46 protein-coding genes are annotated in these 50,327 nt (G+C 71.7%); 27 read left to right on the top strand and 19 right to left on the bottom strand.

What is annotated here, in order from left to right; all coding sequences use genetic code 11:
• The coding region (locus tag VMF70_14120) for an elongation factor G (protein ID HTT69155.1) at positions 1-2,041 on the top strand (2,041 nt) is incomplete at its 5' end.
• 21 nt (positions 2,042-2,062) lie between these two features.
• Here VMF70_14120 and thyX read toward each other — a convergent pair.
• Positions 2,063-2,815, bottom strand: coding sequence for an FAD-dependent thymidylate synthase (gene thyX / locus VMF70_14125; GenBank protein HTT69156.1), 753 nt, complete (start codon positions 2,813-2,815; stop codon positions 2,063-2,065).
• Between the two features lie 84 nt (positions 2,816-2,899).
• Entirely contained in the window at positions 2,900-4,534 is a 1,635-nt protein-coding gene (locus VMF70_14130; GenBank protein ID HTT69157.1) for an FAD-binding oxidoreductase, read from the bottom strand.
• 109 nt (positions 4,535-4,643) lie between these two features.
• On the opposite strand from VMF70_14130, the gene VMF70_14135 reads away from it, so the two are divergent.
• Positions 4,644-5,405, top strand: a complete 762-nt coding sequence (locus tag VMF70_14135) for a DUF116 domain-containing protein (protein HTT69158.1) — start codon at positions 4,644-4,646, stop codon at positions 5,403-5,405.
• A gap of 25 nt (positions 5,406-5,430) precedes the next feature.
• Here the strand turns inward: VMF70_14135 and VMF70_14140 are convergent, their stop codons facing one another.
• From VMF70_14140 to VMF70_14175, 8 genes are all read right to left on the bottom strand, one after another.
• Positions 5,431-5,985: a hypothetical protein gene (locus VMF70_14140; protein ID HTT69159.1), complete on the bottom strand. Its 555-nt coding sequence runs from the start codon at positions 5,983-5,985 to the stop codon at positions 5,431-5,433.
• The gene (locus VMF70_14145) at positions 5,963-6,550 is read right to left on the bottom strand and encodes a DUF2231 domain-containing protein (protein HTT69160.1); all 588 of its coding nucleotides are present in this window, start codon (positions 6,548-6,550) and stop codon (positions 5,963-5,965) included. Before VMF70_14145 ends, VMF70_14140 begins: the two co-directional genes overlap by 23 nt.
• A 2-nt stretch (positions 6,551-6,552) precedes the next feature.
• Complete coding sequence (locus VMF70_14150) at positions 6,553-7,440, bottom strand: 3-hydroxybutyryl-CoA dehydrogenase (protein HTT69161.1); 888 nt, start codon at positions 7,438-7,440, stop codon at positions 6,553-6,555.
• Positions 7,437-8,267, bottom strand: a complete 831-nt coding sequence (locus VMF70_14155; GenBank protein HTT69162.1) for a hypothetical protein — start codon at positions 8,265-8,267, stop codon at positions 7,437-7,439. The genes VMF70_14150 and VMF70_14155 overlap by 4 nt, the downstream gene beginning before the upstream one ends.
• 6 nt (positions 8,268-8,273) lie before the next feature.
• A complete protein-coding gene (locus VMF70_14160; GenBank protein HTT69163.1) occupies positions 8,274-9,143 on the bottom strand; it encodes a slipin family protein in 870 nt (289 codons plus the stop codon).
• A 12-nt stretch (positions 9,144-9,155) separates the two neighbouring features.
• Positions 9,156-10,367: an acetyl-CoA C-acetyltransferase gene (locus VMF70_14165; protein HTT69164.1), complete on the bottom strand. Its 1,212-nt coding sequence runs from the start codon at positions 10,365-10,367 to the stop codon at positions 9,156-9,158.
• Between the two features lie 174 nt (positions 10,368-10,541).
• Positions 10,542-11,606 carry an isocitrate/isopropylmalate dehydrogenase family protein gene (locus tag VMF70_14170; protein ID HTT69165.1) on the bottom strand — a complete coding sequence of 355 codons (1,065 nt, stop codon included), beginning with the start codon at positions 11,604-11,606 and terminating at the stop codon, positions 10,542-10,544.
• Positions 11,603-12,349: a zinc ribbon domain-containing protein gene (locus VMF70_14175; protein ID HTT69166.1), complete on the bottom strand. Its 747-nt coding sequence runs from the start codon at positions 12,347-12,349 to the stop codon at positions 11,603-11,605. The genes VMF70_14170 and VMF70_14175 overlap by 4 nt, the downstream gene beginning before the upstream one ends.
• A 116-nt stretch (positions 12,350-12,465) precedes the next feature.
• Between VMF70_14175 and VMF70_14180 the strand changes: the two genes are divergently transcribed.
• Positions 12,466-13,524: a plastocyanin/azurin family copper-binding protein gene (locus VMF70_14180; protein ID HTT69167.1), complete on the top strand. Its 1,059-nt coding sequence runs from the start codon at positions 12,466-12,468 to the stop codon at positions 13,522-13,524.
• 16 nt (positions 13,525-13,540) lie between these two features.
• Here the strand turns inward: VMF70_14180 and VMF70_14185 are convergent, their stop codons facing one another.
• The 8 genes from VMF70_14185 to VMF70_14220 form a co-directional block, all read right to left on the bottom strand.
• Positions 13,541-14,104: a ribonuclease H gene (locus VMF70_14185; GenBank protein HTT69168.1), complete on the bottom strand. Its 564-nt coding sequence runs from the start codon at positions 14,102-14,104 to the stop codon at positions 13,541-13,543.
• Positions 14,105-14,139: 35 nt separating this feature from the next.
• The gene (locus VMF70_14190; GenBank protein ID HTT69169.1) at positions 14,140-14,970 is read right to left on the bottom strand and encodes a universal stress protein; all 831 of its coding nucleotides are present in this window, start codon (positions 14,968-14,970) and stop codon (positions 14,140-14,142) included.
• Positions 14,971-15,009: 39 nt separating this feature from the next.
• Positions 15,010-15,201, bottom strand: a complete 192-nt coding sequence (locus tag VMF70_14195; GenBank protein ID HTT69170.1) for a hypothetical protein — start codon at positions 15,199-15,201, stop codon at positions 15,010-15,012.
• Positions 15,202-15,281: 80 nt separating this feature from the next.
• The gene (selD, locus tag VMF70_14200; protein ID HTT69171.1) at positions 15,282-16,382 is read right to left on the bottom strand and encodes a selenide, water dikinase SelD; all 1,101 of its coding nucleotides are present in this window, start codon (positions 16,380-16,382) and stop codon (positions 15,282-15,284) included.
• Positions 16,383-16,460: 78 nt separating this feature from the next.
• Positions 16,461-17,357 (bottom strand): hypothetical protein, encoded by an 897-nt coding sequence (locus VMF70_14205; protein HTT69172.1) that lies wholly within the window; start codon positions 17,355-17,357, stop codon positions 16,461-16,463.
• Positions 17,358-17,379: 22 nt separating this feature from the next.
• Positions 17,380-17,784, bottom strand: a complete 405-nt coding sequence (locus VMF70_14210) for a hypothetical protein (protein ID HTT69173.1) — start codon at positions 17,782-17,784, stop codon at positions 17,380-17,382.
• Entirely contained in the window at positions 17,781-19,460 is a 1,680-nt protein-coding gene (locus tag VMF70_14215; protein ID HTT69174.1) for a D-aminoacylase, read from the bottom strand. Before VMF70_14215 ends, VMF70_14210 begins: the two co-directional genes overlap by 4 nt.
• Positions 19,460-20,776 carry a DUF4332 domain-containing protein gene (locus tag VMF70_14220; GenBank protein ID HTT69175.1) on the bottom strand — a complete coding sequence of 439 codons (1,317 nt, stop codon included), beginning with the start codon at positions 20,774-20,776 and terminating at the stop codon, positions 19,460-19,462. The genes VMF70_14215 and VMF70_14220 overlap by 1 nt, the downstream gene beginning before the upstream one ends.
• Positions 20,777-20,875: 99 nt before the next feature.
• Between VMF70_14220 and VMF70_14225 the strand changes: the two genes are divergently transcribed.
• On the top strand, positions 20,876-21,652 hold the full coding sequence (locus tag VMF70_14225; protein ID HTT69176.1) for a radical SAM protein: 777 nt from the start codon (positions 20,876-20,878) through the stop codon (positions 21,650-21,652).
• On the opposite strand, the gene VMF70_14230 is transcribed toward VMF70_14225, so the two are convergent.
• Positions 21,649-21,825 (bottom strand): hypothetical protein, encoded by a 177-nt coding sequence (locus VMF70_14230; protein HTT69177.1) that lies wholly within the window; start codon positions 21,823-21,825, stop codon positions 21,649-21,651. The genes VMF70_14225 and VMF70_14230 overlap by 4 nt on opposite strands.
• A 252-nt stretch (positions 21,826-22,077) precedes the next feature.
• Between VMF70_14230 and VMF70_14235 the strand changes: the two genes are divergently transcribed.
• The 23 genes from VMF70_14235 (at position 22,078) to asnA (ending at position 50,247) form a co-directional block, all read left to right on the top strand.
• Positions 22,078-24,699 carry a hypothetical protein gene (locus tag VMF70_14235; GenBank protein ID HTT69178.1) on the top strand — a complete coding sequence of 874 codons (2,622 nt, stop codon included), beginning with the start codon at positions 22,078-22,080 and terminating at the stop codon, positions 24,697-24,699.
• 50 nt (positions 24,700-24,749) lie between these two features.
• A complete protein-coding gene (locus tag VMF70_14240) occupies positions 24,750-27,137 on the top strand; it encodes an Ig-like domain-containing protein (protein ID HTT69179.1) in 2,388 nt (795 codons plus the stop codon).
• An 82-nt stretch (positions 27,138-27,219) separates the two neighbouring features.
• Positions 27,220-28,257 carry a zinc-binding dehydrogenase gene (locus VMF70_14245; protein HTT69180.1) on the top strand — a complete coding sequence of 346 codons (1,038 nt, stop codon included), beginning with the start codon at positions 27,220-27,222 and terminating at the stop codon, positions 28,255-28,257.
• Positions 28,258-28,275: 18 nt separating this feature from the next.
• Positions 28,276-29,067 (top strand): mechanosensitive ion channel, encoded by a 792-nt coding sequence (locus VMF70_14250; GenBank protein HTT69181.1) that lies wholly within the window; start codon positions 28,276-28,278, stop codon positions 29,065-29,067.
• Positions 29,068-29,168: 101 nt separating this feature from the next.
• Positions 29,169-31,667: a DNA gyrase subunit A gene (gyrA, locus tag VMF70_14255; protein ID HTT69182.1), complete on the top strand. Its 2,499-nt coding sequence runs from the start codon at positions 29,169-29,171 to the stop codon at positions 31,665-31,667.
• 61 nt (positions 31,668-31,728) lie between these two features.
• On the top strand, positions 31,729-32,547 hold the full coding sequence (locus VMF70_14260) for a DUF4097 family beta strand repeat-containing protein (GenBank protein ID HTT69183.1): 819 nt from the start codon (positions 31,729-31,731) through the stop codon (positions 32,545-32,547).
• Between the two features lie 140 nt (positions 32,548-32,687).
• Positions 32,688-34,520: a M20/M25/M40 family metallo-hydrolase gene (locus VMF70_14265; GenBank protein ID HTT69184.1), complete on the top strand. Its 1,833-nt coding sequence runs from the start codon at positions 32,688-32,690 to the stop codon at positions 34,518-34,520.
• Complete coding sequence (locus VMF70_14270; GenBank protein HTT69185.1) at positions 34,517-35,242, top strand: dihydrodipicolinate reductase C-terminal domain-containing protein; 726 nt, start codon at positions 34,517-34,519, stop codon at positions 35,240-35,242. The genes VMF70_14265 and VMF70_14270 overlap by 4 nt, the downstream gene beginning before the upstream one ends.
• Positions 35,239-36,162, top strand: coding sequence for a 4-hydroxy-tetrahydrodipicolinate synthase (dapA, locus tag VMF70_14275; protein HTT69186.1), 924 nt, complete (start codon positions 35,239-35,241; stop codon positions 36,160-36,162). The genes VMF70_14270 and dapA overlap by 4 nt, the downstream gene beginning before the upstream one ends.
• On the top strand, positions 36,149-36,979 hold the full coding sequence (locus tag VMF70_14280; GenBank protein HTT69187.1) for a 2,3,4,5-tetrahydropyridine-2,6-dicarboxylate N-succinyltransferase: 831 nt from the start codon (positions 36,149-36,151) through the stop codon (positions 36,977-36,979). Before dapA ends, VMF70_14280 begins: the two co-directional genes overlap by 14 nt.
• Positions 36,976-38,025, top strand: coding sequence for an aspartate-semialdehyde dehydrogenase (gene asd, locus VMF70_14285; protein ID HTT69188.1), 1,050 nt, complete (start codon positions 36,976-36,978; stop codon positions 38,023-38,025). Before VMF70_14280 ends, asd begins: the two co-directional genes overlap by 4 nt.
• Positions 38,026-38,144: 119 nt before the next feature.
• Entirely contained in the window at positions 38,145-39,068 is a 924-nt protein-coding gene (locus VMF70_14290; GenBank protein ID HTT69189.1) for a LysR family transcriptional regulator, read from the top strand.
• Positions 39,065-39,235, top strand: coding sequence for a hypothetical protein (locus VMF70_14295; GenBank protein HTT69190.1), 171 nt, complete (start codon positions 39,065-39,067; stop codon positions 39,233-39,235). Before VMF70_14290 ends, VMF70_14295 begins: the two co-directional genes overlap by 4 nt.
• A gap of 76 nt (positions 39,236-39,311) precedes the next feature.
• Complete coding sequence (locus tag VMF70_14300) at positions 39,312-40,292, top strand: threonine/serine dehydratase (GenBank protein ID HTT69191.1); 981 nt, start codon at positions 39,312-39,314, stop codon at positions 40,290-40,292.
• Complete coding sequence (locus tag VMF70_14305; protein ID HTT69192.1) at positions 40,289-41,734, top strand: diguanylate cyclase; 1,446 nt, start codon at positions 40,289-40,291, stop codon at positions 41,732-41,734. The genes VMF70_14300 and VMF70_14305 overlap by 4 nt, the downstream gene beginning before the upstream one ends.
• Positions 41,731-42,810, top strand: coding sequence for a serine/threonine-protein kinase (locus VMF70_14310; GenBank protein ID HTT69193.1), 1,080 nt, complete (start codon positions 41,731-41,733; stop codon positions 42,808-42,810). The genes VMF70_14305 and VMF70_14310 overlap by 4 nt, the downstream gene beginning before the upstream one ends.
• Positions 42,811-42,822: 12 nt before the next feature.
• Entirely contained in the window at positions 42,823-43,911 is a 1,089-nt protein-coding gene (locus tag VMF70_14315; GenBank protein HTT69194.1) for a thiamine pyrophosphate-dependent enzyme, read from the top strand.
• On the top strand, positions 43,901-45,028 hold the full coding sequence (locus VMF70_14320; protein ID HTT69195.1) for a PQQ-dependent sugar dehydrogenase: 1,128 nt from the start codon (positions 43,901-43,903) through the stop codon (positions 45,026-45,028). Before VMF70_14315 ends, VMF70_14320 begins: the two co-directional genes overlap by 11 nt.
• A 141-nt stretch (positions 45,029-45,169) precedes the next feature.
• Complete coding sequence (locus VMF70_14325; GenBank protein ID HTT69196.1) at positions 45,170-46,693, top strand: M1 family aminopeptidase; 1,524 nt, start codon at positions 45,170-45,172, stop codon at positions 46,691-46,693.
• A complete protein-coding gene (locus VMF70_14330; protein ID HTT69197.1) occupies positions 46,690-47,838 on the top strand; it encodes a saccharopine dehydrogenase C-terminal domain-containing protein in 1,149 nt (382 codons plus the stop codon). The genes VMF70_14325 and VMF70_14330 overlap by 4 nt, the downstream gene beginning before the upstream one ends.
• Positions 47,838-48,533: an SRPBCC domain-containing protein gene (locus tag VMF70_14335; protein HTT69198.1), complete on the top strand. Its 696-nt coding sequence runs from the start codon at positions 47,838-47,840 to the stop codon at positions 48,531-48,533. Before VMF70_14330 ends, VMF70_14335 begins: the two co-directional genes overlap by 1 nt.
• 15 nt (positions 48,534-48,548) lie before the next feature.
• A complete protein-coding gene (locus tag VMF70_14340) occupies positions 48,549-49,010 on the top strand; it encodes a DinB family protein (protein ID HTT69199.1) in 462 nt (153 codons plus the stop codon).
• Between the two features lie 109 nt (positions 49,011-49,119).
• Positions 49,120-50,247, top strand: a complete 1,128-nt coding sequence (asnA, locus tag VMF70_14345; protein ID HTT69200.1) for an aspartate--ammonia ligase — start codon at positions 49,120-49,122, stop codon at positions 50,245-50,247.
• Positions 50,248-50,327 lie beyond the last annotated feature (80 nt).

The raw sequence follows: 50,327 nt of genomic DNA on the forward strand, positions 1-50,327 counted from the left end.
CAAGACCAGCCTGGTCGACGCCCTCGCCTTCGTGGCCGGAAGCAGCAAGCGGCACGGTCGCATCAAGGAAGGCTCCGCCCTCACCGACTACTCCCCCGACGAGATCGAACGCGGCTACAGCATCAACCTCGCCCTGGCCCATGCCGAGTGGGAGGGGGTGAAGATCAACCTCGTGGACACGCCCGGGTACCTCGACTTCGCGGGGGACGCGCTGGCGGGCGTCTACGCGGCGGACGCGTCGCTGATCGTGCTGGGGGCGTCGGCCGGCGTCGAGACGGGCACCGAGAAGGTGTGGGAGTATTCCCGGACCTGCGAGCACGAGGCGATCTTCTTCGTCTCGATGATGGACAAGGAGCACGCGGACTTCGGCAAGGTGTACGGCCAGATCCGCGAGCGCCTGACGCCCAAGGCCATCCCGGTCGAGATCCCGATCGGCGCCGGCCCGCAGTTCCGCGGCATCATCAGCCTGATCAGCCGCACGGCGCACGTGTACAAGGCGGGCACCAAGACCGGCGAGTACGACGAGCAGGACATCCCCAAGGAGCTGCAGGCCGAGTACGAGAAGTACGAGAGCGACCTGATCGAGACCGTGGCCTCGACCGACGACGCGCTGGTCGAGCGCTATCTCGAGGGCAAGGAGATCTCGCACGACGAGCTGGTGACGGCGATGCGCGCCGCGATGAAGCGGCGCGAGCTGTTTCCGGTGCTGTGCGGCGCCGCCGAGCTGACCTTCGGCGCGCGGGCGCTGCTCTCGGAGATCGTCGAGCTGGTGCCGCCGCCCTCCGACAATCCGCCCGCGCACGCGGAGAAGTGGGGCAGCGCCGACAAGCTGGAGATTGCGGAGCGGGACGACGCGCCGTTCAGTGCGCTGGTGTTCAAGACGGTTTCCGAGCCGCACGTGGGCGACGTCTCGCTGTTCCGCATCTATTCCGGAATGGTGAAGAACGGCCAGGAGGTCTACAACGCGGCGCGGAGCGCGCCCGAGAAGCTCAATCACCTTTCGGTGGCGCAGGGCAAGGACAAGCTGGAGGTGGACGTTCTCCACGCGGGAGACATCGGCGTCATCGCCAAGCTCCGGGACACCCACACCAACGACACGCTGTGCACCCAGGCGGTGCAGGTGGTGTTGTCGCGGATCCCGTTCCCCGAGCCGATCATCCACGTCGCCATCGAGGCCAAAGAGCGGGGCGACGAGGACAAGATCAACATCGGGCTGGCCAAGATCACGGAAGAGGATCCCACCTTCCACTGGGAGTTCAACGCCGACGTCCGCCAGACCTGGATCTACGGCCTGGGGGAGCGGCACCTCGAGGTGACCCTGGGGCGGCTGGCGCGGAAGTACGGCGTCCACGCGACGCAGACCAAGCCGCGCATCCCCTACCGCGAGACCATCAAGGGGAAGAGTGAGGGACAGGGACGGCACAAGAAGCAGACGGGCGGGCGCGGGCAGTTCGGCGACTGCTGGATCCGGATGGCGCCGCTGGCGCGCGGCGGCGGCTACGTGTTCGAAGACCAGATCGTGGGCGGCTCGATCCCCAGCAAGTACATCCCCGCGGTGGATCGGGGCATCCAGGAGGCCGCGGTGCGCGGGATCCTCGCGGGCTGCCCGGTCGTGGACTTCAAGGTCGAGCTGTTCGACGGCTCGTACCACACGGTGGATTCGAACGAAATGTCGTTCAAGCTCGCCGGCATCCTGGCGTTCCGGAACGTGTCGCCCAACTGCAAGCCGGTGCTACTGGAGCCGCTGGTGGACCTCGAGGTGATGACCCCCGAGGAGTACCTGGGCGCCGTGATGGGCGACCTCAGCTCGCGGCGCGGCCAGATCCTCGGCTCCGAGCCCGAGGGCGCGGGCCTGAAGCTCAAGGCCGTGGTGCCGGAGGCGGAGCTGTACAAGTACGCGACCCAGCTGCACTCGCTCACCCAGGGCCGCGGCACCTATCGCCGGAAGTTCAAGGGATACGCGGAAATGCCGCCGGACGCGGCCGCGAAGGTGATCGAGGAGCACCAGAAGGAGAAGAAGGAGAAGGAGGAGGAAGCCTGACGGCGCCCGGGGCCGCGCGGGTCACACCTTGTGGTAGGTGACCCGCGCGGCCTCGGCGCCGTCCTGCGCCCGATAGGTCTCGAAGTCGCCGAACAGGCTCGGCGCCTCCGCCGTGAGCACCTGCAGCACCGCCACCGCCATCCGCCGGATCTCCTGCTCCGCTCCCTCGCCGCAGCGCAGCTCCAGCATCGTGCGCCAGGCGCGGACGTTGGCGCTCACCACGATCTTGGTCTCGGTCGCGTTGGGCAGCAGGGAGCGCGCCGCCTCGCGCGCCATCTTCCGGCGGTGGATCTTGTCCGCCACCCACTCGTAGCGCCGCATCAGGTCCTCGACCGCCCGGACGTACGCGGCCTGCGCGGTGGTGACCTGCGCCAGCCACGCGGCCTCCAGCGCTTCGTCGCCCAGCATCGCGGGGGGCACGACGAACGCGGCCTGAGACTCGTCCACGTACCGCTGGCTGAGCTGGCTGTAGCCGAAGCCCGCCCGGTGGCGGACCAGCTCGTGGGAGCAGGAGCGGGAGATCCCCTCGATCAGCAGCACGTACACCGAGTGCTCGAGCACCGAGCCGTGTCCCTGCTTCTTGATGTTCTCGAGATACTCGGCCGAGGACCGCTTGGCCGGGTTGGCCTGGCTCATGTAGCACAGGCGGCCGGCGAACTCGGCCAGCTTCTCGCCGTCCGTGGCCTCCCCCCGCCAGCTGACCTTGAGGTGGGCGGGCTCGGTGAACTGCGGGCGGGCGATGAGGGTGACGAGGGGGGCGCGGAGAATGTCCATTAGCGACGTGAGAGGTGAGAGGTGGGAAGTGAGACGTTCGCGTGAGAGGTGAGAAGCGAAGGTGAGAAGCGAGAGTCCATCGGTTCACGCGGCCGACGGCGCGGGGGCCAGGGACAGACGGAACGCGCCCCACCCCGCCGAGCGCTCGACCTCGCGAAGGCAGGCGGCGATCGCGGCGGGAATCGGCGGCGCGCCGGCGCCCACCTTGAGCATCGACGCGTCGAGTCTCGCGTCCGGCGCGGGCAGCTTCACCCCCGGGTTCAGGATCCCCGCCGGGTCCCAGGCCTCCTTGGTGCGGCGGCACAGGTCCGCGTAGGCCTCGCCGAACGTCGGCGCGAGGAACGCCGCGCGCAACCGTCCGTCGCCGTGCTCGCCCGAGGGCGTGCCTCCGAGCGACAGCTGGGCTCCGGTCACCGCCTCCAGGCAGCCGAACAGCCGTGCGGCGAAGTCGGGCGCGGAGACGTTCGCCAGGACGTTGGCGTGGAGATGCCCGTCCCCCGCGTGTCCGAAGATCACGATCTCGAAGCCGAAGGTGGCCGCCGCCTCCCGCAGCGCGCGGATGTACCGGCCGAGGACGGCGACCGGCACGCAGCCGTCCTCGACCAGTTGCAGCGACCGCAGGTTGTTGGGCAGCGACGCGAGAATCGGGCTGGCGAGGTGGCGCAGCTCCCACAGCCGGCTCACCGACGCGACGTCGTCGGCCAGCTCGGTCGTCTCGGCCAGGCCGCGGACGGCACCCGCCGCGCCGCGACCATCCCCCTCGAACTCGACCAGGAGCACCGCCTCCGTGCCGTCCGGCACCCGGCGTTGAACCGCCCCCCGGACGAAGTCGAGGTAGGTGCGGTCCAGCAGCTCGATCGCCGAGGGGCCGTGGGGCCGGAGGGCGAGCACGGCGGGCCCGACATCGTCCAGCGAGCGCAGCGTCACCAGCAGCGTGGAGCGGTCCTCCGGCAGCGGGGCGAGCGCGACCTCGACGGCGGTGACGATGGCCAGCGTGCCCTCGCTGCCGGTCAGCAGATCGGCCGTGCGCCCGCTGGCCGCGTACGCGTCGAGCGCGTAGCCAGCCGAGTTCTTGGTCGTATGCGGCACGGCGCTGGCCAGGTCCGCAGCGCGCTCGCGGAGGCGTCCTGCGACCGCGCGCAGGAACCGCTGCTCGGCTGCCGTCGTTGGCGGCGCCGGAGCGCCGCGCGCGTCCCCGAAGCCGGGTCCGTCCGTGGCGCCGGTCTCGCCGTCGGCCGTCACGAACTCCAGCGCGCGAACCCAGCGCCGCATCGCCCCGTACTTGACGCTGTGGGCGCCCGCCGCGTTGGTCGCGACCATGCCGCCCAGGGTGCAGAACGCTCCGCTCGACGGATCGGGTGGGAGCCTGAGCCCGTGTCCGGCCGCCGCGGCGTTCAGCGCCTGGTAGGTGATGGATGCCCCGCAACGGGCGGTCCGCGCCTGCGCATCGATCACGGGCGGCGCGCGGAAGCCCGGCGTCAGATCCACCACGACCCCCGGACCGATGTTCCCGCCCGGCATCCCGCTGCCGGCCCCGCGCGGGACCAGAGACAGACGCTCGCTCCCCGCCCAGCGAACCAGGGTCACCAGATCGCCCGTTCCCGAAGGAACCGCCACGGCCTGCGGCATGATGCGGAAAATGCCCGCGCCCTCGGCGTACAGGGCGCGGGCGACGTCGTCCGTGCGGAACTCGCCGCGGAAGCCGGGGGGGGCGCGCACGCGCGCAAGCTAACGGCCGCGCTGCAAGCTTGACAAGCACTTACGCTCCGGTGATACTCGCCGATTCATGCCGACAAACGGGAGTCGCGCGAACCTCATCCGGATCGAGGTGGATCGCCGCCTTGGTCACGAGTGGGACGAGTGGGATGGGCAGCCCCTCCCGGACGGAGGCAACTTCACCAGTCCCCCGCGGCGGTTCTTCGGCTACGCGGCGCTGACCCTCGGGCTCGTGGCCGCCGCGGCCTACGCGGCGGCGTACCTGCTCGGCCCCCGCCTCGCCACGCTGTGGGAGCCGCTGCCGCGCGTCGTGCTGCTCGCCGTGTCGGCCGTCACCGTGCTCTCGTGGGTGTGGTTCGGCCTGCTCCTCGCCTCCTTCTACGGACCGGCGCTCCTCCTGCCGGAGCGACTGGCGGAGCGGGGGCCGTTCCTGGCGCTGATGCGCTGGACGTCGCGGGTGGCGCGCCAGTTCGGGGTGCGGGACTGGGTGGAGCACGCGGCCGTCGAGGCCTTCAACGGCCTCGCGGCGCGGCGTGGGCGGAAGGTGGGCAAGGGCGAGTTGCTGGTGCTCGTGCCGCGGTGCCTCGCCAAGGACGCGCTGGACGGGATCCTGGAGGTGGCGGGGCGCTACGAGGTACCGGTGTTCGTGGCGACGCGCGGCCAACTGGCCCGGCGCGCGATCCGCGAGCGGCGGCCGCGCGCCGTGGTCGCGGTGGCCTGCGAGCGCGACATGGTGAGCGGCATCCACGACGTCGCGGCGAAGATACCGGTCCTCGGCCTGACGATGCGGCTGCCCTCGGGGCCGTGCAAGGACGCGGCGGTCGACGTCGGGAAGTTCGAGACCTGGGTGAAGAGCCTCGTAGACGGCGCCTAGTCCCGGCCGCTCCGCCCGCGCGCGGTCAGGGCGCCTGCGCGGCGGACGGTTTCACGGCGGCGGACGGGTAGGCGGCCTTGAGCCGGGCCACGATGCTGTCGAGCAGCACGCGCCCCGGGGTGCTGTCCGCCACCATGCGCTCCAGGTCGTGCTCCGGCTCGCTCGGGTCGAACGCGATGCGGCGCACGCACTCCGCCGCCAGGCGGGTCTTGCCGCCCGTGGGATCCGCGAAGAACCTGAGCCTCACCGCGTGATCGAGATCGCGGCCGTCGCCCTTGACGGTGGCCCGGCGCACCACGTCGTACCAGCCGGTCACCAGGTAGCCCTCGGCCGAATCCAGCAGCGCCACCGTGAGCCCGGCGGACCGTACCTCCGAGGCGGCGGAGTCGATTACCGCGACGGGCTGTCCGTCGAGCTCGACGGACACACTGCCCGGAATGGGTCCGTAGCGCGGTCTCAGGCCGCCCAGCCTCGCGCACGCGGCGAGGACCAGCGCGGCGATGGCCGCTGCGGCGATGACGAGGCCGACGGGGCCGCGGCCGGGCCGCGGCCCGCGGTCAGTGCTTGGCGGCGTCGGCACGGGGCCTGGCCGTGCCCGGCCTCGTGGTGTCCGCCGGCGCCGGCATGGGCATGGCGGCGGCGGGCGACGCCGCGTGCTCGTGGTGCTCGTGTCCGCCCCGCTCGGTGGCAATCTGCTCCAGCCGCTCGGTGCCGATGCCCAGGCCGTGATCGAAGACGAGCTTTCCGCCCAGGGACGCCGCATAGAGCAGGATGGCGACGCCGATCACGCCGGCCGTCAGAGCGACCGGCTGCTCCTTCTCGCGCCACACGCCGCGCCGGAGAATCCGCCACAGGGCGAGGACCCCGAAAATCGCCAGCACGACGAGGGCGAGCGTCTCGTGCGTCTCCATGATCTCGTGCGCCTGCTCGCTGTGCTGGACCACGTCTTCGGCCAGCAGGCCGGAGATGACCGCGGCGCCGGTGCCGAGCACGCCGAACACCAGCGTCCAGAACGCCGCCGCCTTGAGCGACTCGCGCTTGAAGGCGATGCCCAGCAGGTCGAACAGCACCGAGAGCGGCAGCAGCGCCGGCGGCAGGTCGTTGAGCGCGGCGTGCAGCCGTGGGACGTCATAGCCTAGGAACATCGTCACAGCCCCAGGGTGGATGGAGTGGGCGGCGTGGTCTTGTAGTCGTAGAACCCGCGGCCCGATTTCTTCCCGTAGTACCCCGCCAGCACCATCCGCCGGAGGAGCGGCGGCGGTGCGTAGCGCTGTTCGCGGTACTCGGTGAACATGATCTCCGCGATCTTGTAGGTCGTGTCGAGGCCCACGAAGTCGAGCAGGACGAACGGGCCCATCGGGTAGCCGCAGCCGAGCTGCATCGCCTTGTCGATGTCGGTCACGCTGGCCACCCCGTGCTCCAGGGCGCGGATGGCGTCGAGGAGGTAGGGCACCAGCAGCAGGTTCACGACGAAGCCCGAGTTGTCCTTGGCGGCGATCGGCTCCTTGCCCAGCTTCGCGGCGAAGGCGAAGGCGCGATCGAAGGTCTCGGCCGACGTGGTGACGGTGCGGACGACTTCGACCAGCTTCATCACCGGCACCGGGTTGAAGAAGTGCAGGCCGACGAAGCGGTCCGGGCGCCGTGTCGTGGCGGCCATCGCCGCGATGGTCAGGCTGGAGGTGTTGGAGGCGAACAGGGTCGCCGGCCGGCACAGGCCGTCCAGCTCCTTCCACAGCGCGTTCTTGGCGTCCAGGTCTTCGGTGACGGCCTCGATGACGATGTCCGCGTCCTTGAGATCGGCGACCCGAGTCGTGAAGCGCAGCCGCCCGAGCGTGCCGTCGCGCGCGGAAGTCTCGAGCTTCCCCTTCTCGACGAGCTTGTTGAGGGAGCCGGCGATGGCGCCCTTGCCCTTGTCGATCAGCGCGTCGCTGATCTCGCGGACCACGGTGGGGAAACCGGCGGCGGCCGCGGTCTGGGCGATGCCGCTGCCCATCAGACCGCAGCCGAGGACGCCGACGGTGGCGATGTCGGTCATTGGTGGCCCTCGAGGGACTTCTTGATTTCGGTGGCGATCCGCCCGAACGCGCTCAGCCGCGGGCCGGCGATGCGCGGGCGGGCGCGGATCTCGCCGCGCTCCAGGCGGTCCAGCACTTGCTCCAGCGCGACCTGCATCCGCTCCGCCTTGCGGCGGTGGGTGCGGGCCGCGAGCATCCCGAGGCCGAGGCCGCCCAGCAGCGGCAGGACCGCCAGCGCCGCCAGCCCGGGAACCACGGCCAGCACGATCGCGCCCAGCAGGCCGGTGCAGGCGAGCGTCGCGGCGCCCGCGAGCGCGGACTCCCTCGTGTTGGTGACGTCGGCGGCCAGCTCGGCGTGGCAGTAGCCGTCCTCGAGCGCCGCCACCTGCACGGAGACGTCCACGGCGCGGGCCAGGTGATAGGCTTTGCCCTCGAGCGAAAGTCCGCGCTTCATCTCGGCGAACAGGCCCTTTTGGCGCTCCCATATGGTGCGGTCGGGGAGGCGGCGCTTGGGCGTCATCGCCTCCTCTTCGGTCATGAACTCCTCGATCGCCTGCTCGAGGGCGGCCCGCGTGCCCGGAACCACGCGGTGGGCGAGCACCATCCTGGGCCCGATCCACCTGGTGGCGAGGTCGCGCTCCAGGGCCGCGCCGCCAGCGGCGTCTTCGTACAGGGCCTGGCGGAGGAATCGGCCCGGAATGCCGACGTCCGAGCCGAGCTTCAGCAGCTCCTGTTCGGTGATGTCCTCGCCGGTGTCCATTTCGCCGGCCTGCAGCTCGGCGGCGCGCTGGATGATCCGCTCGAGCTGCGCGCGGGTGATCTTCCGCGGAACCAGCTCTCCGGCCACGCCGCCCTACCCCCGCCGCTCGGCGGCCTCGCGCTGCGCCGCCGGCGGCAAGGCGGTGCCGGGCGACGCGCCCGCCAGGGCCGCCGGCGCCGCGGCACTCGCCAGCGCGGGCGGTGGCGCCGCCGGCTCCGACTGCCGGTACGCCCCGAGAAACGGCTTCAGCAGGTCGATCGGCAGCGGGAAGAACGTGGTCGAGTTCTTCTCCGAGGCGATCTCGGAGACCGTCTGGAGGAAGCGCAGCGTGATCGCCGCCGGCTCCGCGCCGATGATATGCGCGGCCGCCGCCAGCTTCTCGGACGCCTGCAGCTCGCCTTCGGCGTTGATGACCTTGGCCCGCCGCTCGCGCTCGGCCTCGGCCTGCCGCGCCATCGCGCGCTTCATTTCGACCGGGAGGTCCACGTCCTTCACCTCGACCGCCGAGACCTCGATGCCCCATTCGACGGTGCGCGCATCGATGATGGCCTTCAGCGTCTCGTTGATCTTCTCCCGCTCGCTCAGCAGCTCGTCGAGCTGGTGCTGGCCGCACACGCTCCGCAGCGTGGTCTGGGCGAGCTGGCTCGTCGCGTACAGATAGTTCTCGATCCCGATGATCGCTGCGGCCGGGTCCTTCACCTTCATGTACAGCACCGCGTTGACCTTTAGCGAGATGTTGTCGCGGGTGATCACGTCCTGCGGCGGGATGTCCAGCGCGACGATCCGCAGCGACACCCGGTGCATGTGCGCGATCATGCTCGGCAGGAACACGAGCCCGGGCCCCTTGGTGTTCCAGTAGCGGCCCAGGAAGAACGCCACGGCGCGTTCGTACTGCTTGATGATCCGGAGGCTGGAGAGCGCATAGAGCGCCGCCACAACCGCGACGACTGCGAGAGCGTCCACCGATCGGTCCCCCTACTTGGTGAAGGCTTCCACCATCACGGCGGCACCCTGGCCGCCGCCGATGCAGGCGCTGCCGATCCCGAACCTGCCGCCGCTCTTCCGCAGCGCATGGAGGAGGTGAATGGTGATTCTCGTTCCGGAGGCGGCGAGCGGGTGCCCGATGGCGATGGCGCCGCCGTGCACGTTCACCTTCTCGCGCGGCAGGCCCAGCTCCTTCTCCACCGCCACGTACTGCGGCGCGAACGCTTCGTTCACCTCGATCAGATCCACCTGCTCGAGGTTCGTTCCCGTCTTGTGAAGCAGCTTGCGGATCGCGGGCGCAGGGCCCAGCCCCATGTATTTCGGCTCGACGCCGGCGACCGCCCATCCCACCAGACGGCCCAGCGGCTTCAGGGCCTTCGCCCTGACCAGGTCTTCCGACGCCACGACGCAGGCCGCCGCCCCGTCGCAGATACCGCTCGCGTTGCCCGCGGTGACCAGGCCGTCCTTCTTGAAGTACGGGGCCAGCTTGGCCAGCCCCTCGAGCGTGGTGCTCGGCCGCATGTGCTCGTCGGAGGCGAACGGCACCATCTGGCGGGTCTTGGGGTCCTTGACCTGGACCGCGACGATCTCGTCCGCGAAGGCACCCCGGTCCCAGCCCTGCTTCGCGAGCTGCTGGGAGCGCAGCGCGAACTCGTCCACCTCGCGGCGGGTGAGCCGGTACTTCTCCGCGAGGTTCTCCGCGGTCTGGGCCATCGAGAAGCCGCACTGGGGATCGGTGAGCGACTCCCACAGCAGGTCCTCGAGCGGGGCCGGCGGGCCGAGCCTCAAGCCCCACCGCGCCCCGCGGATCACGTGGGGCGCCTGGCTCATCGATTCCCCGCCGCCGGCGAGGACGACCTTCGATTCGTCGAGCAGGATCTGCTGGGCGGCCTGCACGATGGCCTCGAAGCCCGAGCCGCACAACCGGTTCACCGTCAGCGCGGGCACCTCGATCGGCAGGCCCGCCTTGAGGCCCACGTGCCGGGCGAAATAGATGGCGTCCGGCGACGTCTGAAGCGCGTTGCCGAACACGACGTGGTCGAAGTCGGCGGGTGCGAGGCCCGAGCGCTCCACGGCGCAGCGTGCCGCGGTGGCCGCGAGGTCGATGGCCGTGTGATCCCTGAGGGTCCCGCCGAACGTCCCGAACGGCGTCCGCACGCCGCTCAGGAAGACCACGTCCCTGTCCTTGCCCTGCGTCTTCATGGGTAAGGCTCCGCCGGCTCACGAGGGAAGCCGGGCAGTCCCGGCAGCGGCGGAATATCGCCCCGGCTCAGGGGGGCAGCAAGCTGACTTGCAGTGGCAGAGCCCGAGCGCGGCACGCTCCCCAGCGCCGGCCGCGGGCCCGGATTCGATCTCGCGGTCGGGGTTCCGCGGCGATCAGTGCGCGACGCGCTCCGCGATCCACCGGGTGACCTCCCGCGTCCCCGCGGTGCCGCCGAGATCCGGCGTGGTCATGCCCGCCGCCACGGCGGCGCGGACCGCATCCTCGAGCGCGGTCGCCGCCTCCGGGTATCGCAGCTCGCGCACCATCATCGCGCCCGTCAGGATTGCGGCGAACGGATTGGCGACGTTCTTGCCAGCCATCGGCGGCGCCGAGCCGTGGACCGGCTCGAACAGGCCGGCACGGCCGGGGTGGAGGTTCGCCGAGGGGGATATGCCCAGGCCTCCGACCAGCTGGGCCGCGAGGTCCGAGAGGATGTCGCCGAACAGGTTCTGGGTGACGATCGCCTGGAACCGCTCCGGCTCCCGCACCAGCTCCATGGCCAGGGCGTCCACGTAGCGGTGCTCGCGCTCGATCCCGGGGTACTCGGCACCGACCTCGGCGAACACCCGTCCCCACAACCGGTGCGCGGGCACGGCGTTGGACTTGTCCGACATCGTCACCCGGGTCCGGCCGTTCGCCTTGGCCCACTCGAACGCCGCGCGGATGATCCGCTCGACCCCCTTGCGGGTATGCACCTCCTCCGCGAGCTGCACCTCGTCCGGCGTCCCGGTTCGGAGCCCGCCGCCCGCCCCGACGTAAATGCCCTCGGTGTTCTCCCGGAAGATCGCGAAGTCGATCGCGCGCGGGGCGCCGGAAGGCAGGTCGCGGAGCGGGCACAACGACGGGTGGAGCAGCGTGACCGGCCGGAGGTTGACGTAGAGGTCGAGCCGGAACCGGAGCCCGAGGAGGATGTCGCGCGCGTGCTCGTTGCCCGGAACCCGGGGATCGCCCAGGGCGCCGACGAAGATCGCGTCCACGTCGTTGCGGAGGTGGTCGACGGCGGCATCGGGAATCGTTTCCCGGGTCGCCAGGTAGTGGTCGGCCGAGTACGGGAGCTGCTCGACGTCGAGCCCGAACCCGAAGCGGCGGGAGGCGGCGCCCAGCACGGCGAGGGCCGCGCCGACCACCTCGGGGCCGATCCCGTCGCCGGCGATGACCGCGACCGGGTGCCGCCTCACGCCAGGCCGGACATCTGCCGCCCGCAGGTGATGCAGAACCGCCACCCCACATCCAACTCGGCGCCGCAGGACGGGCAGTGCACGACACCGACGTTCTGGCCGCAGTGCGGGCAGAAGATGACGGCGCGGCCCACCGGAAGCTCGCCGCCGCAGTAGGCGCAGGGCGCGCTGCCCGCCCGGGGCGAGACGCCTCGGTCGGCCGCGGCGTCGTCCAGGGCAAAGGGCAGGTCGGCTTGGTCGGCCTCGGCGTCGGGCCGGGGGAGGTCCGGGCTCTCGTCCGGCGGCTCAGGGAACCACGGAGCCGCGTCGCCCCGCGGCTCGGCGCGCAGCGGCGGAGCCGGCGGCGTCGCCCGCGGGACGGCCGCGCTCTCGGCACCGGCGAGCACCTCGCGCACGTGGTCGGCGTCGAACGTCACCCGCGCGTTCCCGTGCAGCCGGTACGCACCGGTGTCCGGGTTGACCCCGGCCGCCTCCCCTGCCAGCGCCGCCCGCGCTTCCTCCGGTTCCACGAAGGCGTAGCCGCGCTCGCCGGCGAGAAGCCGCAGCAACGTCATTTCGTAGTCCTCGTGCGAGTCGATCGCCAACGCCGCGCGGTGGGTTCGGTAGGGTATGAGACTCTGGTACAGCTCGTTGACGTCAACCGGCCCGTTGATGCGCGAGGGATCGAGGTCGGCGAGGTTCAAAATGAGCCGGCGGAACAGTCGGTCCAGCTCGTCGGGAGAAGATGGAGAAGGCGCGGGCAACGCTCCCAAGTCTCGTTGGTGGATGCGCCACGTTAGATTCGCCGTATTCCAATGTCAACCAAGCGGGTGCGGTGCGCCGGGAGGGCGCCTGCCCTCGGCACCACCGGAGACCCCACATGCGCGCCACCACCGTGATCGCCGCCGTCTGCACGCTCGCCGCCACCTCGCCGCTGCGGGCGCAATCGCTGCTCTATCGCTCGCCCAACCTGAGCGGCGACTGGGTGGTCGACCCCGGCGTGGTCCAGTTCAACTTCCTCCACCGCTTCAACGTGAGCCCGGGGCCGGCGCGCTTCTTCACCAACTTCCCGACCTTCACGTTCGCGACGGGGTTGGGACGGGGCCTCGGCGTCGCCTACCGGTTCGCCACCCGGGCCCAGGAAGTTCCGGGCGGCTCCTCGAACAACGAGTCGGAGCTGCTGGTGCGCTGGCGTTTCCTCGGCGGGCCCGAGGGCGGCGAGGGGTTCGCCGCCGCGATTACCCCGGCCTACAACTTCAAAGCCGGCAGCGTGGACGGCGAGCTGGCCGCCGACTACACGAGAGGCCCGGTCACGGTGCAGGGTGCAGTGCGGGAGCTCGGCCAGGCCTTCGGCGCGTCACGGGCCCAGACCGCTCTCGCCGGTGGGCTCGTCGTGCGCCTGAGCCAGTACTTCGCGGTGTCGGGCGACTACGCGAAGCTCCTGGGCGGGGACACGCTGGCCACCTGGAGCGCCGGCATCCAGGTGCAGATCCCCGGATCGCAGCATACGTTCGCGCTGGAAGTCAGCAACGTCGCGAGCAACACGCTGCAGGGCAGCTCGCGCGGCCTGAACCAGTTCGGCACCGTGAAGCGGCTGTACGGCTTCGAGTTCACCATCCCGCTCCATTTGAGCCGCTTCAAGGCGTGGTTCCATCCGGGCGGCGGCTTGGAGACGGGCGCGAACGGACCGGCGGCCGCGAGCGTCGTAGTCGCCGCGCTGCACTTCGGGAGCGACACCGTGCGAGTCGCGGCGGGCCAGATCGTGCGCTGGATCAACCGGGATCCCCTGGACCACAGCGTGACGTTCGAGGTGGACGGCCCTGCCTCGGGGCCCATCCCCGCCAAGGGGAGCTATGCGGTGAGGTTCGACCGGCCCGGCACGTACCCGTACCACTGCACGCCCCACCCCTTCATGAAGGGCGTCGTCATCGTCCAGTGAGGCGGCCGACCGCGCGCTAGGGCACGTCGGCGTCGGGGTCGTAGTCGAGGTACTTGCCCTTCGCGCGCTCGGCGTCGAGCCACGCGCCGAAGCCCGACGGCACCAGTCCCCCGGACTGCCGCTGCCCCGCGGCGGCGCGCGTCGCCAGGTGATTGGCGTACTCGTTCTTGGCGTGGCCGGCGTGCCCGCGCACCCATTGCCAGGTCACCGCGTGCCGCTCGGCGGCGGCCACGAGCTCCTGCCACAGCTCGAGGTTCTCGACGGCGCCGCCCCGGCGCCGCCAGCCCCGGGCGCGCCAGGCGGGAACCCACGCCCGCATCCCCTGCACCAGGTAGCTGGAGTCCGAGGTGAATCGGATCGCCTGCGGGCGGCCCTTGGCGCTCAACAGCTCCAGCGCGGCGATGGCGGAGCGCAGCGCCATCCGGTTGTTGGTCGAATCGGCCTCGGCCACGAAGTAGTCGCGGCGCTCGACCCGTCCGGACGAGTCGCGTGCCTCGATCAGGCCGCCCGCACCGCCAGGCGTCGGCGGCTCCTGGCCGTTGCCGAGGCACGCTTCGTCTGCGTACACCAGGATCCGCACGGGCGCATCCACAAGTCGGTGTCGGCCCTGCCGGATCAGCGCTGGATGATGACGGGGATGGTGGTTGCCTTGAGCAGTCGCTCGGCGTGCGAGCCCAGCGCCCACCGGCGGCGGCCCCCGTGCGCCCCCGCGACCAGCAGGTCCGCGCCATAGGCGGAAACGAACTCCGTCACGGCTCGCACGACCTCGCCGGCGAGGCGATGCGTCTGGAAGGCCGCGCCGCGGCCCGACAGGTACACCGCAGCCTGCGCGAGCAGCTCGTCGCCGGCGGCCGCGTCATCGGTGACGTGCACGACGGCCAGCGGCAGGGCGAGGGCCTCCGCGTAGCGCGCGGCGAGCTCCAACGCGTGGCTGCTCGTTTCACCGCCGTCGTACGCGACGAGGGGTCGCTCGCACCGGGATGGCGTGTCCCCCGCCACGAGGACCGGCTTCGGGGACCGCTTGATGAGGTGGCACGTCACGCGGCCCAGAGTGCCGATCCCCTCGTGCAGCTCCCCGCGCCTGCCCACCGCGATGGCCTCGGCGTCGCCGGCGAGCCGCCCCAGCTCCTCCTCGACCATGCCGGTCGCACGGGCGGTTTCCACCGGGAGCCCGGCCTCCGTCACCTTCGCGACCGCGACCTCGAGAATCCGCGTCGCGCGCTCCTCCAGCGCTTCCCGCAGCTCGGCGGCGGCGGGCCCGGCGGGCATGCCCTCGGCCCAGACCGAACCGGCAGTCTCGAACAGCGGGGCCTCGAGCAGCCGGATGTCGGTGACGACGGCCAGCACGATGGTGGTCTTGAAGCGACGGGCGACACTGAGGGCGGTCTCGAGCGCGGCATCGGAGCCGGCGGAGCCGTCGAGTCCAACCACTAGCCGGGCAAACATGGTGCGAGGATGCCGCTCAGGAGCCGGCGATGCCGTGCCTCATCCGTCCCAGGGCGGCTCCGCCTCGCCCCGATCGTCGATCTGCTGGCCGTGCCGCACGTGCCGGTCGAGACACTTGGGACAGTAGTACAGCCCCTCGAGGTGGTCGTCCCGGACGAGGTCCTCGGTCGCACCACAATAAACACAAGCAGCGGCGTCAGCCGTCACCTTGAACTCGCGCTCGTGAGCCATTCGGCACCCCCATCGGATCAAGATAGCGCCGCCGGGTCGGGGGAGCACCAGTCGGCCTGTTGCAGCCAAAGCCGATCACATCACTTTGGATTACGGGTCGCGCTGCCGGCCTGGACCCTGATAGCTCCGGCGGGGCCGGCGACGACCGTGCCTATCTCGGCTGCGGCCAGCGTCCGCTGGGCGAGGAGGAGCTCGAGCAGACGGGGGAGTGCCTCCTGGCGCACCGCCAACAGCAGCCCCCCCGAGGTCTGGGCGTCGGCCAACACGAGTCGCTCGACTTCGTCGAGGGCCGGGTCCCAGGACGTCGCTTCATTGGCGGCGGCGAGATTGCGGCGGGTGCCGCCGGGCACGTGTCCCTGCTCGGCGAGCCGCCGGGTTCCGGCGAGCCGCGGCACGTCGCCGGCCCGCAGCTCGGCCGCGGCGCCACTGGCGAGCAGCATCGAGGCGAGATGGCCCAGCAGGCCGAAGCCCGTCACGTCGGTTGCCGCGCGCACGCCCGCCGCCGCCGCCGCGGCCGCGGCCCCGTCGTTGAGCGCGGTCATGGACTCGACGGCGGCGCGCACGGCGTCCTCCGGTGCGTCGCCCCGCTTGATCGCGGTGGTCACGATGCCGGTTCCGATGGGCTTGGTGAGCACGAGTGCGTCGCCGGGCCGCGCCTGGGCGTTGGTGGTGACGCGGTCGGGATGAACCTCGCCCACTACCATCAGTCCGTACTTGGGCTCCGGATCGTCGATGGAATGGCCGCCCAGTATGCGCGCTCCAGCCCGCGCCACCGTCTCGGCGCCGCCCCGCAGGACCTCGCCGAGGGCATCGAGCGGCAGCCGGTCACGCGGCCAGCCCACGACGTTCAGGCACCACAGCGGTCGGCCGCCCATGGCGTATACGTCCGACAGGGCGTTGGCCGCGGCGATCCGGCCGAACGTGAACGGGTCGTCCACGATCGGCGTGAAGAAATCGGTGGTGAGGATGAGCGCGCGGTCGTCCGCGATCCGCACGACGGCCGCGTCGTCCCGGCCGCTGGCATCCACCAGCACGGCCGGGTCGGTCCCCGGGGGGACGGACGGCACGAAGCGCAGGACCTGCGCCAGCTCAGCGGGGCCGAGTTTGCAGGCTCAACCCGCGCCGTGGGAGTAGCTGGTGAGCCGGATGCGGTCGCGCTGGTTCGGGGGCTGGCTGGTCATACGGCGCCTCGACGGTGAGGAGTCCTGCGGTCTTCGCTCCTACGCTCGCGTCTTGCCGTCTCGCAACTGGCAACTGTGCTAGGCGTATTCGCGGGCGATGAGCCAGGCGCGGAGCGAGGAGAGGGTCCGCTCTTCCGCGTATGGTCCCACGCCGACGGTGCCCTTCTGGGTCTGCATCTTGGCGAGCCGGGGCGCGGCCAGGGCGACGGCCTCCTTGGCCTGGGGCAGCGGGACGGCCACCAGCGCATCCACCGCGTGCACGATGTCGAGGTTGCGCCAGGACCCGTCCGGCTTCTGGTTGAGCGCGAGGTGCTCGGCGAGGATGGGGAGCTGCCCCCGGAAGGGTGGAGGCGCCCACGCGATCGCGGCCAGTGCGCCCACCGTCAACGTCGGTGCCCACAGGCCGCCCCAGGAGTCCCACATCTTGGGAAGCGCGAGCAGGCTGCCGACGTGCCGCCGCACCAGCGTCCGCTCCTCCTCCCCGGCCCGGAGGACGGTTCGGAGCGCGAGGCATGAGGCGAGGAAGCGCGCTCCCTGGTCGGAGCTCACCGTGGCCCCGGTCGGGAGGGTGAGCCGCCGCACGGTCCTTCCCGACGAGCGGTAGGAGAAGAAGCCGCCGATCGCGTGCGCGCAGAGCTTGAGCTCGTGGCGGCGCGGCGTGCACCCCTCCGCGAAGGCGCCGTCCTTCTCCTGGCGCCCGAGAATCCACGTCACCAGCCGGCGAACCGCGGGCGCGGACGGCGGAGCGCCGAGATCCATCAACTCCCAGGCCACCCACGCCGTGGAGACCAGGTCGCCGCCGACACTGCCATCCGACCGGATGCGAGCCCGCCGCTCCTTCATCAGCGCCTCGGCCAGGCGGTCGTCGTCCGCGCGGGGGCTGGCGAGGAGCCGGCGCGCCACGAGCCCCTGGCGCGTATCGCGGGGGGCGAAGTAGGCGGCCACCCGATCAATGGCGAGATGGACGGGATTCATCGTCAGGAAAGCTACGAGGGTGTCAAGTGAGGCACCACGCGCACAGCCCGCCGGCAGCGAGATACTTGAGGAGTGACGCCACGAACAGCTTCAGATCGTCCCGGCCGGAACCACGTAGGAGGCGGCGCCGCGTCCACCGGTCCGCACCGCCGGCGAGGGCGCCCACGAGCGCGAACAGCGTCACCCATCCGCCGCTCCCCAGGGAGCCGAACCACAGCGCCGCGAACAGGCTGACGGCCAGCGCCTCCGCGGAGGCGGGCAGCCAGACGGCGCGAACGGCCTCCGCCCACACGGGGCGGGGCGGCGGGGACGAAACCCCGACCCCCAATCCCCAACCCCCAGGCATCCATCGCACCGACGCCGCCCCTACGGCGACGAAGACCAGCGCGACGAGGCCGAAGGCGATCCCCACGGGCGTCAGGCTCACGGTGCTCGCCAGCCGGGGCCGCGGAGTGCGCGGCCGGGGCGCTCCCCCGTCAGGTGTCCGTCGTCCATCGTGAGGTGCCCGTTGACCATGACGTAGCGGATGCCGACCGACGGCTGGTGCGGGTCCTCGAACGTGGCGCGGTCCGCGACGGTGGCGGGATCGAAGACGGTGATGTCGGCGAAGTAGCCCTCCGTGAGCAGGCCCCGCTGCCGCAGGCCCATGCGGGAGGCCGCCACGGCCGTCATCTTCCGGATCGCGGTTTCGAGGGTGAGGGCGTGCTCTTCGCGCACGTAGTGGCCGAGGATCCGCGGAAACGTCCCGTACGCGCGCGGATGCACGCGGCGCATCTTCAGCGGGCCGTCGGGCGCGACCGCGCCGAAGTCCGACCCGACCCCCACCCACGGCGCCTCGACGGCGGCGCTGACGTCGGACTCGCTCATGGAGAAGAACGCCGCCCCGGTTCTCGCGTGATCGGCGATGAGGAGGTCGAACAACACGTCGTACTGGTCCTTCCCCTCGTCGCGCGCGATGTCGGTGATCCGGCGCCCCTCGTAGCGACGCAGCGTCGAGTCCAGCACGCCGAGCACCAGCACGTCCGACAGTCCGCCGTTCCCGGCAGCGAAGATCTCGTCCCCGTCACGCGTGGACTCGCGGGCCTCCATCTCCCGCTTGAGGCGGGCACGGATGGCGGGAACCCGCAGCCGCGCGACGAGCGAATCGTCGCCGCCGGCGTGCGCCCACGCGGGTACGGCGGCATCGAGTCCGGTGGCCGACGCGGTATAGGGATAGCTGTTCGCGCCGACGTGCCGGCCCGTGCGTCGCAGCGCCTGGAAGCGGCCGAGCAGTGCCGGCATCCGGCCCCAGTTGGCGCGTCCCACGAGCTTGAGGTGCCACACTTCCACGGGCACGCCGGCTTCCTGGCCGATGCGGAACGCCTCGGTGAGCGAGCGGATGTGCGTGGCGTACACGCCGTGGTAGCGTGCGGCCACGCGGGCGAGCGCCACCAGCTCGGCGGTGCTCGCATACACGGCCGGCGCATAGCCGAGGGACGTGGATACGCCGAGCGCCCCCTGCCGCATCGCGGTATCGACCAGCGCCTCCATCCGCACGAGCTCGGCGCGGGTCGGCGCGCGGCGCGCGTACCCGATCACGTACTCCCGGACCTGCGTCGCGCCGACGAAGGTCGCGAGGTTGATCGGCGTCCCGGAGCGCTCGAGACGGCGGAAATAGCCGTCCAGGTCGTGCCAGTCCACGACCAGTCCCCAGGAAGCGTACGTGGCGCTGTCCCGCCGCACGGTGGCGGCGTTCGCCGGCGCGGCGGAGACGCCCTCGCCGGTGACCTCGGTGGTGATGCCCTGCGTCACCTTGCTCACGCCGCGCGGATCGACGAGGATGGTCTCCTCCGACTGGCCGAGCATGTCGATGAATCCCGGAGCGACCACCAATCCCGACGCGTCGATGACGCGCGCCGCGCTACGGCCCCTCAGGTCGCCGATGGCGGCGATGCGGTCCCCGACGACGCCGACGTCGGCGGCGCGCCCCGGAGACCCGCTGCCGTCCACCACCGTGCCGCCCGCCAGCAGCACGTCGAAGTCGGCTCTCCGGTGCAGCCGCGAGGGCGACGCCGCCAGGACCACGGCGGCGCAGACCCCGGCGAGCAGCAGGCGCGTGCCCATCATCCCGACCGGTCGAGCGCCGCCCGCGCCGCCTTGACCCATACCCGTGCCTGGGCGGGCGTGGGCGCGCGCGGCGGGGGATCCCCGGACCGGGCCCTGAGACGCGCCACCAGGGTGTCCGGATCCTGGAGGGCCAGCGTGGGCACGTCCGGCACGCCGATCTCGGACAGGCGTCGGGCGTTGTCGGTCCCGATGCCGCGCAGCGTCACGAGGCGCGCCGCCTGTATCCAGCGCAGCGCTTCGTCCAGGCTGGCGTCGGTCTCGCGGGCAACCTGGTTGGCCGGCTCCCGCGCCAGGTCGAACGGGGATCTTCCCGAGGCGCCGAGGCGGAAGGCGGCGGATGCCGGCAGTCCCGGGACGTCGAGCAGACGAGGGGTGATGCTGCTGATGGTGAAGTGCTCCATGCCCGCGAGCACGAGCACGGCGAACGCCACGCCCGCCACCGCCGTGCCGACCTTGAGGCGCAGGCGGACCGGCCGAGCCGTGGCCGCCTCGGGCGTGGAGATGCCGAAGCAGGCCAGGAGGTGGAACACCGACCAGCATTCCAGGGCGAACACGGGGAAGCCGAGGAAGCCGAGCAGCGGCATCTCGAAGAGCTTGAGATTCTCCAGCCCCGGCACCGTGTAGATCCACCGGCTGCGGGCGATGGAGTTGTACAGCTCCCACATCAGCCCGATGAGCGCTCCCCCGGCCAGCAGGCGGAGGATGCGTCCCAGCTCGCCGCGCTCGAGGTCGGCGATCAGGGACCAGCGTGGCTCCCGGCGGTACAGCGCCGGCTCGGCCAGGAGCGTCGTCGCACCCCAGATCAGGGGGAAGAAGTAGCGCGGCCACACCAGCGGCAGCACCAGAAAGACCAACCCCGCGAGCGACGTGAGGCGGAGTCCCGTCAGGGAGACGCGCATCGCCGGCACGCGGACGCTCCGGATCACCCCCCACGACTCCAGGGTGCGGGCGGCGAGGAAGATGGCGGGGAGCACGGTGGCGAAGGCGAGCGAGATGCCCATCCAGCGCGCCAGCCGCCCGTCCGGGACGTTCACGTAGTACCAGTCGTCGAGACGCCAGTTCAGCAGCTCGAAGAAGAACCAGAACACCGCCGACCACGCGAACAGAGAGAGGGCGTGCAAGGGGTTGGCCGTGAGCGGATCCCGGCCCTCGCGGCGCGCGATCATCGCCGCCATCGCCGCGATGGTCGGATACCAGGCGGCGTGGTAGAGCCAGGTCGCGGCGGGCTCGACCCCGCGCAGCGCGAGCCCGATGGCGAGGCCGACCAGCGCCGCGGCGGCCGCCACGACGAACGGCGCCTGGCGGGCGTTCATCCGCGCAGGCGCCGGAGCTGGAGCGGCGTCACCGGCCTGGGCATGTCGTCAACCTATGAAGCGTGGCGATGGTCGCAAGGCCGGACTACGTTTCCCGCGATGGATCGCGTCGGCTCCCTTCCCCCTCCCGGCAGGCCCGGAGGCACGTTCCTGTGGGAGGGGATCATCAACGGGCCGGTGCGCTCGAGGCGGCTCGGGGTCAGCCTCGGCCTGAACCTCGTTCCCCTGCACTCCAAGCTCTGCAGCTTCGACTGCCCGTACTGCGAATGCGGCTTCAATACCCCCAAGGCGCCGGGCTCACGCTGGCCGTCGCCGGACCTGGTCGCGGACGCGCTGCGCAAGACGCTGGAGCGGATGGGCGAGCCCCCGGACCGGGTGACCTTCGCCGGCAACGGCGAGCCGACGATGCATCCCCGCTTCGCCCAGGTGGTCGAGCGCGTGCTGGAGGTGCGCGACCACGTCGCGCCTGCCGTGAAGGTCGTCGTGATGTCGAACGGGCTGTCGTGCGGCAAGCCGGCCGTGCGCGGGGCCCTCGATCGCGTCGACGAGCGGGTGATGAAGCTGGATCCCGGGCCGCCGGCGCTCGTCAACGGCGTGGCCTACGACCGGGGGCAGCTCGTCGAGGATCTCCGGGCCCTGGCGGACGTGACCGTCCAGGCACTCGTGGTGGAAGGCCCGGGCTACGACGGGGCCTCGGAGGAGTCGGTCGAGGAGTGGCTGGTCGCGCTGGCCCGGCTGCAGCCGAAGGCGGTACAGCTCTACTCGATCGCGCGGCCGCCGGCGGACCCACGCGTACGCCCCGTCGCGCGCGCACGGCTCGAGGCGATCGCGGCGCGCGCGCGGCGGGTCATCTCCGGGAGTGTCGAGGTCTTCTAGCGCTTCTTGGCGCGGGCCTTCTTGCGCTTGGGCGCGGCCTTGCGGCGCTTGGCCGCCTTGCGCGTCGCCTTCTTCTTGGCCGCCCGGCGGGCCGGCTTCCTCGCCGCCTTCCGCTTCGGTGCGGCCTTCTTCTTCTTGGCGGCCTTCTTCCGCTTCGGTGCCGCCTTCTTCACCGCGGGCGCCGGCTTCGGCGCGGGCGGCGGTGCGAATGCGGGTGGCGGCGGACTCCAGGCCGGCGGCGCCGGCGGCTGTGGAGGCATGGACGACGGCGGCTCCCAACCTCCGATTCCCGTCATGTCATCGGACAGCATGAGCGCTCCTCCCAACGGAATTGACGCTTCTGTCGCTCGGTAAAGCGGCTCTATACATTGCCTCGGAGATTCCACTTCGCAAGCGGCCCGGCGCCGGTCGCGAGGTTCCCGCCCATGCGCTCACGGATATCAGCCGCCCTGCTCCGCTGTCCGCTCCTGCTCCTGCCCCTCGTCGCGTCCGGCGGCCCGGGGCTCGCCGCGCAGGGCCTCCCGGCCGCGCCGACGCCCCTGCGGTGGGTCCGGGACCCCCTGGGGTGGCGTGGCCCGGCCCGGCCCGACGGGTACCTCGGGATCGAGGGCCGGCGCGCCGCGGCGATCGGGAACGAGCAGGGCGACCTCGAGGTCTGGGCCTGGCCGCTGAAGCTGGTCCACGGTCTCCAGCTCTCGTTCCAGACCCCGCTCTATGCCGAGCCGGTCCGCGCCGCCGACGTGGCCCGCACCGTGGAGGTCGATCCGGCCGGCGCCACGATCACCTACAGCCACGCGGCGTTCACCGTCCGGGAGCACATCTTCGCGCCCACCGAGGAGCCGGCGGTGGTGATCGTGCTCGAGGTCCAGGCGGTGCGCCCGCTGGAGATCATCGCGTCCTTCCACAGCGACCTCCAGCTGGCGTGGCCGGGCGCGCTCGGCGGCCAGTACATCCTGTGGAACGACACGCTCAAGGCGTTCGAGCTGACCGAGAGCCGGCGGCAGTTCAACGCCTTCGTGGGCTCGCCCTTCGCGACGCGGGCGACGACCAACCCCACCTGGTCCGTGCCGGACGCGCCTTCGGAGATGCGCATCGCCGTCGGGGACCAGCAGCCGGTCGCGATGCCGCGCTGGCAGGAGCCGGCCGGCCGGCTCGTGAATTTGGTCGCCGCGGGCATTCCGATCGTCCTGGTGGGCCAGATCGCCCCGCGCGATACCGTGCTCGCCACGTATCGCCGGGTGCTCGCCCGCCTCGGCGAGCTGTACGCGGAGCGGGTCGCGCACGCCGACTCCGTCGTGGCAGGCACGGTGGGCTTCGGCGACACGGCAGTGGACCGGCTGGCGCGGTGGGCGGAGCTGAACCTCGACGAGGCGCTCGTGTGCAACCCGGACCTGGGCTGCGGGCCCGTGGCGGGCTACGGCCCGTCCGGTCCCGGCGGCGCGCGGCCGGGCTTCGCCTGGTTTTTCGGCGGTGACGCCGCGATCAACTCTTTCGCGCTCGCGTCGGTGGGGGCCTTCGATCTCGCACGGCGGTACCTGGGCTTCTTCGCCCCCTACCAGCGCGCCGACGGCAAGATCACCCACGAGATCTCGCAGGGCGCCGCCCGCGTGCCCTGGTTCAGTGACTATCCCTTCCCCTACTGGCACGGCGACACGTCGCCGTTCTGGATCCTCGCGATCGGCGAGCTGTTCCGGGCCTCGGCCGACACCGCCTTCGTCCGGTCGCTGTGGCCCGAGGTCCGGCGCGCGTACCAGTGGTGCGCGGGGACGGTGGGCGAGGACGGCTTGATGCAGAACCCGCTCGCGGGCGTGGGGGCCATCGAGGTCGGCAACCTGGGCGTCGGCGTGAAGTCGGACATCTATCTCGCCGCCGTCTGGGTCGAGGCCCTGCGGCGCCTGGACGAGATGGCGCGGTCCCTCGGCGACACCGCCGTGGCCGGCGAGGTGGAGCGGCGGTTCCCCGTGGCGCGCCGCAGCCTCGAGGAGCGCTTCTGGGTGCCGCGCACCGGGCGATTCGCCTTCGCCATCCTCGCGGGCGACAGTCTCAACGACGACCTGACCGTGTGGCCGGCGACCGCGATGTCGTGGCACCTCTTCGACGAGGAGCGGGGACAGGCGATGGCCGCCGCCCTCGCACGCGCCGCGATCTCGACCGACTGGGGCGGCCGGACGCTGGCGTCCGAGAGCGACCTGTTCGACCCCCTCCACTACAACAACGGCACGGTCTGGCCGTTCGTGACGGGGTTCCTCGCGCTGGCCGAGTACCGCTACCACAACGTCTACGCGGGCCGCGCCGCGCTCGACGCCCTCGGGCGGACCTTCGACGTGTGGGGTCTCGGCCGGAACCCGGAAGTCTTCTCCGGTGCGTCGTTCGAGCCGCTCGAGACGGCCGTGCCGCAGCAGTTCTTCGCCACCTCGATGTACCTCACGCCGCTCCTGCGCGGCGCGTTCGGCATCGAGGCGGACGCCCCGCGCGGATTCCTCACGGTGGCGCCGCACCTCTTCGACCGCCCGGGCGACTACCTGGTGCGCCGCGTGCGCGTCGGGCAGACGTTGCTGGACGTCGACCTCAGAGTGAGCGACAGCACGTTCGCCGCCACGGTGCACCGCATCACCGGCGCGGCGCCGCTGGTGCTGCACTTCGAGCCGGCGCTCGCCCCGGGCGCACGGGTGCGCGACGTGCGCGCCGCCGGCGGCGTCGTGGCCTTTCGCAGCGTGGCCACGGGCCGGGACGTGCACGTGTCGTTCGACCTGCGCCTCGCCGACAGCGTCGCGTCCGTCGTGATCCGGCACACGCCGGGCTGGCGCCTGGTCACCGCCGACCCCACCCCCTCGCGGGGGGACCGCTCGCGGGCACTGAAAGTCCTGGACGCGCGGGTGGACGGCGAGGTGTTCGCGCTGGACCTGGAGGGCCGGGCAGGCGTTGCCTACCGGGTCGAGGTTCACAAACCGACCGGCGGTGTCGGCATTCAGACGGTGCGCTTCCCCGAAGACGGCGGCGACTCGCGCGACGGCTACGCGAAAACCGCTGTGAGACTGCACCTATAGACGACAAAAATGCTTGACACGTTGTCCGCACCACCCCTTCTTTGCGCGTCATGAACACCCGGCGACTCGCGTTGGTGGCGACGGTGCTGGCAGCTGCCCCGGTGGTCTACCCCGCGACGGGCGTCGCGCAGCGGCAGTCCGCCGTTGCGGACATCCAGGTCCAGCCCGGTGACGCCCAGGTGCAGGTGAGGCGGACGACGCAGTTCTTCGCCACGGCCTACGACCGGGGCAACAACGCGCTCGCGTCGGTCACGTCGTTCGCGTGGCGGTCGAGCAATCCCCGGGTCGCCACGATCGACGAGAACGGCGTCGCGACCGGTGTGGCGCCGGGGACGGTGCAGGTCACCGCGCGGTACGGGTCGGGACGCACGGCCAAGACCAGCGAGCCGGCGACGCTCGAGGTGGTGGCCGAGGGAGGCGCTCTCCAGCCTCAGGCGCAGGCCTCCGCGGCGGCGCCGGCGCAGCCGGGCGCCGCGCGGCCCGCGTCGGGGCGCACGTCCGGACCGGGCTGCGCCGCGCTGGCCCGGCAGCAGCCGGGTTCCGGGCCGCCCGACGGGCTGCTGGTCACGCCCCAGCGACTGGTCCTGATCAAGGGTGAGTCGTCGCAGCTGCAGTATCGCACCGCGCGCGGCGCGACGGGTGATCCGGCGGAGCCGGCCTGCATCGTGTTCCTGGTGGACGCCGGGCGCGTGGCGATGATCGACACGCTCGGCCTGGTGACGTCGATGGGAGACACGGGCCGCGCCATGGTGACGGTCGCGGTGCCGGGCGCGCGGTTCTCGCCCAAGCAGGTGTCGGTCGAAGTGCGCGCGGATTCGGTGCAGTTCTCGGAGCGGACGACGTCGCTGGCCGTGGGGACGGTGGACACGCTCGAGCTGGTGGTGCCGGCGCAGGATCGGCGCCGTCTGGATCCCTCGCGGACCTCCTTCCAATTCGAGTCGTCCGATCCGGCCAAGGTCACGGTCTCGCCGGTGGCGCCGATCATCACCGCCGCCGCCCTGGGCACCGCGCGCATCACCGCGTCGAGCCCGCTGTATCCGGACATCACGGCGACGGTCACCGTGCACAAGCCGATCCGCCGCCTGATCGGGACGCCGCTCGACACGCTGGTGACGCTCGCCATCGAGGGCACGGCGACGATCGGGGTGCGTTTCTTCGCCGCCGATTCCACGTTGGTCGACGACGTGCCGGTGCGATGGACCCGGCCCGACAGCACGATCGTCCGGTTCGACACCGGCACCGGGACGCTGCGCGGGGTCAAGGCGGGCGACACGCGGATGACGGTCACGGCGATGGCGAGTCGGACCGACTCCATTTTCCGCCACTGGCACGTGCGGGTGGTCGCCGGAGGGCTGGCGATCGCAACGCCGCGGCTGGCGCTGCCGGTCGGCGGTCAGGTCCCGCTGAGCGTGCAGTTGCTCGACGAGCGTCGCCGTCCGCTGGGCCCCGCGGCCGGGCTGTCCTGGCGGTCCAGCGACGACTCCACCGCCCGGATCGCCGCTGACGGGCGGGTGACGGGCGTGGGGATGGGACGCGCCAGGCTGGTGGCTCGCGCGCCATGGGACTCGACGGTGGCGGCCGACGCGTACGTGGTCGGGGACGTGCTGGTGCCGGCCGAGCGGAACGGTCGCTGGGACCTGCTCATGGTCGCGGCGGGCGACGCTCCGAAGCTGCGAGCGCTCACGCAGGACAGCGCGGTCGAGACCCAGGCGGCGTGGTCGCCGGACTGGACGCGCGTGGCCTACGTCGCCGCGCCGGTGCGGTCGGAGCAGTTCCAGCTCTACGTCGCCAACGCCGACGGTTCGGAGGTCCAGGCGCCCGTCCACGACACGGTGCCGGTGCATTCCCCCGCCTTCGTGGGTCCGGCCGGCGATCAGATCGTGTTCGAAGCGGGCAGGACCGGCCGGGCGCAGTTGTTCGTCGTCAACCGGGACGGCAGCCAGCGGCGGCAGCTCACGGCCGGGGCGAGCCCCAACACCCAGCCGAGCGTGTCGCCCGACGGGAAGCGGATGCTGTACGTGTCCCTGCGGGAACACGTCTACAACGTCTACCAGACCACCCTCGACGGCACGGGCGCCGAGCAGCGCCTCACGACCGGCCGTGTGGACGACTCGCCGGCGTACGCCGCCGATGGCCGCTCGTTCTATTTCCTGCGGCTGGAGAGCGGCAACCCGCCGAGCAAACGCGTGTACAGCCAGGACCTCAGCAGCTCGGTGGCCACGCCCATCACCCCGGCCGGCATGTACGTGCAGTCGTTCAGCGTGAGTGCCGACGGCCGAGCGCTGCTGCTCACGGTGCTGCCCCCCGATCCGCAGGCCCAGTCGCACGTGGAGCTATTCGACGTGGCAACCGGCGCGCGGACGCCGTACGCGCTGCCGGGCGTCGCGAGGATCGGGGCGCCGGCCTTCCGACCCGCGCCGCCGGCCGCCCAGCCGTAGCCGGACGAGCACCCGCGATCGGAGGCCGGCCGCGATCGTCGCGGCTATCCCCGTCCCGGGGCTCCTCGTAGATTTTTCCGGGATGCTCGCCGTCACCATCCGCTCGCACGGGGGTCCCGAGGTCGTCGCCGTCGAGGACGTGGCGCGCCCACGCGTCGAGGGGCCGAACGACGTGGTGGTCGCGCTGAAGGCCGCGGCCCTCAACCATCTCGACCTCTTCGTCGTGCGCGGGCTGCCCGGCCGCGCGTTGTCCTTCCCGCACGTGCTCGGCGCCGATGGCGCCGGGGTCGTGGAAGCGGTCGGTCCCGCCGTGACGCGCGTCAAGCCCGGCGACCGGGTCCTGCTCAACCCGGGGGTCTCCTGCCAGGCGTGCGACTTCTGTCTCGCGGGCGAGCAGTCGCTGTGCACGACGTACCGGCTGCTGGGCGAGCACCTGCCCGGCACCATGGCGGAGGCCGTGCGGGTGGGCGAATGGAACGTCCATCCCCTGCCCGGACGCGTGTCGTGGGCCGACGCCGCGGCATTCCCACTGGTCCATCTCACGGCCTGGCGGATGCTGGTGACGCGGGCCGCCGTGCGTCCGGGGGAGACGGTGCTGATCTGGGGGATCGGGGGCGGCGTGGCGCTGGCGGCGTTGGGGATCGCGAAGCTCCTGGGCGCGGTGGCGATCGTGACCTCCTCCAGCGACGCCAAGCTCGAGCGGGCGCGCGCGCTGGGGGCCGATCTGGCCGTGAATCACGTCACGACCGACGTGCCGAAGGAGTTGCGGCGGCTGCTCGGGGCCCGCGGGGTGAACGTGGTCGTGGATTCGGTGGGCGAGGCGACCTGGGAGAAGAGCCTGCGCGCGCTCGCGCCCGGCGGCCGGCTCGTGACCTGCGGGGGCACCAGCGGCCCGAAGGTGGTGACGGACGTGCGGCGGATGTTCTGGTACCACCATACGCTGATGGGCTCCACGATGGGCAACGCGCGGGAGTTCGCCGAGATCGTGCGGCTGCTCGGCGCCGGATCCCTGCGCCCGGTCGTGGACGGCGTCACGCCGATCCGGGACGCGCGTCGCGCGCTCGAGCGGCTGGCCTCGGGCGCGCACTTCGGGAAGCTGGTGGTGGAAATCGCGGCCTAGCGCTGCGGGAGGAGCCCGGTGGACACGTACCAACGGCTGAAGGACGCGCTGGCGCAGATCGCCGATACCCTGCCGCAGCTGCTGTTCGCCGTGGTCATCCTGGCGGCGGGCTTCCTGGTGGCCCGGCTGGTGGAGCGCATCGTGAACGGCTTCCTCGTCCGCGTGCAGTTCGACCGCTCGGCGGCGCGCTGGGGCGTGACCGAGGCGGTGGAGCGCACGGGCACGCGACTGGACCCTGCGCGCGCCGTGGGCAAGCTGCTCTTCTGGCTGGTGATGCTGATCGTGATTCTCCTGGCTGCCTCCGCCCTGGGCGTGCCGAACATCAACGCCGTCTTCGGCAACCTCGTCAACTACATCCCCAGTGTCTTCGCCGCGATCATCGTCATCGTCCTCGGGCTGGTGCTGGGCGAGTTCGTGCGGGCGCTGATCCTGGCCTCCGCAGGCGCCGTCGAGGGCGTGCCGACGCTGGCGACGGTCGCCAAGGCGATGATCATCGTCATCTCGGTGTTCATGGCCCTGCAGCAGATCGGCGTCGCGGGGGAGATCGTCACCACCGCCTTCACGCTGATCCTGGGCGCGGCGGCCCTGGCCGTGGCGCTGGCCTTCGGCCTCGGCAACACGGGCCTCGCGGGCGAGGTCACGCGCCGCTGGTACGAGTCCGGTCGCGAGCGCGCGGCCCTGGCGCAGCGTTCGGCGCCGGACGCCGCGGCCGGGCGTCGCGAGGGCGCCGCCGCGCCGCCGCCGGACGCGCACGAGGGGTCCCAGCCGCGCCGCGCCGCCCCCGCAGGCGGGGCGGGGCCCCGCGCGTAGCGGGCCCGGCGGCCAGGAGCGGCATCCCCCGGGAAGGGGGTGGCGGCGTTTGACTTAACTCAATAGAACGTCTATGTTTAGCAGTCCTCACCCATGGTGTCATGACCGCTCCGAATCAGCGCGAACGGATTCTCCCCCGACTGATCGAAGACGAGATGCGCGAGTCGTTCATCGACTACTCGATGAGCGTCATCGTGCAGCGCGCGCTTCCCGACGTCCGGGACGGCCTGAAGCCGGTGCATCGCCGCATCCTCTACGCGATGAACGAGCTGGGCCTGTTGCCCAACCGGCCGTACAAGAAGAGCGCCACGGTCGTCGGCGACGTGCTCGGCAAGTACCACCCGCACGGCGACAGCGCGGTCTACGACTCGCTGGTCCGCATGGTCCAGGACTTCTCGCTGCGCTATCCGCTGGTGGACGGCCAGGGGAACTTCGGATCGGTGGACGGCGATCCGGCGGCGGCCTACCGCTACACGGAGGCGCGGCTCACGCGCATCGCGCTCGCGATGCTCGAGGACATCGACAAGGACACGGTCGACTTCGTCCCGAACTTCGACGACCGGCTGCAGGAGCCGACGGTCCTTCCGTCGCGGCTTCCGAACCTGCTGGTGAACGGCTCGGCGGGCATCGCGGTCGGCATGGCGACCAACATCCCGCCCCACAACCTGCGCGAGGTGGTGGCGGCGGCGGCGCACCTGGTGGACCATCCCGAGGCGTCGGTCTCGGACCTCCGGCGGCACGTCGTCGGGCCCGACTTCCCCACCGGCGGGATCGTCTACGGGCGCGACGGCATCAACGAGTGCTACGAGCAGGGGCGCGGGCGGATCGTGGTGCGGGCGCGGGCGCAGATCGAGGAGAAGGAGTCGAGCGGCAAGTCGCAGATCGTCGTCACCGAGATCCCGTACATGGTGAACAAGGCGCGCCTGCTCGAGCAGATCGCGGAAACGGTGCGCGAGAAGCGCGTCGAGGGCATCTCCGACCTCCGGGACGAATCGGACCGCGACGGCATGCGGGTGGTGATCGAGCTGAAACGCGACGCGGTGCCGATGGTGGTGCTGAACAACCTGTTCAAGCACACCCAGATGCAGACGACGTTCGGCGCGATCATGCTGGCGCTGGTGGACGGCGTGCCGACGGTGATGAACCTCAAGGAGCTGCTGCGGCACTTCGTCGAGCACCGCCACGAGGTGATCACCCGGCGGACCAAGTTCGAGCTCGACAGGGCGGAGGAGCGCCAGCACATCCTCGAGGGCCTCAAGATCGCGGTCGAGAACATCGACGCCGTGATCAAGATCATCCGCGGGTCCAAGACCACCGAGGAGGCCGACCAGAAGCTGCGGGACCGCTTCAAGCTGTCCGAGGCGCAGAGCAAGGCGATCCTCGACATGCGGCTGGCGAAGCTCACCGGCCTCGAGATCGAGAAGCTCGAGACGGAGCTCAAGGAGGTGCAGGCGCTGGTCGCGGAGCTCAAGAGCATCCTCGCCTCGAAGCCCAAGCGCCTGGGCATCCTCAAGGCGGAGCTGGAGAGCCTGGCCAAGGACTTCGGCGACGAGCGCCGGACGGAGGTGGTGGCGGACCAGGGCGACTTCTCGGTCGCAGACCTGGTGGCCGAGGAGGACATGGTCATCACCATCTCCCACACCGGCTACATCAAGCGCATCCCGGTCTCGACCTACCGGCGGCAGCGCCGCGGCGGGCGGGGGCTCAACGGGATGGGCACCAAGGAGGACGACTGGGTCGAGCACCTGTTCATCGCCTCGACCCACGACTACGTGATGTTCTTCACCGCGAACGGCCAGATCTACTGGCTGAAGGTGTGGGACATCCCGCAGGGCGGCCGGGCCGCGCGGGGCAAGCCGGTGGTGAACTGCATCGCCATCAAGCCCGACGAGCGGATCGCGGCGCTCGTGCCGGTGCGCGAGTTCGTCGACGACCGCTTCCTGATGTTCGCCACCCGCGGCGGCACGGTGAAGAAGACCGTCCTGTCCGCGTACGGGAACGTGCGGGCGACGGGCATCAATGCCATCAACATCGAGGACGGGGACGAGCTGATCGACGTCCAGATCACCGATGGCACCAACGACCTCGTGCTCGCCACCCGATACGGGATGAGCATCCGGTTCCAGGAGAAGGACGTCCGCGAGATGGGCCGCGCCACGACCGGCGTGCGCGGCATCGAGCTGGAGTCCGGCGACGCCGTGATCGGGATGGTGGTGGTGCGGCGCGAGGCCACCCTGCTGGTGGTGGCCGAGCACGGGCTCGGCAAGCGGTCGGAGCTGGCCGACTACCGGGTGCAGCACCGCGGCGGCAAGGGCATCATCACGCTCAAGCACACCGAGAAGACCGGCGACGTCGTGGCCCTCAAGGAAGTCATCCCGGACGACGAGCTGATGGTGATCACCCGGCACGGGGTGATCATCCGCCTCCCGGTGAACGACATCAGCGTGATCGGCCGGAACACCCAGGGCGTCAAGGTCATCAACCTCGACGAAGGCGACGTGGTCGTCGACGTGGCGCGGGTGGTCAAGGAGGAGGAAGGCGGCGAGGAGGAGCCGACGGGCGACGTCGAGCCGGTCGGAGAGGGAGCGACGCAGGGCTAGCGGTCCAACCCTTTCCATGACGGGTGTGTCGAATCGGAAGCCGCCATTCCGGAGGAGTGCCGTGGAGCCCCGTGCCCGCGTAGCCACCATCGCCATCGGCCTGAGCCTCGCGGCCACGCCGCTCCTCGCCCAGCGGGCCCGCTTCGACGAGGGGTTCGACAGCTGCAGCAGCCGGGACTGGGCCTCCGACAGCCGGTCCCACTACTGCGAGATCCGGAACACCGGGTTCAGGGCGGGCGGCGCCATCACCGTGGACCCCGGCACCAACGGCGCGGTCCGCGTCAGCGGGTGGGACCGCGACAGCGTCGCGGTGACCGCGAAGGTCCAGGCCCGGGCCGGCAGCGACGACGCGGCGCGCGCGCTCGTGGGGCAGATCCGGATTTCGACCACCGCCGGAGCCATCCGGGCGGACGGGCCCGCGACGTCGGGACGCGAGTCGTGGAGCGTCAGCTTCGACGTGCTGGTGCCGAGGCGGACGGACCTGACGGCGGAGACGGTGAACGGCCCCATCTCGGTGGAGGACGTGGCCGGGAAGATGGACCTCCACGCGGTGAACGGCCCCGTGCACCTCGACGCCGTGGGGGGCGACGTCCACGCGCGGACCACCAACGGACCGCTGGTCATCAACCTGGTCGGTGAGCGGTGGGACGGCGCGGGACTCGACGGCGAGACCAGCAACGGCCCCGTCGAATTGACCATTCCGGGCAATTATGCGGCGCACCTCGAGACCGGCACCGTCAACGGGCCGATGAACATCGATTTCCCGGTCACGGTGCAGGGCCATTTCAACGGGCACCGCATCGAGACGGATCTCGGTGGCGGCGGGCCGACGATCCGGGCCGTGACCACCAACGGTCCGCTGAGCGTGCGACGCCGCTGAGGCTCGGCCGCGGCGGGCCGGGCGGCGGTGCGTCGCCGGCCGGGCCGCTTTGCGCCGACCGTATTCCGCGATAGGATTCGCCATCGCCCGGGCCACCGGGCGGTGGCGATTCTGCGTTCCGGGGCCGGGAGGCTCACGCGATGGCGAAGCAGCCGCTCACGGTGCTGAAGTTCGGCGGCTCGGTGCTTGGCACCGCGCGCGACTACGCGGCGGCGGTCGCGGACGTCAGGCGCCACCTGCAGCGTGGCGAGCGCGTGCTGGCGGTCGTTTCGGCGCTGAAGGGCGCCACGGACAGCCTGCTCGCGGACGCGCGCCATTTCGGCCCCGCCCCGGAGCCCGCGGCCACCGCGTCGCTGCTCGCGACCGGTGAGGCGGCCTCGGCGGCGCGGCTCGCCCTGGCCTTGAACGCGGCCGGCGTGGAGGCTGCGATCCTCGATCCGTCGGCGATCGGACTGACGACGCGCGGGCCGCTCCTCGACGCCGACCCGGTCGCCGTGGACGACGAGGCGCTCCGCCGCGCGCTGGAGCGGTCGGGCGCCGCCGTCGTCCCGGGATTCTTCGGGCGCGACACGTCGGGCGGGTACGCGTTGTTCGGGCGCGGCGGCACCGATTTGACGGCGCTGTTCCTCGCGCACCGCCTGGGCGCCAGGCTCTGCCGGCTCCTCAAGAACGTGGACGGCGTGTACGAGCACGATCCCGCCGGCGGCCGCAAGCCGAGACGCTACGACGTGATTTCCTGGGACGACGCCCTCAAGCTCGGCTCCCGGGTCGTCCAGCCCAAGGCGCTGCACTTCGCGCGGCGCGAGCGAGTCGAGTTCGACGTCGGTGCCGTCGGCTCGCCCCGCGGCACGCGGGTCGGCCCGGGCCCGACGGTGTGGGCGGGCGCGCGCGGCGCGAAGCGCGTGGCGGCGAAGCAGCGGCCGGTGAAGCCGGGCCGGGGGAAGACGCGGGAGGTCGACGTCGGCGCGCTCACCCGCTCGCTGGTGGACATCCCGTCCGTGAGCGGTGACGAGGGCGAGATCGCCGCGTACGTGGCGTCGTACCTCGAGCGCCTCGGCTACCGGGTCGAGCTGCAGGAGGCGGCGCCCGGCCGGTCGAACGTCATCGCCAAGGACGGCGCTGCGTCGCGGGTCGTCTTCGCCTCGCACCTCGACACCGTTCCGCCGTTCGTCACGTCCTCCGAGGACGCCGACTTTTTGTACGGTCGCGGCGCATGCGACGCGAAGGGGATCGTGGCGGCACAGATCGCGGCCGCCCAGCGGCTGCGGGCCGACGGTCAGCGGGGCATCGGGCTGCTGTACGTGGTGGACGAAGAAGCGGGAAGCCTCGGCGCCAAGGTCGCCAACGGCCACGCCGCGGCGGAGGGCGTGCGTTACGTGGTCCTCGGCGAGCCGACCGACAACCGGCTGGCGAGGGGGTGCATGGGCTCGCTCCGGCTCTCGCTGGCGACCGCGGGGATCGCGGCGCACTCGGCGTACCCCGAGCGCGGCAGCTCGGCGATCCTCGCGTTGCTCGACGTGCTGGCGGACGTTCGCGGGGTCGAGTGGCCCACCGACCCGTTCTTCGGCGTCACGACCTGCAACATCGGTACGATCGCGGGCGGGACCCGCGCGAACGTGGTTCCGGCGGAGGCGCGGGCGGAGCTGCATTTCCGCGTGGCCGTGCCCTCCGAACAGGTGCGGCGGAAGCTGGAGCAGGTGGTGAAAGGTCGCGCCTCGCTCGAGGTGCACACCGTCACCGAGCCCATCCGCCTCACGGAGCTGCCGGACTTCGAGACGTGCGTGGTGCGCTACACCACCGACGCGCCGCATCTGTCGCGGTGGGGGGCGGCCCTGGTTTTCGGCCCCGGCTCGATCCTCGAGGCGCACACCGACCACGAGAAGCTGCCCAAGGCGGAGCTGTACGAGGCCGTGGACGCCCTCGCCCGGCTCGGAAGCAGGCTGCTCGCGAAGAACGGCGGAGGCGGGAAATGAGGCTGGCGCTGTTCGGACTCGGCGGCATGGGCGGCCTGGTGGAGCGGCGGGCGCGCGAGGCGGGGCACGAGATCGCGGCCACCTTCACCGACCGGGACGCCGGGCGCGGCTGGAAGGAGATCGCGGCGGTGCTCCGCGGCAGCGACGCGGCCGTGGATTTCTCGGCGGCGGCCGCGGTGCCGGATCACGTGCGCGCGTGCGTCGAGGCGGGCGTGCCGCTGGTCGAGGGGACGACGGGCTGGCAGGCGCAGCTGGCCGAGGTGCGCGGCGTCGTGGAGCGCGGCCAGGGCGCGCTGGTCTACGGCGCCAACTTCTCGATCGGCGTGAACCTGTTCTACCGCGTCGTCGCGGCGGCGGCGGCGGAGTACGCCCGCGATCCCGCGTACGCGCCGTTCCTGGAAGAGGCGCACCACGCGCGCAAGCAGGATGCGCCGTCGGGGACGGCACTCAAGCTCCGCGACCTGGTGGCGCGCGCCTACGGCGGCCGGGACCTCGCGGTCGCCAGCACTCGCGCCGGGCACATCCCGGGCACGCACCGGGTCGGATTCGACGGCCCGGCGGACCAGGTCACGCTCACCCACGAGGCGCGCTCGCGGGAGGGGTTCGCCGCGGGCGCGCTGCTCGCCGCCCGGTGGATCGCTCTGTCCGGGCGCCGCGGCGTCTTCGAGTTCGCCGAGGTTCTCGATGCGATCCTCGACGCGGGGAAGGAGAAGGGACGATGACGACCACGCTGGACTGGATGCGGGGATGCGCGACGGCCCTGGTGACGCCCTTCAAGGCGGACGGCGCGGTGGACCTGCCGCGCATGCGCTCGCTGGTGGAGCGTCAGATCGCGGGCGGCGTGAAGCTCCTGGTGCCATGCGGCACCACCGGCGAGCGGGCCACAATGAGCGACGAGGAAGGCCGCCAGGTCGTGGCCGCCACGATCGAGGTGGCCCGGGGCCGGGCGCGCGTCGTGGCCGGGGCGGGCAGCAACAACACGGCCCACGCCATCGAGCAGGCCCGCGAGGCTGCGGCCCTCGGCGCCGACGGCGTCCTGATCGTGGCGCCCTACTACAACAAGCCCACGCAGGAGGGCCTGCTCGCGCACTTCGGCGCCGTGGCGAAGGCGGTCGCGCCCCTGCCGGTGATGATGTACAACGTGCCCGGACGCACCGCGTCGAACATCCAGGCCGCCACGGCGCTCAAGCTCGCCCGCGAGGTGCCGAACATCGTCGCGATCAAGGAGGCGTCCGGGGACTTCGCGCAGATCATGGCCATCCTCCGCGAGCGGCCGGCCGGCTTCCGCGTTCTCTCGGGCGACGACGCCGTGACCCTGCCGCTGATGGCCCTGGGCGCCGACGGCATCGTCTCGGTGGCCTCCAACGAGGCGCCCGACCTGATGTCCCGCCTGGCCGACCTCGCGCTGGCCGGCAAGTGGGACGAGGCGCGCGCGCTGCACTACCGGCTGCTGCCCCTGATGGAAGTGAACTTCGTCGAGTCCAGCCCCGGCCCCGTGAAGGCGGCGATGACCATGATGGGCCTGCTCGAGGAGCACTTCCGCCTGCCCCTGGTCCCGATCAAGGAGGCGAGCCGGACCCGGGTGCGCGAGGTGCTGAGCACGCTGTCGCTCCTCGGCCAGAGGTCGCATGCCGCTGCGTGAGCTGGTCGAAGCCCTGGTGGCGAAGCGGCCGGCGACCTTCGACTGGTCCGATCGCTCGCTGTTCGACGAATTCCGGGCCGCCCTGGGACGCGGCGAGATTCGGGCGGCGGAGCCCGTGGACGGCGGCTGGCGCGTCAATCTCTGGGTGAAGGAGGCCATCCTGCTCGGCTTCCGGATGGGCACGCTGGTCGAGATGTCCGACGGCCCCACCCTGCGCTTCTTCGACAAGGACACCTACCCGGTCAAGCCGCTGGTGGTGCGCGACGCCGTCCGCGTCGTGCCGGGCGGATCGGCCGTCCGGGACGGGGCGTACGTGGCGCCGGGCGTGGTGTGCATGCCGCCGATGTACGTCAACGTCGGCGCGTACGTGGACGAGGGAACGATGATCGACAGCCACGCGCTGGTGGGCTCGTGCGCGCAGATCGGGAAGCGCGTGCACCTCTCGGCCGCGGCCCAGATCGGCGGCGTGCTCGAGCCGGCAGGCGCGCTGCCGGTGATCATCGAGGACGACGTGCTGGTGGGCGGCGGATGCGGCGTCTACGAGGGGACCATCGTGCACCGGGGCGCCGTGCTGGCCGCGGGGACGATTCTCACCGGGTCCACGCCCGTCTACGATCTGGTGCACCGGACCGTCTACCGCCGCAGCGGCCAGGCGCCGCTCGAGATCCCGGCCGACGCCGTCGTGGTGCCCGGCACGCGTCCGGCGGCGGGCGAAGGGGCGGCGGCCATGGGCGTGGCGCTCTACGCCCCGATCATCGTCAAGTACCGCGACCAGAAGACGTCGGCGGCCACGGCCCTGGAGGAGGCGCTGCGGTGACTATTCGCGTGGGCGTGCTCGGCGCGACCGGCGCCGTCGGCCAGCGGTTCGTGCAGCTGCTCGACGGTCATCCGTGGTTCGACCTCGTCGCCGTCGCCGCCTCGGAGCGCTCCGCGGGGAAGTGCTACGGCGAGGCGTGCAGCTGGAAGCTCGACGTCCCGATGCCCGACGCGGCGCGCGACCTCGTCGTCGAGCCGGTGGAGCCCCGGCTCGAGTGCGACGTCGTCTTCTCGGCCCTCGACGCCGCCGTCGCCGGTCCCGTCGAGGAGGCGTTCGCCGCCGCCGGCTACGCCGTGCTGAGCAACGCCCGCAGTCACCGCATGGCGGACGACGTCCCGCTGCTCGTGCCGGAGGTGAACCCCGGCCATACGGCGCTCATTCCGGTCCAGAGGAAGCGGCGCGGCTGGCGAGGCTTCATCGCCACCAACCCCAACTGCGCGACCGCCACGCTGGTGCTCGCGCTGGCGCCGCTGGAACGGCGCTTCGGCCTCAAGGCCGTCGCCGTCACGACGCTCCAGGCCATTTCGGGCGCCGGATACCCGGGGCTGCCCTCGCTGGACATCGTGGGGAACGTCATACCGTTCATCCAGGGCGAGGAGGAGAAGATCGAGCGGGAGACCCGGAAGATCCTCGGCACCATGAGCGGCGAGCGGGTAGCCCCGCATCCGGTCATCGTCAGCGCCACGACGACGCGCGTGCCGGTCGTGGACGGCCACACCGCTTCGGTGTTCGCGACCCTCGGCGCCGATCCGGGCCTCGACGCGGTGCGCGAGGCGCTCCGCGCCTTCCAGAGCGTGCCCCAGGAACGTCACCTGCCGAGCGCGCCGGCTCACCCGACGCTGCTCGTGGACGAGGATGACCGCCCGCAGCCCCGCCTCGACGTCAACCGGGAGCGTGGGATGGCCTCCGTCGTGGGACGGGTGCGCCGCTGCAACCTCCTCGGATACAAGTTCATCGTCCTCGGGCACAACACCATCCGCGGCGCCGCCGGCGCCTCGCTTCTCAACGCCGAGCTGCTCCAGTCCGAGGGCCTGCTGTCCCGGTAGCCGGCGCGAGTCCAGCCGCGCCGCCGCCTACGCGCGGAGCGGCACCGACTCCAGTCCGCGCGGAGTTGTCTTTTCATAAGTAATGTTGATGTCTATCGCACATAGCATAACTTGTGTGCATGCAAGGCGCGTCGGGTCTCTCCCTTCAGCGGTATCGGTTGCTCGTCGCGCTGGCGGACGAGGGAAGCGTCACGGCCGCGGCGCGGGCCGTCGGGATCAGCCAGCCCGCCTTCTCCCAGCATCTCCGGCTCATCGAGCAGCACTACGGCTTGCCTCTGCTGATGCGGGCGGGACGGCGGGTCGTGCTGACCCACGCGGCCCGGGAAGTCGTGGACTACGCGCGCCGCATCGTGCGGCTCGCCGAGGAATCCGAGCGCGCCGCGCGCGAGTTGGTCGAGCTGGAGGCCGGGCGGCTCGTCGTCGGCGCGACGGCCACGGTCGGGACGTACCTCGTCCCCGGGGCTCTGGCGGAGTTCCGGCGCCGGTTCCCCGGCATCGCCGTCCAGCTCCGGCTGGGGGCCGCCGCGGAGGTGGAGCGGTGGGTGTTGCGCGGGGACGTGGACTTGGGCGTCCTGGGGCAGGGCTCCGGGCCCGCCGAGGGGAGGCTGACACCGTTTCGGCGAGACGAGCTGGTGGCGGTGGCGGCGCCCGGACATCCGCTGGCGACGGTGGCGCGGCTGGGCGGCGCGGCGCTGGCGGCGCACGCGCTCATCGTGCGGGAACCGGCATCGGGGACGCGCCGGACGCTGGAGCGGGCCCTCGCCCAGGCCGGGCTGACGCTTCGGGTGCTGTTCGAGCTGCCGAGCACCGAAGCGATCCTCCGGTCGGTGGCGGCGGGCCTCGGGGCGTCGGTGGTGTCGGGGCTGGCCGTGGGGGAGCGGCCGCTGGGCCTCGGGCTGCGGGTGCGGCGGGTCGCCGGTCTGGACCTGTCGCGCTACTTTGCCGTGATGAAGGCCCCGGACGTGGCATACGGCCCCGCGGCGCGGGAGTTCATCGCCCTGCTGGAGCGCGGGGCGACGCCGCCGGCCGTGCCCGCGGCATGAACCGGCCGCTGGTGTTCGGAGGCGTGGTGGCGTACTCCCTGTTGGTCGCGGCCCTGCGCTACTTTCGGGTGATCGCCACGACGGGCACCATCGTGCTGTTCGCCGTCATGGTGGTGGATCTCGCGGCTACCCACTGGCTGTTGCGCCGTGCGGCGCGGAAGCGCTGAGAAGGCGGTGCGGACGGCCTTGCCGCTACCCCAACCGGGCCGTAGTTTGCGGCCCTCAATGGAGTCGTCGCCCCCCGTGACGGTCGCGTCGGCCCCCGAGCTCGTCAGTCTCGAAGCGATTCGCGAGGCCGCGCGGCACCTGCGTGGCGTCGCGGTGCACACGCCGCTGCTGCCGTCCGACGACCTGGCCGAGCGGCTCGGTGTGCCGGTGTTCGTGAAGCCGGAGAGTCTGCAGCGGGTCGGGGCCTTCAAGCTGCGGGGCGCGTTCACCCTGGTGCGGCAGCTGGCCGAGGGTGGCGCGCGCGGCGTGATCACGTATTCGTCGGGCAACCACGGCCAGGCGGTGGCGTGGGTGGCTCGGCGGTTCGGCCTTCGTGCGGTGATCGTGATGCCGGAGACGGTGGCCGCGCCGAAGCGTCGTGGCGTGGAGCGGCTCGGCGGCGAGGTGGTGCTGGCGGGTCGGACGTCGCAGGACCGTTACGCGCGCGCGCTCGCGATCGCCGAGCGCGAGGGGCTGGCGGTCGTGCCGCCGTTCGACCATCCGGCCATCATCGCGGGTCAGGGGACGGCAGGTCTCGAGCTGGTCGAGGACTGTCCGGACGTGCGCACGGTGGCGGTCCCGGTGGGCGGCGGTGGCCTCGCGGCCGGCGTCGCCACCGCCGTCCGGGCGCTCCGACCGGAGGCGGCGGTGGTGACGGTCGAGCCCGAGGGCGCGCCCACGTACGAGCGCGCGCGGGCGGCCGGGGAGCCGGTGACGCTCGAGCGCACGGGCAGCGTCGCGGACGGGCTGCTGCCGCTCCGGATCGGCTCGCTCACCTTCGCCCACCTGGCCAGGCACGCGGCCCGGGCGTGCCTGGTGTCGGACCAGCAGATCGTGGAGGCGGTGCGGTTCGCGCTGGACCGGCTCAAGCTGGTCGTGGAACCCTCCGGCGCCGCCACCCTGGCCTGGCTCCTCGGCCAGCCCGCGGGGTCGGTCGCGGGACCGGTGGTCGCGGTGCTGTCGGGCGGCAACATCGAGTGGGAGGGTCTTCAGACGCTGCTCGGGGCGAAGGCGTGACCGGACTCGGCCAGCTCGTCGGCGCGAAGGTGCTGGTGGCGGATGACGACGCCGCCCTGGTGGGGACCCTGACCTGGATTCTCAAGGAGCAGGGCTGCCACGTGGTCGCCGTGCCCGACGGGCAGAACCTCCTGGAGCAGCTGAGCCTGGAGCGCCCGGACCTGGTCCTGCTGGACATCATGATGCCGAAGGTGGACGGGCTGCAGCTGCTGGAGCGGATCCGCAGCGAGCCGCGGTGGCACGACCTCCCGGTGCTGATGATCTCCTCGATGGACGCCGAGGACGGGACGGCGAAGGCGCTGGGCCTGGGCGCGTCGGACTTCGTGGCCAAGCCGTTCCGGGTCAAGGAGCTCCTGGCGCGCGTGGAGGCGCAGCTCAAGCGCGGCCGCGAGCTGCGCTCGGCGCGGGAGGACGCGCGGGCGCGCGGCGCCATCGCGGACATCCTGCACGAGCTCACCGACACGCTGAAGCCCGACGAGATCTACCACATCCTGGCACGGCGGGTGGCGCGGGCGCTCAACATCTCCCGCTGCTCGCTGGTGCTGGCCAAGCCCGGGGACGTGTACGGCACGGTGGTCGCGGCCTACGAGAACCCGATGCTGCGCAACCTGCGCATCGAGCTGGCCCGCTACCCCGAGATGCTCAAGGCGCTGGAGAGCGACCAGCCCGTCATCGTGGGCGACGTCGGGAGCGATCCGCTGTTCGTCGAGGTGCGGGCGATGTGGGCCAAGAACGGCATTCCGGTGCCGACCCAGTCGGTGGTGGCCCTGCCGTTCCGGATGCGGGAGGAGCAGTGCGGCGTGCTCTACCTGCGCACGGTGCACGGCGAGGCGCCCCTGGAGCGCGATGACGCGCAGTTCGCGGACACCGTGATCAAGGCCGCGGTTGCGGCGATCGAGAAAGCGCACGACTTTGAGACCGTCGTCTCGGACAAGGAGCGGCTCGAGTGGCTGGCGGCCACCGACCCGCTGACCGGGTGCCTCAACCGCCGGGCGCTGCTGGAGGCGGTGGAGCGGGAGGTGGACCGGGCGCGGCGCTACAACCTGGTGCTGGCGCTGCTGATGGTGGATCTGGACCACTTTAAGCGGATCAACGACACGCTCGGCCACCTGGTCGGCGACACCGTGCTGCGCCAGCTGGGCGAACTGCTGCGGCGCGACGCGCGCTCGGTGGACGCGGTGGCCCGGTACGGCGGTGAGGAGTTCGTGATTCTGCTGCCCGAGACCGCGGCGCACGGCGCGATGATCTTCGCCGACCGGATGCGGCAGCGCATCGCCAACTTCACCTTCGGGGACCCGGCGCGGCCGGTGCGCATCACGGTCTCGGTCGGGGTCGCCTGTTTCCCGGATCCGGCGGTGGACAGCCCGGAGTCCTTCATCGCTCTGGCCGACGCGGCGCTGTACCGCGCCAAGGCGGACGGCCGCAACGTGGTGCGACAGTGAGCCAACGGCGTTGTCCCAAGTGCCACACCGTCTACGCGGGCGACGCGCGGTTCTGCCCGAAGGACGGCTCCCAGCTGGTGGACGTCGCGTCGGCCCCGGCCGTCGCCTCGACGGGATCCGCGGGATCGACCCAGATCCGCCAGGCGGTCAAGCCCAAGCCGACCGCCGCCGACCCGGCCAAGACGCTGCGCGACCAGGTCCTGGATCAGCGCTACCAGGTGGTCCGCAAGCTGGGCGAAGGCGGGATGTCCTTCGTGTACGAGGCGAAGGACATCTCCAGCGGCGAGTCGGTGGCGGTGAAGATCATGACGCCCAAGCTCGCCCAGGACCGGACCGCGGCGGAGCGCCTGCGGCGCGAGGCCGGTCTCGCGATGCGGCTCGACCATCCCAACATCTGCCGCATCATGCGGCTCGGGGAGACCGAGGACGGGCTGATCTACCTCGTCATGCCGCTCCTCAAGGGAGAGCTGCTGTCGGACAAGGAGGTCCGCGAGGGCCCCATCCCGCTCGAGATCGGCGTGCCGATCATGCGCCAGGTGTGCGACGCGCTGGACGTCGCCCACCAGCAGCAGATCATCCACCGGGACCTCAAGCCGGAGAACATCTTCATCTGCCCGGAGCCGAGCGGCGCCCTCAAGGCGGTCGTGACGGACTTCGGTCTCGCCAAGGAGCGGCGCGCCGAGCCGGGCATGGCCAAGCTGACGGCGACCGGCATCATCCTCGGCACGCCGGAATTCATGAGCCCCGAGCAGATCCGCGGCAAGCCGCTGGACGGCCGCTCCGACATCTACGCGCTCGGGCTGGTGGCCTACGAGATGTTCACCGGCAAGCTGCCCTTCGAGGGCAAAACGGCCCAGGACATGATGATCGCGCGGCTCCGCGGGCAGCCGCTGCCGCTCCGCAAGGCGCGCAGCGACCTCGAGTTCAGCGCGGCGTTCGAAAAGGCGCTGATGAAGGCGATCGAGGCCGATGCCGCGGCCCGCTACCAGACCGCCGGCGAGTTCGGCAAGGCGCTCGAGGAGGCGGCGGGCGAGAGCGGCGGCGGCATGATGGGGAAGCTGAAGAAGCTGTTCTAGCCGGCGCATCTCGTGAAGCGCTTCCCCGCCTTCGACCCGCCCGAGTACGTCGACTGGGCCGCCGATCCCGCACTCGTCGCCGCCTATGCCGAGACGCTCCGGCGGGACCCGGCGCGACGCGCCGTCGTGGACGCGCTGGACGAGGCCACCCTGCTCGAGCTGTACGCCGGCCTGGTGCGCACCCGCCTCCAGGACATCGCGCTCAAGCGCTGGGTCCGGACCGGCGTCATCTCCAAGGCGTGGCTGGGCACGGGCGAGGAGGCGATGACCGTCGGCCCGGTGCACGCGCTGGACCGCTCCCGTGACATCGTGGTGCCGATGATCCGCAACGCCGGCGCGTGCGCCGAAATGGGCATGCCGATCGCCGACGGCTTCCGCAGCTACCTCGGCACGGCCGACGCGCCCTCGGGCGGCCGCGACCTGCACGCGGGCTCGTTCGCGCACCGGGTGCTCCAGCCGATCTCCCACGTGGGCGACGTCGTGCCGGTGGTGACCGGCCTGGCGCTCGTGAGCCGGATCCGCGGCGAGAGCTTCCTCGCCCTGACCTGGATCGGCGACGGCTCGACCAAGACCGGGACCGCGCACGAGGGTCTCAACTTCGCCGCGGTCCAGAGGGTGCCGGCGATCTTCATCATCCACAACAACCAGGTCGCGCTGGGCACGCGACTCGGGCAGCACCACCTCCCCGAGGATTTCGCCGAGCTGCCGGACGCCTACGGGATGGCCGGCGGGGTGTTCGACGGCAACAACGTGCTCGACGCCTACGCTGCGACCCGGCTGGCGGCGGAGCGGTGCCGCGCCGGCGGCGGCCCCGTGATGCTGGTAGGCAACACGTTCCGGATGGGCGGCCACGCCACCCACGACGAGCGGGAGGCCCGCGCGCTGTTCCCGGCGGACGTGTTCGCCGAGTGGGGACGGAAGGACCCGATCGGTCTGTTCGAGGAACACCTGAAGGGCCTCGGTGTCGCAGCCTCGATGCTCGCCGATGCGGAGGCGCGGGTCGAGGCCGAGGTGGCGCAAGCGGAGCAGGAGGCTCTGCGCAGCCGCGACGACCGGGTGCCGGCGCCGGCCACGGCGGTGGAGGGAGTGTATGCGAACTAGCGTCGTCGCGCTGGTGGGAGCGTCGTTGTTCGTGGCCGGCACGCCCGCGGCCTGCCTCTCCCAGGAGCCGGCGGGCGAGCTAGCGGCGGTCGTCGTCGCGGGCCACCCGCTGCAGGTGGCGCGGGGCTTCGCCGTGGACGTGTATGCCGAGCGGTTGGGTGGCGCGCGGTTCATGGCTCTGGGCCCGGACGGCGTGCCGTACCTGTCGCTGACACGCGAAGGGAAGGTGGTGAAGCTGCCGGACGCGAACGGGGACGGCCGTGCCGATACCGTGATCACCGTCGCGCAGGGGCTGGACGCTCCGCACGGGCTGGCGTTCCGCGGCGACACGCTGTACGTGGCCGAGACCAACCGGGTGGTCCGCTTTGCGCCCGGGTCTCCGGCGGCGCAGGTGGTGGTGCCGGATCTCCCCCACGGGTCCGGGCACTTCACGCGCACCATCGTGTTCGGCCCGTCCGACGGCAAGCTGTACATTTCCGTCGGCTCCTCGTGCAACATCTGCGACGAACGGGATCCGCGGCGCGCCGCGGTGCTGCGGTACAACGCCGACGGGAGCGGCGCCGACATCTTCGCCCGCGGCCTGCGCAACTCGGTCGGTCTCGCCTTCGATCCCGCGACCGGCGAGCTGTGGGGCACCAACAACGACCGCGACCTGCTGGGCGACGACCTGCCGCCGGACCGGATCAACGTCCTGCAGCAGGGCGGCGACTACGGCTGGCCGCGGTGCTACCTGCCCGGCCACCCGAACCCCGAGTACCCGAACGCGGACTGCGACCATCTCGCGGCGCCCGGGATCACCTTCCAGGCCCACTCGGCGCCGCTGGGCATCGCCTTCTCGACGGGATCGCAGTTTCCGCCCGAGTACCGGGGCGGCGCCTTCGTGGCGTTTCACGGGTCGTGGAACCGCTCCGTGCCGACGGGCTACAAGGTGGTGTACGTGCGGCAGCACGACGGCCGTCCGGTGGCCGTCACGGACTTCATCACCGGTTTCCTGCCGGGAGGCGCCGACAGCGAGTGGGCGCGGCCGGTGGGCTTCCTGGTTCTCAGGGACGGGAGCCTGCTGGTGAGCGACGACTACGGCGGCCGCGTTTTCCGCGTGCACTATGTCGGGCGCTAGGGCGCGACGCTGAGCCGGTTCCTGCCCACCGGCGCGCTGGCGGCCGCGCTCGCCGTCGCCGGCGGTGCGCCGGCGACGGAGGCGGGAGCACAGGAAGCCGCGCCGCGGCCGGCCATCCACGTAGACGCCTACCGGTTCCGGATCGCGCTGCCGGCCGCCGGCGATACGATCCGCGCCCAGGCCACGATCGTGTTCCGGCGCACCGGAGCGGCGTCGGACACACTGGCGCTCGACCTGGTCGGACTCGTCGTGGACTCGGTGGGTGCCACCCCGGTCGCCGGGCCGCAGGGCTCCGCCCGCATCCCCTTCGCCTACGACGGCTCGTCGCTGCGCATCCCGCTGCCGCCGGGGCCGGCCGGCCAGCCCGAGAGCGTCGCCGTGTTCTACCGGGGCGCTCCGCGGGACGGCCTCTATCTCCGGCCGGACGGCCGCGGCCGGGAGGCCGTCTTCGCCGACGACTGGCCGGAGCGCGCCCGCTACTGGCTTCCGACCGTGGACGACCCGGCCGACAAGGCCGCGGTTTCGTGGCAGGTGGACGTGCCCGCCGGGTGGCGGGCCGTGGCGAACGGGCGCGCCGTGCGCAGCGACCGGCTGCCCGACGGCCGAACGCGATGGGAGTACGAGGAGCGTCATCCGATCCCCACCTACACGATGGTGCTCGGGGCCGCGCCCCTGACGGTCAGCCGCCACCGGCCCGTGATCGACGGGGGCGACACGATCCCGATGGAGGTCTGGGCGGAGCCCGAGGACTCGGCCTTCGCCGACTCGGTGCCGTTCCGCCGCGCCACCGAGATCGTGGAGACGATGCAGCGCCTGGTCGGCCCGTTCCCGTACGAGAAGCTGGCGCACGTCGAGTCCTCCACCCGCTACGGCGGGATGGAGAACTCCACCGCCATCTTCTACGCGGAGCGGCCGTACGGATCGCGCCGCATGGGCGAGGGCGTGGTACGGCACGAGACCGCGCACCAGTGGTTCGGCGACGCGGTGACGGAGCGCGACTTCCACGAGCTGTGGCTGTCGGAGGGGTTCGCGAACTACTTCGCCCTGGTGGTCGGCGCCGCGCTGGACGGCGATTCGGTCCTGGCCCGCGGCATGGCCGGCCTGGCGCGCGGCTATCTGGCGTCCGGCGTGGTGGATCGCCCCGTCATCGACACCGCGGTCACCGACCTCGTGCAGCTGCTCGACGCGAACAGCTACAACAAGGGCGCCTGGGTGCTGCACATGCTGCGCGGCACCATCGGCGACAGCGCGTTCTGGCGCGGAATCCGAGGCTACTACCGCACCTGGCGCGACTCGTCGGTCACCAGCGCGGATCTCCAGCGCGCGATGGAGGCCGCCGCCGGCCGGGAGCTGGGCTGGTTCTTCCGCCAGTGGCTGCGGCAGCCGGGTTACCCGCGGCTGGACGTGGCGTGGCGCTGGGACGCGGCTGGACGGCGGGTGGTCGTGGACCTCGACCAGGTCCAGCCTGCGGCGTGGGGATCGTTCAGGCTGCCGTCCGTGGCACTGGAGTTGCGCGACGGAGCGCGGGTCGTGGCGCGCCGCACGGTGGCGGTGTCGGGGTGGCGCCAGACCGTGACCGTCGCGCTCCCCGCTCCTCCTACCGCCGTGGCGGTGGACCCCGACGGCCAATGGCTCCTCGTTGCCGCGGTCCGGAGAGGGTCGTGAAGTTCCTCGTGATCGGCGCGGGAAAGCAGGGTTCCGCCTGCGCCTTCGACCTGCTGCAGCAGCCGGCGACCAGGCACGTCGTGCTGGCCGACCGCGCGCTCGACCGCGTGCCGGCCTTCTTGGATCCGTGGAAGGGCGGCGCGCTCGAGCTGGAGCACCTCGACCTCAGGGACGAGAGGGCGGTGGCGACGGCCGTGGGCCGCGCCGACTGCGTGCTCTCGGCGGCCCCGTACTACTTCAACCACGACCTCGCCCGCCTGGCCGTGAAGGCCGGCGTGTCCTTTGCCGATCTCGGCGGCAATACCGAGATCGTATTCAAGCAGAAGGGTCTCCACGCCGAGGCCGCCGGGCGCGGCGTCTCCGTGGTGCCCGACTGCGGCCTCGCGCCCGGGATGGTCAACATCCTCGCGGCCGAGGGGATCCACCGGCTGGACGAGACGGAGAGCGTCAAGATCTTCGTCGGGGGGCTGCCCCAGAAGCCGGAGCCGCCGCTCAACTACATGGTGGTGTACTCGCTGGAGGGCGCGTTCGACTACTACACGTCGCCCAGCTGGGTCCTGCGGGGCGGCCAGCGCGTCCAGGTGGAGCCGCTGTCGGAGATCGAGCACGTCGTCTTCCCCGACCCGATCGGCAAGCTGGAGGCGTTCCACACCGGCGGCGGCATCTCGACGCTGCCCTTCAGCTGGGAGGGCAGGATCCGCACGATGGAGTACAAGACCCTCCGCTACCCGGGCCACGTCGCGATCATGAAGCCGATCCGCGAGCTGGGGCTCCTGGGGACCGAGCCGGTGGAGGTGAACGGTGTGCAGGTCCGGCCCCGGGACGCGTTCATCGCCATCGTCTCGCCGACGCTGACCAAGCCGCAGGGCCGGGACCTGGTCGCTCTCGTGGTGGATGTGCGTGGGACGAAGGCCGGCAAGCCGGCTGCGACCCGCTGGCAGCTGGTGGACCGCTACGACGACCGGAGCCACGTGACCGCGATGATGCGCACGACCGGATACTCCCTCGCGATCACCGGCCTGCTGCAGCTCGACGGCCGCATCTCGGCCAAGGGCGTGCATACGCCCGACGAATGCGTGCCGGCGGGGCCCTACCTCGAGGAGCTGGCGAAGCGCGGGATCGTGGTGGAGGAGACGCGGCAGTAGTGGAGGCGATCCACATCCAGTCCTTCATCACCGCGCCGGCCGGCGAGGTCTGGCGTGCGTTGGTCGGCCGGACCGACGTCGTGCTCGATGCCCTGCCCGTCGCCGGGTGGCCGGACGGGCGCGAGGAGCAGAGCCCATCCCGCCTGAGGGCGCCCTGGCCGCCCGTGGGCGGGTGCGGGCCGACCGCCGTCGAGGTCACGCTGGCGCCCGTGCCGGGGGGCACGCGGGTGGACCTGCGTCACGAGGGCTGGGAACCGGGCCCCGCCGCACAGGACGCGGTCGCCGGGCACTTCGCCGGGTGGCTGCAGGCGCTGGCGGCGCTGGGGCTGCTGGTGGAGGACGGCAAGGACCCGCGCGCATCGTCGCCGGCGCTCGCGGCCCGAGAGCGGTATTTCGCGTCGGCCGAGCTTCCGTCCGGCGCGGACTCCGTCTTCCGCGCGCTCACCGACGCCGGCGTGCTCCGCCGCTGGAGCGGGGGAGCGTTCGACGGCACGGAGCTGGTGGACGCCGCCGAGAACCGCTACGGCCGCTGGAAGGTCTCGACGCCAAGCGCCGCGACCGGGGAGCTGGTGATCATCCTGCGTCCCACCCCGAGGGGAACCCACTGCGCCGTGGCGGAGTACGGGGTGGTTGGCCGCACGGCGTCGGCGCGCTGGCCCCGGATGCTGGAGCACCTGGCGCAGTTCCTCCGCTAGCACGGATTCGTCACCATGCCAGACCTGAAGCGACTGTTCCACTACGACCAGTGGGCGAACCGCGAAGCGCTCGGCTCGGTTCGCGCCATCCCTTCCCCGCCCGCCCGCAGCCTCAAGCTGATCGGCCACATCGTGGGCGCCGAAGCCCTCTGGCACGCGCGGCTGACGGGTGCGCAGGCGCCCCTTCCGGTGTGGCCGGACCTCGCGCCGGGCCAGGTCGAGACCTGGCTGGGCGACCTCGACCGCCAGTGGCGGAAGTACCTCGAGCAGGTGGTGCCCGAGCGGCTGGGCGAGCGCGTGGCGTACACCAACTCGCGAGGGGAAGCCTTCACGAGCACGGTGGACGACGTGCTGACGCACGTCGTCGTCCACTCGGCGTACCACCGCGGGCAGATCGCGGCGGACGTGCGGGCGGCCGGCCACCAGCCGGCCTACACGGACTTCATTCACGCGGCGCGCACCGGTCGGATTTCCTAGGCCGCGCCTCGCGAAGGCGGCGAGGAACGGAGCTTGCGGAGCTATCCCGCCGTTGCAGCGCGCCAGTCGAACGAACGCCGAGTGGCACCGACGAAAGGGGAGTAGACCGATGGCAGATAAGAAGGCCGATCTCGCAGGCCCCGGCATCAGCACGTACGAAGAGGTCGCGAAGATCCTCCCGAAGGATTACCGGTCGCTGCTCGATCCGAAGGAGACGCAGGTCGCGATCACGGCGGCGAAGCGGTACATCGAGGACGGGTTGTGCCGGGAGCTGAGCCTGATCCGCGTCGAGGTCCCGCTGATCGTGAGCCGCGAGAGCGGCGTCAACGACTACCTCGACCGCGACGGGTCGCGCACGCCGATCGAGTTTCCCTGCGGCCTGGGCCTGGAGCAGCGGATCAACGCGCAGGTCGTGCAGGCGGCGACGAAGTGGAAGCGGATGGCCCTCAAGCAGTTCGGGATGAAGGCGGGAGAGGGCCTCGTGACCGACATGCGCGCGGTGCGCAAGGACTACTTCCTGGACCACGACCACTCGTCCTACGTGGACCAGTGGGACTGGGAGAAGACCATCACCGCCGCCGACCGGAACCTGGCCTTCCTCAAGGACACGGTGCGGCGGATCTGGAAGGTGATCACGGGCGCCGAGAAGCACGTGCTGGACCTGTTCCCGAAGCTGAAGGACCCGCGCTATCCGCCGCTGCCGCAGGAGCTGAAGTTCCTGCACGCCGAAGAGATCCTGGACATGTACCCGGACCTGCCGCGCAAGCAGCGCGAAACGCAGATCCTCCAGAAGTACCCGGCGGTCTTCATCGTCGGCATCGGCTGGGTGCTCAAGGACGGCTACCCGCACGAGATGCGGGCGGCGGACTACGACGATTGGGTGACGCCGACCACGTCGGACGGCGGCAAGCCGATGCACGGCCTGAACGGGGACATCCTGGTGTGGAACCCGGTCACCAAGCGGCGGCACGAGCTGAGCTCGATGGGCATCCGGGTCACCAAGGAGACGCTGAAGCAGCAGCTCGAGATCAGCGGGCAGCTGGATTTCCTGAAGCTGCCCTACCATCAGGCCATCATGAAGGACGAGATCCCGCTCAGCGTGGGTGGCGGCATCGGCCAGTCGCGCACGGTGATGTATCTGCTCCGGAAGGCGCACCTCGGCGAGGTGAGCGTGACGGTGTGGCCGGAGGCGCTGAACAGGATCTGCGAGGAGAGGAATATCCGGGTGCTGAGGTGAGCGGTGAGAGGTAAGGGGTGAGAAGTTGAAGTGAGAAGTGAGAGGCAAAGGCGTGAGAGGTGAGCAGCTGCCGCTCACCT

This window comes from Gemmatimonadales bacterium, assembly GCA_035502185.1.
In the GTDB taxonomy this organism is placed as follows: Bacteria; Gemmatimonadota; Gemmatimonadetes; order Gemmatimonadales; family JACORV01; genus Fen-1245.

Excerpts from the sequence above, each read along its gene's own strand:
- VMF70_14195 (HTT69170.1), bottom strand. The coding sequence starts at position 15,201 with ATGGCTCACGAGCGCGAGTTCAAGGTGACGGCTGACGCCGCTGCTTGT.
- VMF70_14145 (HTT69160.1), bottom strand. The coding sequence starts at position 6,550 with ATGTTCCTAGGCTATGACGTCCCACGGCTGCACGCCGCGCTCAACGAC.
- dapA (HTT69186.1), top strand. The coding sequence starts at position 35,239 with ATGACGACCACGCTGGACTGGATGCGGGGATGCGCGACGGCCCTGGTG.
- gyrA (HTT69182.1), top strand. The coding sequence starts at position 29,169 with ATGACCGCTCCGAATCAGCGCGAACGGATTCTCCCCCGACTGATCGAA.
- VMF70_14235 (HTT69178.1), top strand. The coding sequence starts at position 22,078 with ATGCGCTCACGGATATCAGCCGCCCTGCTCCGCTGTCCGCTCCTGCTC.
- VMF70_14225 (HTT69176.1), top strand. The coding sequence starts at position 20,876 with ATGGATCGCGTCGGCTCCCTTCCCCCTCCCGGCAGGCCCGGAGGCACG.
- VMF70_14240 (HTT69179.1), top strand. The coding sequence starts at position 24,750 with ATGAACACCCGGCGACTCGCGTTGGTGGCGACGGTGCTGGCAGCTGCC.
- VMF70_14180 (HTT69167.1), top strand. The coding sequence starts at position 12,466 with ATGCGCGCCACCACCGTGATCGCCGCCGTCTGCACGCTCGCCGCCACC.
- VMF70_14190 (HTT69169.1), bottom strand. The coding sequence starts at position 14,970 with ATGTTTGCCCGGCTAGTGGTTGGACTCGACGGCTCCGCCGGCTCCGAT.
- VMF70_14290 (HTT69189.1), top strand. The coding sequence starts at position 38,145 with ATGCAAGGCGCGTCGGGTCTCTCCCTTCAGCGGTATCGGTTGCTCGTC.
- VMF70_14245 (HTT69180.1), top strand. The coding sequence starts at position 27,220 with ATGCTCGCCGTCACCATCCGCTCGCACGGGGGTCCCGAGGTCGTCGCC.
- VMF70_14270 (HTT69185.1), top strand. The coding sequence starts at position 34,517 with ATGAGGCTGGCGCTGTTCGGACTCGGCGGCATGGGCGGCCTGGTGGAG.
- VMF70_14150 (HTT69161.1), bottom strand. The coding sequence starts at position 7,440 with ATGACCGACATCGCCACCGTCGGCGTCCTCGGCTGCGGTCTGATGGGC.
- VMF70_14215 (HTT69174.1), bottom strand. The coding sequence starts at position 19,460 with ATGGGCACGCGCCTGCTGCTCGCCGGGGTCTGCGCCGCCGTGGTCCTG.
- VMF70_14220 (HTT69175.1), bottom strand. The coding sequence starts at position 20,776 with ATGAACGCCCGCCAGGCGCCGTTCGTCGTGGCGGCCGCCGCGGCGCTG.
- VMF70_14295 (HTT69190.1), top strand. The coding sequence starts at position 39,065 with ATGAACCGGCCGCTGGTGTTCGGAGGCGTGGTGGCGTACTCCCTGTTG.
- VMF70_14165 (HTT69164.1), bottom strand. The coding sequence starts at position 10,367 with ATGAAGACGCAGGGCAAGGACAGGGACGTGGTCTTCCTGAGCGGCGTG.
- VMF70_14340 (HTT69199.1), top strand. The coding sequence starts at position 48,549 with ATGCCAGACCTGAAGCGACTGTTCCACTACGACCAGTGGGCGAACCGC.
- VMF70_14320 (HTT69195.1), top strand. The coding sequence starts at position 43,901 with ATGCGAACTAGCGTCGTCGCGCTGGTGGGAGCGTCGTTGTTCGTGGCC.
- VMF70_14265 (HTT69184.1), top strand. The coding sequence starts at position 32,688 with ATGGCGAAGCAGCCGCTCACGGTGCTGAAGTTCGGCGGCTCGGTGCTT.
- VMF70_14280 (HTT69187.1), top strand. The coding sequence starts at position 36,149 with ATGCCGCTGCGTGAGCTGGTCGAAGCCCTGGTGGCGAAGCGGCCGGCG.
- VMF70_14205 (HTT69172.1), bottom strand. The coding sequence starts at position 17,357 with ATGAATCCCGTCCATCTCGCCATTGATCGGGTGGCCGCCTACTTCGCC.
- thyX (HTT69156.1), bottom strand. The coding sequence starts at position 2,815 with ATGGACATTCTCCGCGCCCCCCTCGTCACCCTCATCGCCCGCCCGCAG.
- asnA (HTT69200.1), top strand. The coding sequence starts at position 49,120 with ATGGCAGATAAGAAGGCCGATCTCGCAGGCCCCGGCATCAGCACGTAC.